Below are 57,671 nucleotides of genomic sequence, written 5' to 3'. Positions count from 1 at the left end.
ACATTGCCTGAGGTGTATCCCACTATCGAGGCGAGGAAACGGCCATGTTCCGACAGCATCGAGATCGTCACGCCGGCCCCCGCTGCTGCAGCCATTAATGCGGGGCTACAACCTACCTGCCCGAAGGCAACGATACCATCGAGGTTGTGCAACGGAATACGCAGCCGCGGTTGTTTATCGACGCGCACGGCGACCGCCTCGCCGTCTTTGGCCAAGTAAGAACCTTGCGTTGTCACGAACAGCGTGTTGAGGTGCGTCTTCACGATTGTGTCTCCGCATCACGCGCGATCGATGCCAATAGCCTGGACACGTATTCGTTTGCGCTGGGTGCGGCCTGGGCTTCCGGGAGACAAACCGATAGCAGGGAGCACGTGTCACATTTCTTCTCGTACTCTGCGGGTGGAGTGACACCGGAAGCCATCATGGCGTGGAACCTGGCTGCCGCATCGGTTGTCAGTTCGCGGAGTTCGGCGTCCAGAGTGACATCGGTGCGTCGGCGCTGGGTACCGTAGTAGAGCTGTGCCTCGTGGACTTCGATGCCCAGCATTTCCTCCAGGCACAAGGCTTGGGCACAAACTTGAACGCGGTCGCAGGCATTCTTCTTTGGCTTGCCCCGCTTATACTCGACGGGCGTGACGGACCACTGAGTGAGCTGCTCGGGCGTGGCCGAAAGGATAGCTTGGCGCAGCGTCTTGCCGCGGACTTTCGTGTCAGGCGGCGGCCGCCACAGCACGATGTCGGCCATTCCAAACAGGCCTAGACGATACGACCGCAACGGCAAGCTCCGCGTGATCCGCTCGCCGTCGCGGGTTTCCGGTTTGCCATCGTGGGCCTTCTTGTGCAGCACCTGCCCCTCGGCCGTCCAGCGATTCTCCTCCCACAAACGCTCAAGATGAATCAGCGCACACTGCCGCTGGCAAAACAGCAAATGCTGCAAAGCCGAGATCGGGAGCAGGTCGTCTTCGGAGTAGGTCATCGTGCTAGATAACTCCACCACTCGCGTCAAGAAACGCCCGAAGTCTCAATATTCCGGCCATTATGCCATCGAAGTCGGCGTCGTAGTCCTCCTTAGCGTCGCTCCACTTGAAAAGTTCGATGCGACCCTCGATTTGGGCTAGTCCGAGCTCCGCAATCCGATCCGCCCATAGCTGCACGCTGCCTGAAAGCAGACGCCGGAAGCCGATGGGTTGCCTTGCCTCCAAATCAGCCTTGAGTTGTGCGTCCACCACGACGAGTCGTGTGTCGCTCGTGATGACGCGTCCCGCCTCCTGCGCCGTCGGATAGTCATGCTCGGATTCCGCCTTCACGAGTTCTTTGTGGCCGAGCCCGCCCTTGTCCATCAGCTCGCGACGCATCGCCTCTGTGACAACCTCTGCCGGCGGACGCTCGTTTAAGGCGTTCAGAGTCATCAGATCCCTCAGTACAGGCGCCGAGAGTTTGGCCGCCGGGTGTGATGTCACCTTCTCACCTACTAGCTCGAAGTCGAAGACCTCTCCGCGTCCGCGTTCGCCATGTCGGTTGACACGGCCCGCGGTCTGCAGCGTACTCGCCGCGGTGAAGCGTTCACGGAAGGCGGACTGGAACGACAGGTCGACGCCCGCCTCAACGCAGCTCGTCGCCACAAGCACCCAATCGTCTGCGTCACCCGACAGCTTCTCCTCAATCCGCTTCAACATTCGTCCACGGTCGTGAGGCGTAAGTGCGGTCGACAGGTGCAGGACTCGATCCGCACCCGCCTCTTCCCGAATTGCCCTCGCCACCACCGCCGCCGACTGGACCGTGTTGAGGATCACCAGCCGCGGACCATGGGCATTCAGCACGTGCTGGATTAGCTCGGCTACCGTTAGGACCGAGCCGCCGTTCGTGGATGAGGCGAGTGTGGAGTAGCAAACTCGCTGCTGCTCGGCGGCTTGAGCGTCCTTCGCTTGGGGCGGAGGCATGAGTTCCCGCAACCGGCACGGTTCGCCAACGATCTGAGGATCCTCCCAGAAGCGCGCGAGCGAACCGCTGGCCATCACGAAGCGGCAGTTCCATGATTCTGCCAACTCACGAACCCACTTCCAATTTTGCGGCCAAAGATGCGTTGGGAGCGCGGCATGCGCTTCGTCTATAAAGATAGCGCTGCCCGGCACCGAATGCAGCTTTCGCAAGGCGGCGGGATTGGCGGCCGACAGCGTCTCGAACAAGCTCACCGCCGTCGTCAGTACGATCGGTGCGCGCCACAGCACAGCGAGGTCACGATCCCGCTCGCAATGGAAGTCAGCCCGGTGATGGTGCTCTACCAGGACATCCTCGGTGCGCTCGCCAAGCAAGACCAATGCCTTTCGAAGCGTCCGGGCTGTCTGCGTGAGGATGTTCGTGTACGGGGCGACGATGATTAGCCGGCGCTGCTCCGGTATCTGACGCATCGCCTGCCGGATCAGGTACGCAACGACCGCGGTCGTCTTGCCGATGCCGACTGGTCCCTCGCAGGCTACGAGCGGGTCATCGAGTTCGCTCGCGAGGCACGCATCGAAGAAGTCACGGCGACGGCGATTTCGCTCACGCTCCTCAGAAGACTTGCCGGCGGGTAGACCGTGAACGTACGCCTTGAGTTGTTCAAGACGCTCTGCCCACCGTGGGGCTTCTGCCCCTTTGGGAAAGGCAATGCCGCTGTAATGCTGAGCGGTATCGGCATGATCGGCATCCACAAGGCAGGACAACGCCAGTCGCATCGTAAGCCCATGCGCCGCTTCCGAATCCGAAAGCGCGATAGGGGCTAGAATCGAACTGTCCGACATGACGGAACGGTGCTGCGTGACATATTCATCAAGACGTTCGTCCGTCCGCTGCTCCTGCGCCTCGTGTTTTTCACGGTCGACTTCGTCGTTGCGACGACCGCGCAGCTTTCTGCCGCGTCCACCGTACCCGAAGTGCCGCGTGTAGGTAGGCAGACCCGGTGCGTGATGGGCACGGACAAGCCATGCAGCAACCAGATGACTCGACGCCATCAAGTGAGCGACGCCCGCATCAATGTGATCGACGTAGTCGTCCTCAGACATCTTGCTCACATCGCCTCGAAGGAGCGATTGAAAGGTTTTGTCAAGCTTGCCGAGATCATGCCACATTGCCGCTGCCGCTATTTCGTCCGTGAGCCACGGCGGCGGACTCGCGGCGTGACACAGCATCTCAGCCGCACGCGACGCAGTACCGCAACAGACGTTGTGAACATGGTCGACGTACGTCTGCACCGGAATACCTTCGCGAGCCGAGTGGGCGAGCGGAGGATCGCCCTTCGTTACGCCGTCGCCTTGTCCCATTGCTTGATACCTAAGTCTTCGAAGTCGCTAAGTCGGTCCCGCACCTCGTCCGGCAACTTCGTCGGGATGTCATACTCGTCGATGTCCGTCGACGGCTCCTCCGGCTCGTCCCGCTTCTTCGGTTGTAGCGAGTCTAGAATCAGCGAGTCGGGGCACGACCCGAGCGGCGACTTGTGCTCCGCGTACCAAGCGTGACGTACCTCCACGAATGGCCGCACGGCCGATGCCGTGGCGTGGTAGGCGTGCGGAATCAAGAACTTCATCAGCTCGATGTCTTTCGTTCCGCAGCCGTTCTTGCCGGCCATCATCGGGTTGACGAAGAACGGCATGACGTAGATGCCGTGCCGTACGACGCGCCAGCCGAGCGGGGCCATGCCGCGGTCCTTGCCCTCTTGCACACCGCTCTTGTTCGTGTTCGTGGTTCGAACGACTTCAACGGGCGCGACGCTGACACCCGGGCCAAATTGCACTGTTCCCGTGCTGATGAAGTGGTCAACGCCACCTTCCGGCACGTCCTTTTCCTTCATCGACTCGAGAAACGTGTTGCCGAAAACGCGACCGTCCCAGTAGGCTGCGGCGAAGGTCGTGGCGTTCATCTGCTCGATCTGCTTCCGGTCGCGGCCGCGTTGCTCCAATATATCGAATCCTTCGGCCGGTAGGCCGAGCGATTGCCGCGCTTCGGTCATCGCCGGGCCATCACCATCGAGAACGAGATCGCGAAGCTTGCGCTTGTAGCTAACAGGCGAGATCAGCCCGCGGCCATCGGCGTCAAACGTGCGTGGTTCGCTCTCGGCGTCGGGGTCACCGTTGGGATTGCTGTTGCGGACCTCGATAACGAGCAGGCCCGTGCCGCGGTTGAACGTCTCGCCGTTACTATTCTTCATATCTTTAGTCCTGTTCGTGGTTTGTGGTTTCGGTGTCCGATGACTCGTGGTCCTGCTTGGGAAGGCCTGCCAGATAGCCCAGAAGAAGTTCCGCGCGGTCGGTGTCGTCGGCAGGTGTCGTCGGCAGAGTGCTTGCCAGTTCCGCAGCTAGCGGCTTCCAATCCCGGGCGTGGCGCAACGCGACGCGGATGTCCCAACCGCGTTGCTTCTTTGTCTTTTCCTTTGAGGCGATGAGACGTTCCGCCCGTTCCCTCGCGCCACTCGATGACCGGGCCCACGCACCGTACGGCTTCCACCGCCGGCAGAGCATTTCCAATGCTCGGACCGGAGACTTCTGGGCGGCGGAGAACACCTGATTCCCTAGCAATGAAGGAGGCAGCTGTCCGCCGCGAACATCGGCACAGTAGCCGGCATGAACGGCATCGGCGGCTGCGAGCATCTGGCCGAGCTTGTAAGCGGGGCTGTCGGTCATATCAGTAACCTCATGTCGACCTAGTTTGTGGAGCAAGGTGCACAAGACGGAGATGGTGCGGAGCGCCTCGCCGCGGTTGAATGGTTTCAGATCATCCAGGCCGCGGCGGCTGGCGTGGGCACAACCGACTACGAGGGGCGCTCGTCGACGCAGCACCAGTCGAAGTACACGGGCCGCGCGTCGCTGGGCAGCTTTGCCCTTATCGAGAAAAATCGCAATCGCTTCCGCGGCAGTGATCCCGATGGCGTCGGTGCTTTCTGTCCCGCCTCGCACGAAGATGGGCCGAGTAAAGCTGATCAGACTCAACGGTGCGATGTTCGGCGGGGCCTGGTCGACGAGCTTCTTTCCCTTCTCCGGCACCGGCAACGTTAGGTGGGGCGGCAGAAGTCGTCGCGCCGCGCGCCAGTCCTCCGCGGCCTCGACTAGATGTTGCACGCTCAGCGTGTTGCTCGCGATGGCCTTCCGGTTTCCGGGGTCGACCCGCCGCAAGACCGCGAGACGAACCGGGGTTTGCGGAAGTCCATCCTCTTCTACCTTCGCCTTGACCGCGTCGACGAGTTCCTTGGTCAGTTGTTCGAGATCTCGCTCGGATGTGACCATCTCCGCCACCGGGGCGTCTGGGGCGGCGGCGACGTAAGCGAGCATGAGGTCGGTCTGTTTTGGCCGCTCACCCGGAATTCCCCGCCACGTCTTACCTTCTCGATACTCCTCGGTTAGCGCCCGTGCCGCGGCAGCCAGCCGGTCGATCACAACCCTACTAACTGGCATCGCTTTCCCCTCTGCCCGCGCGTAGCGTTGCAACGCGTTGATCGCCCTGTTGCGACTATACAACGACGTTGGACCGATCAGTGGAAGTTTGGGATTTGGAAACGACTCTTTCAGTTGCGGATCATTGGTGCCAGTTAAAGCACAGGTCACCGTTGCTCTAGCTCCTGACTGAGATGGCTGTTCCGTAGCTTGGAGCGCCTCGCTCACAGCGTCGCGAGAATCCGGGTGCCAGATAGGCGTGCTGAGCGAACTAACTACGCTTGCATCGTTCGCATCGAAAAGAAGATCAACTTCTGAAACAGCCTTACCTTTATCAAAGGCACCGACAAGTACGCCTGCGGCAACCTTCACAAGTTGATCGTCGGCGCTATCTTTAACGGCGGCGAGCATACTGTTGGCTAGCTTTGCGGCGACCGTTCTTCGCGACACCGTGGAATCAGCGAAGAGACAGAATCGCCTAATAGCTTCAGCAAAGCGCCGAACGGGCGGCGTACAGTCAGAGCCAATTATGCGAGTTTGCAGCCCTTCAAGCCATTCGGCGAGTGATTTGCTCATCAATTCGCCGGCATCCGGGTTGACCTCAGCTTCCTCCGACAAAGACAACAACGCTAATCGTTGTTTAACCGCATCGCGACCTTTAATGTCCAAACGCCGACTATCGTCCTCCGTCACTTGCCAGACCGGCGGCCTAGTGCCTCGCACGAGGGGGAACGCCTTCTGGTTGTCGCCGAATGTCCAGATTGTCGTGTCAGCGGGAGCAGGTCGGACTCCTGAAATGTCACCGTCCTGGTCCAACAATACGACGCAGATCAGTTTTTTCCCCGCGTCTTTGATCCCAGGGTGCCTCGGCGTCATTGCGACGCCGGCCGTGGCGAGGCCGCGTTCGGCGATAAGTAACTCATTGAGCATCGGCTGCCCCCCGCCACGCCGCCGGCACGTCGTAGTTCAGCACGCCGTGCTCGACGCGAAGATTTTGACGGTAGACCGGTCTGTATCGCCCTGACTGTGGCGAGTCCCATACGCCGAGCAGCATCGACGGGATTTCAACGGGCGCGTCCGGCGTGCCGTAGTCAACGTCGACTTCCGTCACGTCCTTGCGTGGCGGGCCCCAGTAAGTGCAGGTGAACTCACTCCACCCCAACGCCGGTGTACGATGACATCGTCCCTGGCGAAGCCGGCGTTCGAAGAGGTCTTTGAGGTAATGCCGCGGGTTTCGGCCGGGCCCACCGTGCGTGCCGGCGACCGTGGCGTGCAGGCGATAGCAGACGCCGGACACCGCGGTGGCGAACACCTGCATGCTGCTCCCACCGGCGGCGACACCTGTCTTAAAAAGCTTCGCCTTCCGCTCCGGTCCGCCGTAGTTGTTCGCATATCGCTGAAAATGGACTCGACCGCCGTCATCGCCAATCCGCCGGCAGACTTCAACTCTTGTCGGACAAAACCATGCGTCGCCACTGCTCAGGAACGCGATCGACTCGAACATCCCTTTCGCCGCTGACCAAGTCGGCACCGGATAGGAAGTTGGCGTAGCTCCCGTGTCCGGTCGCGCAAACATGGCGACGGGGCCGGCCACCTCAAACGCAACCGAATAGGTCTTGCTCACTTGAACGCACCGTGTATTCAGAGGAGATAGCCACTGCCAAACAAAGCTATGGTAATGCTGTGCGCATGTCAACCCATTGGGTAGGTTTCCTCCAATTGTTCTAGTGTGACGCTAATATCTTACAGGTGGCCACGGGCATTGGCCGTAGGAGATCATATCTTGTTCTTAACTGTCGTCCGCAGAACCCGGTTGATACCCGGCTATAGCATAGGCCACAAGCCGTCCGACCATGGCCACCGTTTCCATCGCATGCTGAGCCCCCGCTGTGGAGTGGTCAACCCGTCCCGGTGACTGCTCGATGTGCCCTTCAGGGCCCTTAGGAGTTCGCAAATATGACTGAAATGCGTCCGCGTACTTCCCCAAATCGTGGCACAGCCCAGCGTATTGCCCCCAGTGGCCTGCACTGAAGGCTCCAGAAACGTCATTGCCAACTGGGATACATTGTTGAGATGGGCCTCAAGAAGCTCCCAATCAACTTCGGGGCGATCGGGCAAAGTGTGAGCGAAGAAGAGTCGGTGATCCACAATTCTGGTCCCCCCTTTACGTCGTAAGCTACTCGACGAAAGATAACATTATCACCTTAAAGTGGTAATTCCGGCAACTCCCAAGAAAGTACTACCTTACCTCATAGTTCCAATGTCGCTGCTAGGCCGGACCGTCCTGCTCTGGCGCAGTCGACCGCTCCGCCTGCCGGAGTTCCCGTTCCGTATTGTACGCTTCCTGCATCAAATTGGCCGCCTTTAAATAATCGACGCTCGATAGGTACTCCGTGTCGTGCCAGTTGCCGGCCGCATCCTGATAGGAGCGAGTGAGTTTCCCCGAAAATCGTACACGGTCCCCCTCCTCTTTTGGTTCATTGCGAAAGATGGCAATCCGCATCAGCCCGTCGCGAAGTTCAGCTACAGGGCGGTTGGAAGTCGATTGATCATTTGACATATTGATGAATGCTCCATGTTGTTCGTTTTCAAGAACTCCATCGCTACGTGATTCGCCTGTTGGTTGTCAACGGAAAAAAGACGCTACCTATAGCGGTGTTGGCTGCACGGGTATCGCTGACGGATTGGGCTTGTGTGGCGGCTTCTGAGGAATTAGATCGTTATGCGCGGCGTCGTTAAACGTGACACCAAGGATATAGTCGGCAGCCGCCTGCCCTTTCGCTGCGGCCAGAATCACAAGCTTCTTGTCACCGTTGATCTTCTTACGCCAACCATCAATATAGGAGGCTGCATTCTCGATCGTCGGCGGACTGATCCCGGCATGCGCACACAAGAATGCCGCCCCCATCTCAGCCACCAGCTCTTCCTTGCCATATTCTGGCGACCCAAATACATGGCCACCGATATCGCTCTCGGCTTCCCGGTTTAGCCGCTTCTCGGCGCCCGTCGAATGCACACATTCATGCCAGAGCGTAGCGTAATAGTCCTCTGTAGTTACAAAACGCTCCGGCTCCGCGATCCTGATTTTGTCTTCCCGTGGCAGATAGCAGGCAGCCTTGCCGCGATGTTCGATCGTGGGTGGATTCCGATACCCGGCGAGGATCTGTTCGCACCGCTGGATCGGTGTGAAGTCATTTAGCGGTTCCTCCGGGATCTGGTCCGGAGCCGTGACACCGTCACACTGTTCGGCGTTGAATACAGTGTAGTGCCGGAGAACGGGCAGTCGGTCAACGTCGCCCGTGTCGGCATTCTCTTTCTCGAACCAACGCCAAAAAATGACGCCCGTCCCTTTCTCGCCCTTTTTCACCGAGCCACCACACTCCTTAGCTTGCTTGTAGGTCAACCAATGCGAAGAACCATAACCCTCCATCCAGGCGGTGAGCGCCAGCAGAAACACGTTGATGCCGCGATACCGTTTGCCGGTGGTCATACTGGTAGGAAACCCGGCGCCACCACGCCCCATGATTGGGTGTCGCCACGGGGGAACACCCTTGTCGAGGTATTCGAGGATTTTTTCCTGGATCTCCTGGTAAATGTCTCGCTTCGGTTGTCGCTTTGCCATCTCAGATCGAAGTGAAGCACGACACATACAACCATGGCAAGCGTTTTGTGAAGGGCTGATCGACAGGTCCACCACGAACTCGAATTGTTCCGGTCGGGCGAACGCAGCTACAGGTAATATGGACCCACCAGGAGCCCAAGAAGAAAAGCTTGCCCCCCTACTCCCAGATGCGCTAAGCTTTCGGTGCTCGACGCGGTTGTCGAGCCGGACTTAGAAATCCGTCTCGCATTCGGCTCCAGGGTCGGATGGCCGGTGAATAAGGCCTCGGGTCGAATAGCCGGCGGCTTCGCGAGAGGTTTTCTAACGTCCGATCACCAGTCTCACGAAGGAGCCACTGTTATGTCGACAACACCAAAGCTTCCCCACCCCGCTGAAATCCTCCGCCGCCATCCTCCGCCGCCATCCTCGGCTCGACCGCCTGGTCACCCGACTACTCGGAAGTCCCGAAGCAGACGAAGAATTTGCCAAGCTGGAAACGATGGAGAGGAGCGAAGCTGGAAAGCGCTAGGCAGAAGCTTTGCTCGCGCGCGATTCAAACCGCCCTACTCCCGCCAGGTGGGCCGCAGCGATGAGCTTGTTGTCGTGCGTGGCAATCTCCGCGTCGAACTTCAGCGCCAACCAGAGGTAGGCCGAATCGTAACTGGTGAGACCGTACTCGTAGGCGAGGCGAAGAATATCGAGGCGGCTATCTGGAGAAATCGTCTGCATGGGCAAATCGTTGCTGGCCCTCAACACAAACGCCTCGGCCAGCTCAAGATCGATTCTCCCTCCTCTCACGCCAAGCGACAGGATATTGAGAAGTTCATCCCAGAAGATCGGCGGCACGTAGGCGACGCCGTCAATGGCCATACGGCTAAGCACCGCGTTGGAATAGGTAGCGTCTTCGTCGAGTAGTGCCAGCGGCAGTATGGCGGAAGCGTCGATAACCAAGGGCACTAACGGAGTCCCCGGTGCCGATCTTCAACAATGTCCTCGATGGCGGTGTCTCGCAGCTTGCCTCGAAAACCACGAAAGATGCCAATCAGCTCATCTGCCGAGCGGCGGGATTCTACGGGCTCGCCCAGCTGCTTTCGCAGCGCAGCATCCGCCAGTTCATTGAGCGAAGCCTCGGGCACCCCCTGACGAGCCGCATAAGATTGCAGCTCGCGATACGTTTCCGCTGAAATTTCGATGGTAGTGCCCATAGTTCACGATACTACGATTTCGCCCACAAAGGCAAGAAAAATCGACCTCATCTCAGGTTCAAAGACTACGCTACTACATCATGGATTGCGCGACTCCCCTACTCCCAGCACCCATCCCTCGACCATCTCTTCATCCCTATCGCCCAAAAAAAGGGTACAACTAGCCCTCCTGCAAAGCAGATTACGATGTTTCAGTGGTGGAAAACTGGTCTCAGGAGCTATGGCGAAGCCAACCCATACGCAAACTCCCCCAACCAAGACGGCTTTTTCGCACTCAAAGCACTAATTAATAGATTGTTAACCTTTGTAGGGGACACATCTGTCTCCACTCGCTTTCTGCGACTCCCAGGCAACTGACACCACTTGTCCGCGTCATACTCGACACCACCCTGCTTCCAAAACGGCAGCACACAGTCCATGATCCAAATCCTGAGCCCAATAAAGAACCCGGTCCGGCGGCTTTTGATCGTCTGCGTCCGGATGTACCCAAACTTCACCAGTTCCTGAACGTATCGCTGAATGGACCGTGGGCAGCGATTCATAATCACGCCCAGGGTCGTCTTCGTCGTATCGGTAGAACGCCCCCTCCCCGTCCGTGCAACCAGCACCTGCAACAGCGCCTTCGACTGTGGCGTCAGTCGATCGTCCCGAGCCGCCTGGGTGGCCATCGCCTTGGCGAACTGCTTACTGGGATGCGGAGCCGCGCGATCGTGCCGGTGCGGTGGCGCGGCCCGATCGTGCTTGGAGTCGACCGCCCTCCTCCGCCTCGCCTCGAAATCGGCCAGGTCGGCTTGCTGCTCGTCACCTGTGATCCAGCCCCGCGCAGAATCCCGCCAGTACTGCGGCGTGTTGTAAGCCGGCCGCTCGTAGAACCGCGGTTTCGGACATTTTTCGATGTCTGACCTCCACTTCGCTTGATCAAATAACTTCTGCTGAACGGCCAGGGCTTCTGCCTCGGCTCGTTGCTTCCGCTGCTCCGGGGAGCTGATCGGAATGGTACTGAACGAGTGAGTCGGTATAGAAACGTGCTTCATAGATCATATCGCGTTCCCTCATCAGCCTCGCGCCACTCACGGCGGCGGCCAGCAATCCAATAGGCGTGCATAAGTGTTTGCCGAATCATTTATGATTTGCATTGCAGGTCGAAGAGCGCTAGACTGAAGGCATCAAGAGATAAGAGCCCCGCTCTTCCGAGATTTCAAAAAGCCACCGTTCCCGCGGTGGTTTTTTGTTGATGGCAGCTTCTTTCGGGGTGACGCCCTCCTTGGTGTGGTTAAAACAATGGGCTCGCCAGAATAGCCGGCCCGGTGAGAACACAATGGCCACGATTCGGCCCTGCTGAAAACCACTGTACACGATTCTTGCACAGCTTTCGACTAAAAACTGTCCACAGGCTGTCTGGTCACTGCCCATCAGCATGACCACCCTACTCACCACCCGGCAGTGAACACCCCTCCTCCGCGCCGTGATCTCCCAGTATCTCCGCCGACACCTGTGGTGTGCAGTTGGTGGTCATTGGTCACCAGAGGTGCACAGCCACTACCGACCAGAGAAGCCGAACACTGACCACCCGTGGTGGCCACCTGGTGGACACCCCACCACGAACGACCCGGGATTAGGGCAGTCGTTTCTGCTTGCGCACCCCTTAGTACTCGTGCTACGGTGACCACAGATTCGCACCACTGATGAGCACTGACCACCCATGACATCCACGAAATTCAACATCACCGAAGCCCACCGCATCACCGGCAAGAGCCGCACCACGATCAAGAAGCATATCAAGCAAGGCAAGCTCTCCGCCGAGCAGGACGACAACGGAAACCCCGTCGTCGACGCGTCCGAACTCGTCCGCCTTTATGACGTCAGCACTGCAGACTTCGAACGGGCCACACCCAACTCCAAATCCTCCAAAGGTGTGCAGCCCAGTGGTGGTCAACCCGCTGGTCAGTTGACCAGCAGTATGCAGCAACTGCTGGACTCGGAAGTCCGGCTGCGGAAGCACCTGGAGCAACAAGTCGATGAACTGCACGAGGTTCTTAAACGCACCCAGGAGGGTCACGAACGGGCCATGCGCCTGATCGAAGATCGCTCGCAATCGTCGAGTGAGTGGGAGAAACCCCTCAAAGCCCTGCAGACGCAAGTCGCGAACCAGGAGAAGGCGCATCAGAAGTTCAGAGAACTCGCCCATAAACGGATCGCGAAGGTCCAGCAGGAACTGGAGCAAGAACGTTCCAAATCCTGGCTCGTGAAACTCCTGAATAGGGAGTAGGGAGGATCGGCGTTCGAACACTCAACTCCACATTCCGGAATTCCGGTAAGATGCAACCTGTGGATGAATCTTTAGCCGCGACTGCAATGTGTTGCATCGGCGTCACTCGCGTGACAGGGTGAACCACACCTAAGCACTGCTTAGGAGACAAGCCTAACATACTTTTTAATACTTCCTTCCCATAATCCCTCTACTACTATTACCCCACACCCATCTTCAATTTGCATCGTCCATTGCCGTTTCATTTCTTCCATGCTGCATCCTTTTCTTTTCCCGGTTCAGTCCACAGTCTAATTACCCCGTCATGCTGCTAGCCACTCAGTCCCAAAGCATCACCGGCACCCAGCAGTACTTTGAAAAAGTGCTCATCCAAGGAGACTACTACCTGGGCCAGGAGATATCGGGCCACTGGCACGGCAAAGGTGCCGACATCCTGGGAGTAGGGCAGGGATCAGCGGTGACCAAAGACGCGTTCTTCGCCCTCCTGGAAGGCAAACACCCACTCACGGGTGGTCGTCTCACTCAACGCCACCGCCAAGACCGCCGCCCCGGCATGGACTTGACGTTTAGTGTGCCCAAGAGCGTCTCGCTGGTTTGGGCCATCCTGGATGACGAGCGAATACTCGAGATCTTGCGCGAAGCGGTCCACGAAACGATGCGACGCGATGTGGAACCCCTCATGCAACGCCGCGTTCGCCAAGGCAAACACGCCAGTTCCAAACAACGCACCCCGACCGGGAAGTTGATCTACGCCGACTTTCTGCACAAAACGTCCCGTCCTGTAGACGGCCAGCCTGATCCCCATTTACACATTCACGCCTTCATCATCAACTGGACCGAGGACAACGGCAAACACTACGCCGCCGAACTCGAGGAAATCGTCCGTCAGCGCCCGAGTCTGCAGGCCAAATTCGACGCCCGTCTCGCGCGTAAGCTCCAGGACTTGGGATACTCAGTCGAACATGTCCGCTATCTGCAGGGAGGGAGGCTCAAACGAGGCTGGGAAATCAAAGGCGTGTGGCGATCGATCATCGAGAAGTTCAGCCGCCGTACCACCCAAATCGAAGAATACGCCGCAGAGCACGGTATCGTCGATCCGACCAAGAAAGGCCAGCTCGGCAAACTCACCCGTGATAAGAAGGACGATGGTCGGTCAGTCGCTGAATTACAATCCCTGTGGCAAGATCGACTTACCCCGGAGGAGAGGGCGGCGTTCGACAAGCTCCTGCGGGACAACAGCCAGGGCGAAACCGAAGCAGCCCGAGCCAATGAGGCCGAGCGGGCGATGAAGTCCGTCGAGTACGCCCTGGAGCATCACCTGTACCGGCAATCGACCGTCGAACGCCACCAGGTCGTCGCCACCGCCCTGGAACACGGGTTAACACTCCATCCCAAGGACGTCGAACAAGCCCTTGATAAGATGGACGTTATTTGCCGTGAGCTCGATGTTCACGGCCACAAGCGGCGATTGATAACGACACGTAGCGTCCTGGATGCGGAACGCAATCTGATCCGGTTTGCCCGCGACGGTCGCGGTACGCGCAAGTCGATATCCCGCGCCGAGCACGAGTTCTCCCGGGATTGGCTCAACAAACAGCAGAAGGCGGCAATCCGGTACGTGTTGAGTTCGCGGGACACTGTGATGGCGGTCATCGGCGGCGCGGGAACCGGTAAGACTTCCTTGATGAAGGAAGCCACCGAAGCCATTGAAAAGAATGGCAAAAACGTGTTCACGTTTGCCCCCAGCACCGGCGCGAAGGAAGTCCTGGAAGGCGAGGGATTCAAGAATGCCCAAACGGTGGAGCACTTGGTCCGAAATACCAAACTTCACGCCAAACTGAAGGACCAGGTGATCTGGGTCGATGAAGCCGGTCTGGTGGATGTGCGGTCGATGAATGCCGTGTTCGCGATTGCCCGCGAGCAGAATGCCCGTGTGGTGCTTTCCGGCGATCCCCGCCAGCACGCATCTCCACGTCGTGGCGAAGCCATGCGGCTATTGGAAAAGGAAGCGGGCCTGGAGATTGCCCGCACCGAGGTCATTCAGCGCCAGCGCGGCAAGTATCGCCAAGCGGTAAACCTCATCAGCAAGGGCTATGAGATCGTTGATCACCGCACGGGCAAGTCGGGCCTCCTGGCCGGGTTCGATCTGTTGGACTCGCTCGGCAAGATCAAGGAGATATCGTCCGACGATCGGCATGCGGAGCTCGCGAAGACGTATTTGGGGGCAATAGGGAAGGGAAGGTCGTCGCTGGTGGTGGCTCCCACGCACGCTGAGGCAGAGGCGGCGACAGCAGAGATCCGTTCTCAACTGCAGCAGCAGGGCAAACTCTCCCACGACCAAACGTCCTTCACGCAGTATCAGTCGCTGAACCTTTCCGAAGCCGAGAAGGCCGACCCGCGAACTTATGACAAACACCAAAAACTCGTCATCCAGTTCCACCAAAACACTGCTGGCAAGATCAAGCGGGGCGATCGGTACCAGGTCATGGGCGTCAAGGACGGCAAAGTCGAGCTGCGAGGACTTCAAAGCCAGGAACGTAAATCACTCCCCTTGGATGCAGCCGACCGTTTTGAGGTGTATTCGGAGAACACTCTCCAGCTCGCCGTTGGCGACAAGGTCCGCTTCAGCCTGGGTGGGACCACCAAGGACAAAAAAAGCCGCATCAGCAACGGACGTCTCGACGAGATCAAGGGTTTTGATCGGCAGGGTAACCTGATCCTGACAAACGGCTGGGTTGTCGACAAAAACTACGCCCACGTGGATTTGGGGTACGTCATCACCAGCCATGCCAGCCAGGGTAAGGACCGCGACATGGCGATAGCGGCCATGGGATCTCAGTCTTTGCCCGCGATCAATGCCCGTCAGTTTTACGTAACCGTATCACGTGGGCGCGAGGACGTGGTCCTGTTCGTGGATGACAAGGCCAAAGTCCGCAGTGCTATCCAGCGGTCTGGCGAGCAGGTGTCTGCCACGGAGATGGTCCGTTCCGCAGCACAAACCCGTGAAGCCCGGACTCGACAGACGGCATTGCAGCAGGAGAGGGCACTCTCGTTCAGAGATCGAGTAGTGCGGTGGTGGAACAATCTTCGTTCCCATGTCCAAACGCATGAGCCGGTCGGCCGACACCGCGCCGCCGCTGGGCGGGATAGGGGACAGGGGATGGGGATGCAACCAAGTTTAAGTAGGAGCCGGTAACCATGTCGAATGTCGCACGAGCTTTTGATCAGCACACCCACCGTGGAGTTGTCCGCAGTGTGCCTGGACCTGCGTCCAATGACCGGAACGACAACGCGGCTTGGGAGGTGCTCCCCATGGGAGCGATGCCGCCGATGATGTTCCAGTTGCGGCTGCACGATGGAAGTTCCAGGTCTTTTGCGTTTAGCGACCTGCGGGAGGTCTCGTGCCCTCACGCGGGCGTGGTGCAGCTGCACCTGTTTGCCATGGCCAAGCTGGTCATCACGATTGAAGGCAGGCATCTGCGGGAGTTGGCCGGGGGGCTGAGTTGCGCCGGTATCCGTTGGGTACAGGAGTCCGATCCCCGCAGTGCCGGTCGTCCCGAAACGGAGCCGGAAGTGACACGAATTACGATTGAACAGATCGCAGATTAGGCCAGTTTTTCTGCTGGATGGGAGTTTGTCCTAAATTTAGGACAATGCATTTCGACGGACGCCCGAGACCGAGCGCCCGCCGCAACGGTAGGGGGTTTAGTTGGTGAGACTGTGTCGTTTCGCGTCCAGCTCGAAGATCAGGCACGTGTCATGCAGACCAGGAATAAAGCTGCTGCGGTAGCGTCTTCGCGACGACGTGTTGCCATGCTGCAGGCGAATGATCTCCGTGCACGCGGGCCATAGTCCGACTTCCAGGGCCTTGCTGACCAGTAGCTGAGGCAATGGCTGGTAACGTCCACCGTCGCTGTATCCACCGATTAGCACGGCGATCTTGCCGCCAGGTGTCAAGACGTTTCGGCAATTCCGCAAGACCTGCTGCATCCGCGCGAGGAACGATTCCAGGCTGTCGGCATTGGATAGGCACCGAGCGTCCTTGTTGTAGCGAATCATCCGCCAGTAAGGTGGATGCATCCACACGAAGTCCACCGGACAAAGATCGACGTAGCTCATGGGATTTACCGCGTCCAGGCCGTGGCGAATGTCCATTGTGTCGCAGGAAATACCCAATTCCTGACAGACATCGCCGCAAGTACCGCTGCCTGCCATGACATCGAGCACTCGGCCTGGCCGGTAGTACTGGAGCAGATCGCGAATCAGGTACCCGCCGCAGTTGCCACGATAGCGGGACGAACCATAGGGACCGCGTGGGACCATGCTGTGGATACTGGTCAGGTGCGGGACCGGACTGTTGTTTATGGGTGCCAGCGGCAACTCGATCAGCTGCCGGCGGTCGGCCAGGGCATTGCGCTCCCGGCCTTCCGCTTGGGCGAAGCAGAAGATCATTGATCTCCACCACGATTGGCTTTGGCCTCAGCCTTCAGCTCTCGCTCGCGATTGTACGCCTGGACCAGCAGGTTGGCGGCCCGAAGGTACTCGCTGCCTGAGAGGGCCTGCGTTTCGTGCCATTGCCCCTCGGCATCCCGGTAGCTACGAGTGAGCTTGCCGGAGAACCGGACGCCATCGCCTTCCTTTCTGGGATTCTCGAAAATCGCAATCTTCAGAGAGCCATCGGCGAATTCAGCGACTGGCCGGTTTTTGGGTTGAGTGTTGTTAGACATTGTTTTTCTCCTTTGTGGTTAGGGTTGATGATGCCATCCGCCCGGCGGACGCATAGAACCGCTAAGTCAAGGGTTTGCCGCACAGCGGCTCGTCCAAAAATCTTCAAGCGCAGCGGCCTGGGAAGATTTTTTGCGACCCTTGAAAGAGCGAGTTCGCGTACGCCAGGATTGGCAATCTGAGAACCTCACCCACAAATGGAAAGGAAAACCTGTCAATGTCGAGCAGCACGAAACCAGTTGGCCAGCGTTTCCCCGGTGGACGTGTGATTTTGAAGTGTGGAAAGGAGTAGGGGTACGGCAATAGCAAACCAACTTGTATGCGAGACAATGGATTGAATTGCGGGGCTTTTCTGGGCGATTCGCGGACCGCCAACCTGTGGTCCGTTTGTCGCGGGGCAATAGAAGAAGAGGGTGCGCCGGGGGTGGTGGCGTGCAATTCTGAGTTCGACAAAGTGGGAGGGCGGCTCGCTGGCCTCATTAGCCAAAGCGATGCCGCCAATTGGGTCCATTTATAGAGTTGGTCCGGCAGCCCTGACTTGGCTGGTTGCCAAGCGGCGGAGGACATCGTTCCAGTCTTCTCCTTCGCGGCGCGGGAGCTGGTGCGTCACCTGCTTTCCGTGGAGGTCGACCTCGGAAAGGGCCATGGCAATCGTCTCTGCCAGCTGGAGGCCTCCTGAGTCGTTGTCCATCGCCAGGATGATCATGCTGCTTGATGGCATTTTTTGGGCCGCGGATTGGAGGAGGGACTGTTGCAGGGGGCTGATCTGTCCGGCAGTGCTGACGAAGCGTTTCCCATTCGTCCCAAACAGTGTGGCATAGCTCAAAGCGTCGATCGCGGTTTCACAGATAACTAGCTCATTGTCATCGGGTCTGGGACGCGAACAGAAAAGTCCCTTGACGCCGCCGGTGGAAAACCCAGTGAAGCCGCGATTCTTGATCTCAAAGCCGCACAGGCCGTCCGTGTTGAAGTGGGCGAAGAGGGCATTGCGGCGGTGGTCAGCGCGAATACGCTCAGCAAAGATCGGGTCGGCTAAGACGGTGGTGATTTGACGTTGGCTCTCTAGGTACTCGTGATGACCATGGATCGGGTTCGCATTTTCCCATGCTGCACCGACCTTGGCCACGTCGTGTTGGCTCGGAACAAGTTCTGGGAACTGTGGTAGTGGAGATGCCGTGGGCGGACCCGCCCGGCCCAGCCAAGGGCGTAGTCTTTTGCGGACCTCGCCAATGGAAAGGCGATCGCGCAGTTGAACAAAGTCCACGATGGTGCCGCTGTCTCTCGAGTCGTGCGCGTTGGCATAGATCCAATGCCGGTTGGACTTGCGGGTGACAATGCACTTGTCGCCGTTGGCGTGGCGCATGACGGAGTAGTGACGAGAGCTGGCCTTGGGGTCGATCGTGTAACCGCGCGAGTACATGTAGTCACGGAGATCGATGGCGGTCTTGAACTCGTTCAGTTCGTCACAGCGAGCAGGAAGTGTCATAAAACCACCCTAGCGCGGACAAATCTCTCGGGCAAAGCATTTCTCGACTAAGGCACACGAGTGGGGTGGACACATGGGATAGCTTGCCAAACTAAGCGATCGGTGCTAAACAAGATTGCATCTCCATTCTAAGATCCACCGGTGTTTCCATGAGAAGCTCGTGCGGAAGTCGATACCCGATCAAAACGATCAGTAATAGTCGTAGACAGCCCTATTTCCTGAAGACTTGCGGAGAAATTCCATGTCAAAGTCGATTCTCGAAAACGCGGTCGGATTCGTAGCAGGAATCCTTGGCGGCAGCATCAAGGCTCAGCATGAGTTTTTGCAGACAGTGCGACGAGCGGAAGACTGTCTCAATACGGGAAACATGAATGAGGCACGCATCGCCTATGAAGAAGCGATCCAACTATTCGAGCAGTTGCCGGAAGACTGCAAGAAACGAAACCCTGGGGCCTACAGCCACCTAATTGGTAGATTCGCATCGGTGCTAGATGAATTGCAGGACTTTTCGGTTGCGAAATCTTACCATGAGCGAGCGATAGAGCTAGTCCGACAGGAGGTCGCCGATGGTACTGAGGACGACTTGGACACTCTGGCACTGAGGTTGCGCAACTACGGGAACACTCTTGCGGACTTGAGAGACTACGCCACAGCACTTGCTGCCTATGAAGAGTCTTTGGCCATCCGCAGAAAGCTAGCCGCACAGTACGGTGAATTATTCGACGAAAAGGTTGCCAAGAGCTTGCACGCCTACGGTAGGCTGCTGCAACTCATGGGAGATCCCGAACGGGCGAAGGAGACCTTGCTCGAAGGGCTTGAGGTGCTCGCGGGGCGCGAGGTGGAATTCGCACCAACATTTGCCGATACGCTTTGTTCATTGAGTATTGCGTTCGCTGATCTCGGAGAATACGAGTCAGCACGGTCTAATGCGATGCAGGAATTGGCGGTACGTCAGTCATTGAGAGACCCCAAAGACATAGCAGATTGCCTGATGAATCTAGCCGACTTCGAGCACAAGCTGGGTGACTTCTCGCCAGCCGAAGACCACCTGAACGAGGCAATTGGCATCTTGGAAGCGCCGACTAAATCCGGCATGGCGACAGACGACGCCTCGCTTTCTGCTTGCCTCAACAATTTGGGTAATCTGCTGAGTTGCCAAGCCAGATACCGCGAGGCTGAAGACGCCTTTGACAAGGCATTAAGAATCCGAGAGGCATTGGCCGCCAGCTTACCTGCTGTCTATTCACTTCGGTTGGCTAGTACGCTCAGCAACCTAATGTGCGTTAAGAACGACTTGGGCAAGTTTGAAGAAGGGCGGGCTCTGGGAGATAGAATCTTGCAGCTGCTCGAACGTCTCCCGGAAACTACCGACGAAGAGTCTCGCGAGATAGCAGGCAGATCGTGGTTCAACCTGGCTAATACGTGTGCCCAAATGAGTGATTTCGAGGGAGCAAGGTATGCTTTTACGAAATCTATCGAGATACAGAAGACTCTGGTAGCTGACCAGCCACATCGGTACAGAGCCAAACTGGCAAAATCTCTCTGCGGTCTGGCCACGGTATTAAACTCCATGGGAGACAATGTGGCTACTCGCTCGACTTTTGCCCACGCGGTGACCATGCAAAGAGAACTGGCACTTTCGGGCTTGCTCGAAGATCTCGAGCAGTTGGCCGTTGTCCTGTCCAACTACAGCTATGCATTGATGCAAATGGGGGACGATGATGAGAACATCGAGATCATGGAAGAAGTCGTTAAGCTGGAGGAACGGATCGCGGAGCTGCATCAGCAAGAAGTCCACCAAGGTTTAGGCGATGCTCTACACGATTTGGGTTGCTCGCTCCTCCACCGCGGCAAAGGTGAAGACATTCGCAGGGGTGGGGAGGTGTTGCGCCAGGCAGTTGAGATTCGTAGTGATCTTGCGGGATCAAATTCACTGAAGGCGATTGCGGAATTGGCGCTGTCGAGGCAAGCCTTGGGCAAATTGTTGCTGGTGCTTGGTGAATTACAGCCCGGCAAGGAGATGTTGCAGGCGGCAGCGGAAGGATTCCGAGAGGTTGGAAAACGGGAGCCGGAAGCCTATCTTCAACAACGAGTAAGTGCTTATGTTGAGTACGCGGAGATTGGACTGACAAGCGCCATCGAAACCTCTGATTTAGCAGGCCTCCAGGAGATTTATGGGTGGTTGGAAGAGGCCTCCCAAATCGGCGAAAATCTGCGGTATCGCTTCTTACATCCAGGGCAACGGCGACTCAGCTTTGAACGCAATATTCCACATGTGCTGCAGCTATTGGTGATTTGTTGTTTTGAGATGTGGAATCATGACAAGGACGATGAGGCCAAGCTGGAGGCCGCCGTTCTGTATAGCGAACGAGGCAGGGTTCGTGCTTTGCTGGATGCCCTGCAAGAGCGCCCCGAACCAATTAACACGCCATCGAAGCTGGTAGAGCGGCTCCGGGTGTCCCGGAAGAACTTGAGTATTTTGGCTGATCGGATGCAAGAACTGGAATCTCCTCGTGCGCGATTCCTACCGGCGGAGGGGGGACCAGGGAGCTTCGAGCTAAGCAACCGTGCATTTGAAGAAAGCCTTGAAGAAATCAAGGGTAGCTACTACGCCGAATGCGACATCTATCAAGAGACCATCAATGAGATTCGCAAAAACTACGATCCGCTGTTCGATCCCGAAGGAACCTCTAACGACGTAACTGTCGACCAACTCCGCGCCGCATTCCCCGACCCGGAGACTGTTGCCATCCAGTATACGATGACAGACTGGGGGACGGTGGCTATTACTTTGACTTCGTCTGGCTTAGAAGGCGTGCTCTTGCCGGAAACGCGGCGGGATATTTTGCGATCCATCGCCGAGAGATGGTTGGTGAGCATTGGGCAGGTAGGTGAAAACCGAAGCCTGCACTCTCAGGACGAGAACATCGACAGTGTTGTTCAGGATGTATCCAGTTTATTCACATTGCCATTCGCGGGACGATTGCCTCCGGGCACGCGGCGCGTCCTCATCGTTCCCCATCGAGAATTGCATTTGGTTCCGTGGAACGCCTGCTGGATAGATGACGACAATCGCTTGGCCGATCGATACGAAGTATCGATAGAATCTAGCTTGGCCGTCTACTGCGCGACCGCATCGCGCAATTATGCAAAGCGAAACCAGGTGTTCTGGCTGGATATCCCAGACCAGAACTTGGAGTACCACGAGTTGGGATTTGCTCGTGTAGAATCGCATTTTAGCGGAGTAAACCGCCACTCGGTTGAAACGGTTGACCCATCCGAGTTCCGATCTGTGTCCGCGGATGTCGATATCTGGCACTACGGCGGGCAATGCCAATTCAATAAGGAGAGTCCACTGGATTCACTGTTCGGCCAGGAGCAACGCTCGAATACGCTGACGTTGCGTGATGCATTCGTGAGTCTGCGACTTCCTGGGACGCGTTTGGCATTTCTGGCAGCGTGCCAGACGGGTCTGGTCAATTCTGATGAACTTGATGACCATGTGGGTTTCCCGCAGGCGTTCTTGCGCGCGGGAGCGCGGTGCGTCATTAGCAGCTTGTGGAAAGTCCATGACTTGGCCACCACGCTACTGGTTGACCGCTTCTACTGGCACCTGAGCCAGGGTCTGGAAGCGGGACAATCGCTACGAGAGTCACAGAACTGGCTGCGCGGAGTCCCTGACAGCACAGGGGTTTGCCTCACAAACGGCCAGGCTGTGCTAGACTACTTGGATAACATCCGATTTCTTGATAGCATCGATCTGACCAAGGCGAAGCTGCTAAGTCTTCGCGATTGGATGGACGATTTCAAACAGTCATCGCCTTTTGCTTCCACCTATTATTGGGCGGGATTCCAACTGTCGGGTTACCCAGACTAGTCGCAGGCTGAATCTGCCTCCTCTTGCTCATGCCAAACTCACCGGGAAAGCGAGACGAAGCAAAGGAAGGGACCGGCGAGCATCGTGGTGAATCAGTCCAACCAGATGTGTACAACACGCATGCCTTTCGGGAGATTCTCGATAGCGAGTACCGCAACTACCTGCCGAGCTATCTTGAGGTTCTACTTGCGCTCTGGAGTGATGGCAAAGAGGTCTCCATGTTGTCCGATCTGGAGTTGCTGCAAGTACTCCAAGAGATCAATTCTCAACTGGCTGGACTCGATGCTAGCGCTCCTCAAGTGGTAAGAACTCTTGACAACCTTGAGAAGAAGCTAGCCGATGCTCTCTACTTGGCTGCCGCGCGCGAAAAATGCACTGAGGCAAAGGACGTCCTTAAGAATAGGCTTCAAGGCGGCCATCTTGGCCCAACAGGCAGTTCAGAAGGAATCTCCCATTTTTGGGTGATGCTGTGCAAGGTTGCAGCTAGTATTCCAATTACAGTATTCAGTCTTGGTGGAACCGGTCAAGCGGATGCAGTTTCAGATATTCCCCATGAACCTGTCGGCATTCACCGGTTAGTAGCAGATACGGAAGTCAAGCCTGCAAAAAGAGTTGACTCTCCGCAGCAAGAGGTAGAAAATGGGGAGCTAGAGGTAGGGAGGCCTCCAGCAGTTTCGCTACGAGACAACCGAGATCAAGAGACCGAGTATAAGGCCGACATCATGCACTTGTGGGGCAAGGTGTCCCACGCGGCACAATTGGAGTTGCTTGAAGACTTCAAAAAACAGGAAATCGATGGATACCACGTACTGGTGTTTGGTAGTCTAGACACAAAGGTGACAATCAGAGGTTTCAACTCGTGGCTGAAGGAGCAAGCCTCTGAGGCGGGTGAACTTACCCCTAGCGAAGACCGTCCTTTCGTTGCCCACGCTATCCAGTACTTCCGACGGAAGCTTGGTGTCGAACTTCGGCTGGTACAGCCTGGAATGAAGCCGGAAGAGTGGCCAGAATGTACCGTTTCTTTCGAGAAGAAGGGCAACAGCTTCTTGTTCAAAATAGCCTCCGCCGATAAAAGCCAAGATCGACTGAAACGCCCAGTTTCTCTCCCCCTTCTCCAGGCAAAGCGGCGTTCGAAGGCTACTACCGCCGATCCAGAGGCCTAATTCTCTCTTTTTTGGTTGACCAGTGGCGTACGCCACAATATGATTCCAGGCATAGGTGGCGTACGCCACTTTCCTGTGGGGCAATTCTCCCCAGGCACTGAACTCAGGAAGCGGGAGGACAAACTGTGAGAAAAAACGACGCACAAACGGATGCTTCGGTCGCTTTGGATGAAATTGAATCTGATTTGGTGAGAGCCGCACTGGCATTGCTCATTGCGGCAAATTGGTACCGCGATCTGGCCGACCAGATTCTCCGCATCGATCCAAGCCTCCTACGAAAGGCTGGCTTCACGTCGGAGGACGTTCCAATGCTCCGCCTCCATCATGCGGAGCTGCAGCGGTGGCACAAGTATCTCGATGGCATGGATTCCCAAGCTAGTAATCGTCGGATGAGGTCGTTAGACCCTCGCTCCAATTCTTCGTCATCCACGGACTAACCAAATCACCCCACCACACGGCACCGCCGGACCGCTCGAACCCTGCCAAGCCGTTTCCCACCCGTATTCGAGGGAAAGGAGAAAACCATGAACTCAACTTTTTTGGTTGCCCAAGCTGCTGAAGGTGGCTTCCCCTGGGGCGCGCTGATCCTCGTGGTCGGCCTGATCTGGATGGTCGCCGCGTTCTGCGAAGCCTTCAAGCCCAAGGGCTACACGGTCAACCACAAATCGCGAACCGAGGTTACTCCCAAGCGGTAGCCGCCTCCCTGCCTTGGTTTGGCGTCCGGCGCAGCGGCAACCCCGCCGCCGGACGCCGCCATCGCCCATGTAGTCACCTTACCACTAGCTCGGGATGTTCGGCGGCTCTCCCCGCGGGACCGCCGACTCCCGATCTTCCCCTGTTATCCCTCAACCCATCCGCACCCAAATCCCATGTCCCATCTAATCGATTTAATCGAAGCCGATACGCCGGTGAAAGAGATCATCTTGGCCATCAACAGCATGACCAAGGTCGACCTCGAAGCCGCCGCCAAGAACCTAAATGACAACCACGTTACCCGCCTGGGCAGCTGGACCGTCAAGTCCCTCCGGTCGGCTGGAGTCGAAACCCGGCTGCACCAAGGCGGACTGCTCCTGTTCTATCTGCTGGCTACCAAGCAGGACGGTCGGACCGGCTTATTCGACAACGTCTGCCAAGAGTTGGGCATCGCGACCAACCAGGCCTACGACCGTATCCGGGTTTTCGAGTACTGGTCGAAGAGTCTGCTGGCAGAACCGGAACTCATGCAGTGGTTCCGTACGGTATCGCTGCGCTTGCTGGCGATGGAACGTGTCCCGCAATCGGCGCGTGACGAAGCCATCGAAATCGCGAGAAGCGGAGAGCTAGTCGACGAGAAACGCGCCAAGGAACTGATTGGCAAGTATGTCGACGACGTCGAGCAGGAGCCGGTTCCAGTCACTCCCCGCAAGAAGGCCGCTGCCAAGAACGTCCGCGCACCGGGCCGCAAGCGTCGAGGCCCACCTGCCAAGGAGGTGTTTCGACACACCGAGGAGGACACCCGCGTGATCATCGAATCCGCGAACCCGAAAGCGAAGACCAATCCAGCGCTGTACATCCCCATCCTGGAACGAGCGCTGGCCGCCTATCGCAACCTCTGCGACGTGGCGGGACCAGACTTGGAAGATCTCAACCTAGTTTAGGAGCCCGAACCATGACTGATGATCTCGGACAATTCGACGAGGTGTTCCCGCAATCGCCCACCGGCGACGCACGACCGCCCAACTCCAAACCACTCCGCCGCCGCAAACCAGCCAAGCAACAAATCGGCTTCTGGTGCGCCAACGCCCTGGTGACGCCAGTGGCGGCCACCTGTTGCCTGGTGATCAGCGGCGAAGGTTGGCGAACGCTCCTGGGAATCACCAGCATGCGATTGCACTCCCTGCCAATTCCGGGCGCAGATTTGTTGCGCAACTACAGTGGCTTCAACAAACTAGACCTGGCGATTCTCTGCTCGCTCGTGCTGCTAGTCGCGGTCGAAATGGTGTACGTGCGATTTTTCATGCTCCTGATGGAAAACGGCAACCTGACTGAGCAGCGCAACAAGAACCCGATCCTCTTTTTTCTATTGTCCGCCATCGCCCTCGTGATCGTCGGCGGCGACGCGGGGATCTTCTATCTCGGGCTGGCCAGCAAGGCTGCCAATAGCTGGACCGAGACCCCCGCCTATGTACCCGCCGTGGCAACGGCGGTCTGGCTGGCCTGCCTGGGAGCCTACGCCGCCTGGGTGGCCGACTACAAGTGCTCCGGCACAGTCTGAACTGAGTCATTGAACACACCGCGCTACCGGTGCGCGGCCATTATCACCGCGGTTCGTACCGCACAACCCGAGGATTTAAGAAAATGACTATCCGCTATGGAAACCGTTGTGTGGGTTGCCCCCCTCGTTGTCCGCATAACGACGGGGATGGGTGCCTACTGGTAATTATCATCTTTCTGCTGGGCCTCTTGGTCATCTCGAGCGGTTGCATCGAGAACCCACCGATGGACCAGCAAAAACCGTTTGAAGTCCAAGAGCTGGACGCAGCCTTGTCGATCGTGGTCGATCAATCGGGCTCCTTCTGCGGCGAGTGGGACGATCGCGCCTACGATCTGTTTCTCGAATTGATGGACCAGTTTTTCACTACCAGCATGGGCGGGGAGACCCGAGTGGTCATCGCCCAGCTGAGTGGCAACGAGAACACAATCCTCTTCGAAGGACGCCCGGGTGAGCTGCGTAGCCGCTTCCACTCGCCCGCTGAGCTGAGCGCGTTCCTGCACGAACACGCCGATGGCGGCGGCTCTCATGTCTATCAAGCCACGGCCGACACGCTGAACTATGTCGGTTCCCTACAGGGTGTCACCGAGAACACCCGGCTGTTGACTGTCATCTTGAGTGACATGCAGGACAACCAACTTGATCGCCAAGCTCGCCAGCAGTCCGGCAGTGAACTGTTGGAGGCTTTGAAAGACTATCAGCAACGTGGCGGCGCGCTGGCGCTGTACTTCGTTGCCGACGATGAAATCGATCGCTGGCATCGCATTCTCAAGACGGCCGGATTCGAGCCGGGCATGTACCTGATCGAGAACGACATCGTCGAGAACCCACAGCTCCCTCGATTCGACTGATTGGACATATCTCAGTTTAGATTCACACGCGCGGGGCAATAGAGAAAGAAATGGTTGTATCTAGCGAACAAGCTGCCGCCGTCGACTCCCTGGAGGATCTTGTGAGCGATCTTCCCCGGGGCAGGAGCGCGGACTATGTCGGCATGCCTTCCAACTCTCACTTCGAGCATCCCCGGAACCTGCTGGCGACCGAGTCGCTACGGTTCGACCCCGAGAAGAATAAAGCATCAAAATACTTCCTGGGCGTGGTGGGTGGCTCGGTGGTCACCGGCACCCGGCTGCCCGACGGTCGACCCAACCGTTGGATCGAGGGGGGCACACCCCTGGGCGTGGGCACTGACCAGCACCTGATGACCCTCTCGTACAGCCGTGGCGGTAAGGGCCGGGCAGGGCTGGTACCGAATTTGATCTTGTTACCGAAGGAGACATCTGTCCTCTGCATCGACCCTAAGGGTGACTTGGCGCGTTTCACGGCTAGATGGCGAGCGGACGGGCTGGGGCAGGATTGGGTGGGAGTGCTCGACCCCTTCCGTTGTTCCGGCAGTCGCACCGAGCGTTTCCACTGCGTCTACAACCCGATTGAAATGTTGCTCCAGTCCGAGTGGCGAACGTTCGTTGCCAATGCCCGGATGATCGCCGACTCATTGATCGTGACCGGCAATCAACAGGAAGAGCATTGGAGTGAAACCGCCCGGCAGATGTGCGGCGGACTGTGCGCACATGTAGCCACGCATGTGAACTATGAGGGGAGGAGGGACTTGGTGACGGTGTGGCAGCTGGCCTCCGAACTTGCCACGCCGGATCCCCACAACCCACAACGATACTGGCTCGAAGAGGAAATGCTGGCCAATGACGCTGCTGGTGGCATGATCCGTGCCGCCGCGCGTCAGTTCTACGACCGCACGGGAGGTGAGTTCAGCAGTGTGCTGTCGAATCTGAGAAAACACCTCGACTTTATCTCCTACGAATGCATGGGAGACGTGCTCCGCGGTGACTCGGTCGATTTGCGGGACCTGAAACGAAAGTTCGTGACGCTGTACGTCACGCTACCCGCGTTACGGATGGACGCCCTCCGAGGCTGGATGCGACTGCTCGTGCAAATGGCCCTGGTGGCCTGCGAAGAAGAGCGAACCCTCGTGGGAAATCAATGCGTTTTCGTCCTCGATGAATTCCACGCCCTATCCAAACTGAGCGCGGTGGAGACCGCCATAGCGCAAGTGGCAGGCATGGGGGCCAAGCTCCATATAGTGCTGCAGAATCTAAGCCAGTTAAGCGCTTACGAGAAGAACTATGAGACTTTCATCGCGAATGCCGGACTTGTTCAGATTCTAGGCTGCGGCGACGACACCACGCTGGAGTACGTATCCAAGCGGCTGGGCCAAGCGTTGACGCTTACCCGTTCGACGAACTCTCCCACGTTTGAACAAGCCGCGAAGCAAGCGGCCACCGGCGAGTCGTGGTCACTCGCCAATCATCCCCTGATGACAGCCGAGGAGATCGGTCGCTACTTCGCCCGCGATGACAAGAAGTTGCGACAACTGATTCTGCGGCCTGGGTACCGTCCGATTATCGCACAGCGGGCATTTTATGATAAGCACGAACTGTTCCGGGGGAAATACGATGAAGAGTAACCGCAAAGTGCGCATCGTGGCTCCCGGCCTGCCGTCGCATCCCCCACTGATGTTTGATCCGAGGGAGCGTTCCGCCAAGGTCTCATTGCGCCACCCGACCTGGCGGAGTGTGGAGTGGGCCATTTATACGACCGAACTGGCGACGTGGGTGACGCTCGGACTGTTGGTCTGCCTGCTGTGGGTCAAGCTTCCGATCGTCGATCCGATGTTCCGCGGGCTGGCGCTTTTGTATGCGATGGTCTTGCCGTTTTATCTTGTCCGCTTCACGTTTCCATTGACGCTGCAACCCTTCTTGGCACGGCAGGTTTTCTGCACTCGAACCAGCCTCCGGTTTACTCCGCACTTGGTGGTCCTTCGCAGTCATCTATTTCCTAGGCCGGTGGTTATCTGGCGAGGGTGGAAAACTGCCTACGTCAAAATCCGCTTTGTGGTGCAGCCCGACCGGGAGGCGATCGCGTACTCAGGGAGCCTCGGTGCGAAGCGCAAGTTTCCCACCGACCATGTGAGGGATTCGAGGATGCTGGAAGTCGTGCTGACGACCGTGTATCGAAACCGGAGTATCGACTTTGACCGACAAGGCTCCCTGCTTAGATCCATCCCGATTACAGAGGCCGACAGCCGGTTGGCCATGCAAATGACGATGGTCTGTGCGGCGGCCGTCATTCTGACCGCGCCCGATCAAAAACCCGCTTCCAGCCAGCCAGCTGGCGGCACTGATATAGATGCTGCTTAGCCCACTAACCACACACTCAAACAACTCCACCGGAAACTACCGATGAAGTCAAATACGAATTATACGAAAGATCGATCGATGACCGCCGGGCAACTCGCCAAAACCTGTAGCGTTTTATTTGGACAACAGTGGAAAACTGCATTGGCCTCCCGCCTTGGCATGCCTCTGATGTCGATCCATCGTTGGTCGAGTGGCAAACACAAAATACCCACACCAGTGGCGCACCTAATCTTGCGCTGGGTTCGCTCGAAGGGAACGGTGTTAAGCCTCTGTGACCGAACGGGGAACATGGTTCGACCGTGGGCTGACGCGGGGTTTGAATGCCTTTGTGTCGACCTTCAGCACAAGGGATCACGTCAGCTAGGGAACATCACCTACATTGGGGCCGACTTGCTGTCTTGGCTTCCTCCTCCGCAGCGGTACGCCATGGTGTTTGCTTTTCCAGAGTGCACGAACGTTGCTGTTAGTGGGGCACGATGGTTTCGCAAGAAGGGGATTGGTGGCTTGTCGAGAGCTGTCGATCTGCTCGAAACCTGCCGACGTATCTGCGAGTGGTCGAAGGCTCCTTGGATGATCGAGAATCCTGTGTCGGTCTATTCCAGTTACTGGCGAAAACCGGACCACACATTTGATCCTTGTGAGTTTGGTGGATGGCTGGATCCACCTGGCGACGCTTACACCAAGAAAACATGTCTGTGGACGGGAAACGACTTTATCATGCCGGAGCGAAAGCCGGTGGAACCTGCAGAAGGCTCCAAGATGCACCGGATGCCACCCTCCAAAGACAGAGCTAATCGACGTAGTGAAACACCGCGGGGATTTGCGTTGGCCGTATTCGAGGCAAATGCACAGGTGTTGTTTGGACGGAATGCGTCCACTGCCACCTAAAGTGAGCATGAACTGAACGTTGAAGACTCTCAAAAGACTGCTCTCTTGTCAGCAAGGCAGGTGGCAGCGCTGTTGCCATGGATCATCTGAGTGGTTCGAGGATACTGGAAGTGGTGGTGACGACGGTGCTTCAAAACCGGACTACCGAATTCTAGCGACAGGAGTCCATTCTGAGGTCCATCGCCTGAACCGAGGCTGGCCATGCAACTGGCCATGGTCTGCGCAGCTGGCTCGCCGCTGGCGGCTCCGAAACAGAAACCAACGGCCAAAAGCCAAGTTCACGGCACCGACATCGACGCCACCTGAGGAGGACTACTATATGCTGCTCACGATCAAGGAGGTCGCTGCACGACTCCGCATCAGTGTGAGCCTCGCCTACCGGCTCGTCGCCCGCGGAGAGATTCCGTGCTACGAAATCGCCTCCTGCAAGCGGGTGGGTGAAGAGGACTTGATCAAGTATCTTGAACTCCAAAAGCGAGAACCGACCAAACTACCTCGTAATGTACGCAGACACTTTTAGATGCTTGATAGTGACCATCTAGCAGAAAGTACAGTACATCCGAATTAGAATGCCACAAGATTTCAGCGAACGTGGGTACCAATCTCCACGGACAAACGGTGTCTGCCGCGTCGCTGTATGGCGATGGTGTGGATAGCACCAACAGTTAAGGGATTTGGGCGGAGGCTCGCATGTGTCCGTTACGACTCACCGGGATCGAAGGCGATATGATAGACGTGAGCGACGGTCCGTTCGTTCAAGACTATCGCACGATCGAATCGTTATTCGTTGGCGGTTTCTACGACGCCGGAATGTTAGCTTTCTACGCATGTTTTGACGACGGCTGGTGAGGAGTTTTCGTTTCAAGCGTTGCTGTCGTGCTGAAACCGGCATCAATACGCATGGCGCTCTCAGTCGCCGCAGTGGCATTCGTCCTTCGAGGCAAACTGTTTGCGAATAACGGGACCAAGAAGTAGGAGAGTCGAGTTGTCCTGGCTCTCGGTTGCTTGGAATGCTCAGTCAACGCCCGCAGAAGTGCTATCGAGATTCAGATCTCGTCGAAAAGCCAGAAGATTCCGACAATCGGTCCACGCATTGCAAACGACGAACACGTCCCCGTAGTAATCGAGCTGAATCGTCGTCGGATATCGAACGAGTAGCTGATGCCAGCGGTCCTGGTCGCAAGAGTTTGAATGCAGCCCGGGCGTATGCAAAGCTTCTTCAAACAAATCTCGGCCTTCCTGTACGTCTATGATGCACTGCCCGGAATTGAGGTACTTTGCGGGGGCGTCACGTGGCGCTGTGCCGGCTTCAAAGTCTTTCTGGATGGACAAGCTTCGAGGATGCATGGTAGGGACGGCTCCAAAAAGAATAGCGGAGCCCTTTTCGTGCAGCAAGCGAATCGCAGATTGGGGAGAGTTCAAGAGAAGGCAATCATCACCGTCCAAGCAGAGCACATACCTAGTGGGGCAACTTCGTAGATAATCGAAAGTAGTCAATAATTTGTAGGCGTTTTGCCACACAGAAAGTTCGCGTCCCAGAACAGTGATTGGAATACAGGCGTGCGCCGCAAAACGCTCGAGCAGGCAAGGTACTGCCCGATTGTTCCAAGTAACAATCGTTACGTCCTGAAACCAGTCTTGTGACGCCCGAACTTTTTGCTCGGCATAGCGGATAACCCAATTCCAATACCGTTGATTGGACTCTACATAGGTGGCCCGCTTGCAGGTGCGAAGACCATTAAAATGGAGTGTTGTGACCGGCTTCTTCGACCCCCGACTCTCGATACGAGAGAAATCGAGAGAATCGCCTTGGGGCGAATCACCATCCGTTCTTGGAGGCATGGCTACATTGATTGTGGGGAGGATCGCGGACTAATCAAGCTCGGGTAGACTTATGGACTCCCAAGGTAAGGCACAGGAACTCGAAGAAGCCGATAGTTCAGTCATCTTCCTTGCGGCTGCTAAAGTAATTCAGGACTTCGCGATGGAGATCCGGTTTCGGACTGGACCAAGAATAAGCACCGCCATCATGAACAATATCGGCTTTCGGGTCGAATTTGTGTCTCGGAAGTATGCTTCTTCTTGATTGGTGCCGACGGTCCTGCCGCCGCCCGTGAGGCAGTACGGTGATCTTGTTGCGGGCAAATCCCACAGTCCCACTACCCATGGCAGCAACCCAATCTCTGGACCAGCGGAGGTAGTCAGCTGTGGCATTGCTGCCGATACCCTTCGCAAGGTATTCAATTTGTTTCCAGATCTCCAAGGGAGCAGCAAAGTGCTGGGGGCCAATTGGGGCTCGGTACACGTCGCAAACGTCTTGAAGACAGTGGAACACTTCGGGTTCCAGGGGCCGATTAAGGTCGATACAGACCCACGTGCCACCGGGCCGTTGCGAAGCAGAACCCACTAAGGAAGTAAAGAAGAGCGCAGAGTCTCCTCCTCCAACAATAAACTTGTCATACCATTCAACTCGATTTAGCAATTCGGCTCTGTAAGCCCACCCATATCCGGAGCCGATGGAGGTCAGCTGGCTGCGGCGCAGTAATCTGCAAGCTGGCAATTCAATGGTTTCGCCAAATGCGTAGGCCCTACCGGCAACGCTCACCACAGTATGCTCCTGCAGCGCCCGCACAACGTTGCGTAGCCAACTGGTATTCTCGAAGACGATGTCTGCATCGATCCAAGCAACATAGTCACAGTCCTTCAGGAGTTCTTTCGTTCCGACATTGAGTAACCGCTCCTTTTGCCACATCACGCTCTCAGAATGGAGCCGTAGTAGCTCATAGTCGCCCGCGGGGGCTTCACTCGATGCAGATCCAAAAAGCAACTCCACGAGTAGGATTCTGGCACCGCTCGCCTGGATGCCCTTCAAGCAAGCGTGAAGATTGCGACGCCGGCTACGATACCGACAGGGATTGAAGAAACAAGTGACGATTCCCAACTCCTTGTTCATCCGCGTTGATCCGCTGAAGGAGACTAAACTGCCAAAAGGACAGGACGTCGGTACTCAAGCTGTAGCCCGACCGGCCCGAAAGAATTGAAGGACAGGTGGTCATTGGTTGCCTGGAACAAGCTCGATGGACAACTGACTTCAACTAGTCGGCGAAGATCGGTTTGTGGAACGAGAAACTAGGAAACGATGGGCATTCTATTGCATGAGTGTGCTTTGCTCAATATACTTCAGAACCAGCATATTGAACGGCGTTCGACTTGCGTGCCTGTAGGCTCACGATTTGATGCCGTGACTTGGGGAATAGGGGAAAGGCATTAATCCGAGTATGCGATGACTGGGAATTCTCCTTTGAGGACGATTGTAGAATAGCCGGACTCGGGGTATCGGCAGGTTGAGAAGCCGGGCCGGATAGTCAGGCAGTTCTCCTGGCGTTGATACGCGCATCTGATGGCGGGAGGGTGAAGCCAAATTCGCATCAGCGCGTTGCACGGAGAGCCCGGACTGCCATGCATTTCTTAGTGTTTTCGTCTTTGCGCCAGTTCTATTCTGAGAATCTGCTTCCGATCGCCTCTTATCTTGAGTCGCGAGGCCATCAAGTCGATTTCTCTGCTTACTACACACGACTAGGCGATCATGATCATGTTGAACGAGTGCTTCTGGGCCGACGAGATTCTCCTTATAGCGAGTTCATGAGGGGAGAGTTACGACCGGATGCGGTGATCATGAGCCAATGCTGGTGGGGACAGGAACCAGATGTAGTAGAAAAATGCAACCAGCGTGATATTGCATTCTACCTGATTGAGCATGCTGCTCAGATGATGCCAGGTTACGGAAAGCGACACGAGTATCGTCTAGATATCAGAGGTGCAAGGGCGCATTTCATGTGGGGCAAGGAGAGTCGAAGGATAATGAAGGGCAATCCGACCACGGGGTGCTGCAATGGGCCCTTAACCATTGGAGGAGCTCCCAGGCTGGATGGCTTAGCACACTACGAAAGAAGCGAGGAACCGCTTGCCATATTGTATACGGGTAATAACGACCGGTATGAAGAGCTGGACGATTATCCACGACGATTGGCGAAACTCCAGAGGTGGATAAAAGGCCACGGTATGGAACTAGTGATTCGTCCTCATCCGCGGAAGCGGCTAGATCAGCTCGGTGACCTCGACCCCTCGGTCACTCGCGTCCATGCTGGAGGTACAACTGAGGAGAATCTGGCGTTACTTGCCCGTGCCAAGTTCACTATTTTCCCATCCCCGTCGTCGATGATGATTCCAGCGGCCGTGATGAGAAAGAGAATCGTGTGCTGGTACGAACACCATCCACAGACGCCATTTCGTCTACATATCCAACGAAACAGGAAGGTCTTTGCCATCTCACAAGGGGAGCTGACTCGGGTTGCAGACAGTCCGTTGAACGAACGAGCCTATCAAAAGTTTGTCGATCGCAACCTATTCCGCCCCCCCGAGGGAGCCGCTGCCTACATCGGCAAGCTGGTGTTGGGGAACCTTCAAGGGGATGTGCCTTTTGAACCTTGTGGGTGAAGACTTAGCAAATTGCACCTGACAGGTGGTTGTACTGATCGAGGAAGTAGGATGAGCCGGTCTAAATCCATCTCAGCTCTTGCCACGCAGCTTCAGATCGACGGCATCGTCACTGTGCCAGAGTACCTTTGTGGGGATCGCTGTGATTCTATCGTGGGACAACTGGCGGATTTTCTACGGAATGCTGACTTGTCCAGGTCGGGTTGTACGCCGAAGTACAAAGTGTTCACGGAAGGGGAAGCCGCGTATGATGCCGCCGTGGAGCACGAACTCCCGATCATCAACGTCCGAGGCTACAAACGGGAAGACGCAGGGATGATCGATGTGTTCAATGTCGATCGAATCGCACCACTCTGCAGGGAATTACGAGAACCACGAAATGTTCTGCGTGTCGTTCGGAGGCTTCATCCAACGATCTGTTGCACAAATCTGAACGCGTACATTAATCATGAGGTGGTATCCACCAGAGAGTATCACCGCGACACGGTGCGAAAGCTGAAATACAAGTTCTTTATCTACCTGACAGACGTGCTCAGTCTGGATGACGGACCGTATTCGTATCTACGCGGCACGCACACGGGTGCTAGCGGCGACCATCACCAGCACGTTCTCGGCAAACGAGGTACCTTAATCATATCGAACCAAGCAGGGCTGCACCGCGGAATGCCACAGTCGGCCGGTCACGAACGCTACGTACTGGTAGGAAACCTTGTTCTAAGGTAGGACTAACCAGCGTCACTGGAGGAGCTTAATCCAACTGGTCGATCCCCCATAGGCAATTCACAGGATTCCGCGAATAACGATGGCACATATTTTCAAGCTAGCCACGGAGAGTTGTCCCGGTATCCTCACGTTTACGCACAAGGAGGCAAGGCATGGCGTGATCAAGATCACGCCTGCTATCACGCAGAGATATCTTGTGGGAATTCACTTTGGATGGGTACAGCCAGCAGGCTTCCGACTTCCACCATGGGCCAGTTTCTATTTCGCACATGATGGATTGGTGCAGAACCAGCATGCCTATCGGATACCGTTAGTGAGCGCCAATTTTACACCAGACTATTTTGTTCCCAACCCAGAAGTTCCCAAGTACTGGGATTTGATTTACATTGCTCGCAATTCCCGGCATAAAAAGCTCGAAGAGTTCTTCCAATGCGTAAGAAACATCTATGATGCCGGACGCGATTACAAGGTTCTACTAATATGCAGAACGGACGGGACCAATTCGAACAGCACGATAGCTTTTCGCGATCTTGCAGGAACCTACTATCGGTTGTTTTCACCCGCCGAACGAGAACGCTTCACACTTCTGGGGTTGAGTTCGGAATTGCGCTACTTAGGGATGAGTCAACGCCAGCTGGTGTACTTTTACCAGTCGTCGAAGGTAGCAACTCTGTTTTCCTCCAGAGAAGGGACTCCCAAGATGATTTCCGAGGCCTTACTATGCGGCCTGCCCGTGGTCGTGAATCGGTCGCTCGAGGGAGGAGGGCGCCGTCACTTGAACAAATCAAATTCCGTGCAGTTTTCTGGGTACAGCAATGCGCACTTGGCTGTGATTGAAGCGGTTGAAAACCATCGACAATTGCAACCGTCCAGCCAACGCATGAGAGGAGTGCTTTCCGAAGAATTCTCGCTGCCTAAGCTGATCGATTACTTGCGAGAGCTGCACGAGTTGCACGGTAAGAGGTTTGATGGGGAGTTGATCAACTTGGACCGGTTGAATTTGCGATTGCCGGCGCATCTTGTGGATGACATCCCTTGGGCTACAGATAGCTCAATGACCAGCGACATCGTTTCTCAGTCGCAGTGGAGGATCTTCCTTGACCACATCACATAAAACTGTATTTGCCAGTCAAGACAGGATGAACCTATGAATTGCGTCGGTATTATCCCGGCACGTGGTGGTTCCAAGGGCATCCCTGGGAAGAACCTCGCAGAAGTGGGTGGGAAGCCGCTGCTGAGTTGGTGCATCGAATCGGCACTTCGCTCCAAGTCAATCGATCGCCTTGTCGTGTCGACCGACGATCCGCAAATTGCCGATATTAGCGCGCAGCTTGGTGCAGAGGTGGTGATCCGACCACCGGAACTGAGTGGCGACCTGGTCGCCTCGGAAGAGGCGCTACTTCATGCCTTGGCCCACCTTCGTGCCGTGGAGGACTATCACCCGACGTTGCTCGCCTTTCTCCAATGCACAGCGCCGCTAACGCTCCCGGAAGATATCGATGGCACGATAAATGTACTGCAGGTGGAGGAGGCAGACTCGGCATTGGCGGTCGCTCCATTTCACTCTTTTCTCTGGAAGCGCCATCCCGCATCAGGGGGGATGGGAATCAATCATGATCACACGCAACGGCTCATGCGGCAGCAAATCAAACCTCAGTATCGTGAAGCAGGGGCCGTGTACGCCATGAATGTTGCAGGTTTTCGTAGAGCCGGGCATCGCTTCTTTGGCAAGATTGCTCTGTACGAAATTCCCACAGAAAGATGCTGGGAGATCGACCAACCTTTTGATGTAGAGGTAGCGAACACGCTTTTAAATCGGCGACAACGCCACTGAACTGGCTTCGTGGATATTGACAATCAGGATCGTCTAGGATTCTCGAGTAGGGACACAGTGCGGTAGGCTTGAGATACGGAATGAGGGGAGGCAATTGTCTGAAATGCTTCTAGTCGCAATCCCAAAGAGCGCGAGTACTTCACTACTTTGGACTCTGGGGCGGTTGCCAAGTAGTCGAACTGCTGTTCAAGCGATACTCGCGTGGAATCGGCTGAGATGAGGCGATTTCACAGAGATGACCTGCCTTATACGGCCAACTGGGTATGGCCTAAACCAAGTAGCCGTTGGCACGAAGCCATGCACCGAATCGATGTTCGATTATCTGCACGAAGTCATCATCAAGAGTTTCTGCGAACTTGCCAGCCCGGCCATCGGTTATGTGGTTCGGCCAGAGCAGCGTTTGAGGATCCTCGGCGCGTGTTTCAGGAGGCGGTGGGGCGATGGCAGTGAGTTCTTGGTAGATTGCGAGGATGTCTACGTGAGGCAACTTCAAGCGACTTGCCAATTGGTCCAAAACCTGTAATGGATCCTCCAGCATGTGCTCGTATTGCATGTCATAGTCTGCGATTTGCGCCCATTTCTGATAGTGCTGGAATTGCTCGGTGATTTTAGCGATCACTGCTCCCGGATGGCGATTTGGCTGAAATCGCGACAAGGAAGCGCAAGCATCCCGAATGTCTCGATGCGACGTAAAGACAAAATCGGCCTTGTCAGCAAGGTGAATGTGAAACTCATGGGCCTTTACTAGCCCGTGTTTCACGTTTTTCCACTTGCGTTGATGGTACAAATCGGCCTTTAAACGCCGGTTGGTTCCCTTGCTCAGGATGAGCCGCAAGGCATTGTAGAGCCAGGTGCTCCCGGATCGCATTAGTCCTGCCGAGACAACAAACATCTACCGGGTAAATCCTGAGGATATTTTGTAGCTAAGTCAACTTAAGCGATACAGAGGAACTTCCCACGCTGGAATTTGGCATCGAATTGTCCAAAGCACAAGGTGAGCTTGGCCGAGCTTCTCAGCAAAGTTCTCGGTTCGTTTGCCGGTTCGTGGGCGCCGCGAAATCGTTGAGTGCCGACGATCGCCTTCATCGCGTCAGAAATCCAGACTGGCTTGTTGAAAAAGGCGCAGGACCAATGCTGGCATTGGAGGCTACTCGACATCGATTGCTTCCCATATTGCCCAATTGTGTTTCTCGATCGTGGATCTGCGACCGAGAACTAATGTAAACCCTGTAAACGACTCAGACTTTCGGCAATATTGCGGATTCTTGTAGTAAGATGCTTGACCAATATCAGGTGTGGGCCCTAGATTGTTGCTCTCGATTCAATTGAAAGCTTGTCGAACGGGGTGGCGGCGTGTTGGAAATGAACCGCGACAACGCAACTTGCTTGGCAGATGAGTTTCTGGCAAGCTGTGGGCCTTACCCACAAGGCTTTGAAGGCCGCGGCGTAGTTATCTGCGGTGGGGGTATCAAGTACGGCACTTGCAGCTACGTCCTGGTGCGTCTGCTGCGGGAACTAGGTTGCATTCTTCCGATTGAAGTGTGGTGCTTGAATGACGACGAGTACGACCCCCAATGGGTTGAGCTACTCCGCCCATTTGACATTTCTTGCGTGAATGCCCAGAAGTTCCTGACCGAGTATCCTCACCCGCGGTTAGGCGGTTGGGAGCTCAAACCCTACGCGATCAAGCACAGCCGGTTCAGGGAAGTATTGCTTTTGGATGCCGATAATGTACCGGTCCGCGATCCTAGCTTTCTATTCGAGACGCCGGAATACCGGGAAACCGGTACGGTTTTCTGGCCAGACCCGGTGGATTTCAAAACTCGCTCCGACAGTCCGCTATGGGCGATATTTGGTGCAGAGTTTCACGATAGCCCCGACCAGGAGAGCGGGCAGTTGGTCGTCGACAAGCAGCGGACGTGGCGGGCCCTGTGTCTGTGCGACTGGTACAACCAGAACTCGGACTTTTACTACCGCCACGTCTACGGGGATAAGGAGACGTTCCGGTACGCGTGGCAACGCCTCAAACAACCAATCAGTTGGCCGAGCACTCTTCCGACGGGACATCTGCCGTTCACGCTCCAGCAGTATGATTTCGACGGAAACGTGCTATTCCAGCATCGCTTTTACCGCAAATGGTCCCTGTTAGGGGAGAATCTCCCGGTTCCCGGATTTGAGCACGAGGATCTATGCCTGCAGTACGTTGATGAGTTGCGGCGAGATTGGCAACCTCAAAGACATCTCATGCGGCATTTAACCACTCGGGATCGGGAGGAGATGCAAGGGCTAACGGGAAGCCGTTTTGTTTATCGGCGGCCAGGTCACAACAAATGGACGATTAGGCTCGGTCCCGAGGGTCGACTGACCGAAGGCTACGGCCCGAACGAATACTTCTGGTGGCGCGAAAACGACCACCTGATCTTGGTAGGGATGGACGGCAAACGGAAGTGTGAACTTCAGTCCCGTCCTGCTAGTGCTTGGCATGGGCGGGCCAACTACCACCCTCGGATGGGAATCCACCTGGAAGAATTTCCTGCTTGATCTCAACATAGTCGCCTAAACCACATACAGCACACGTCGTCTCGCCTGGAAAGGAATCACATAATGTCAACGCAACCTAAGCCTACTCCTGATCCAAATGGCCCCCCTTGCGAAGCAGGATGCGGGGCATCTCCTGGCGGTGGCGGGGTGTGTTATCCCGTAGATTTGGGAAAAGGGGCGGCGAATGTAAGCATTTCCGATCTCAATACCCCACAGTCCGGTAACTTTCGGCTTGTGTGGTACAACCTGTGGAACAATGAAGGGGAGGCCGCAAATTTCTACGGGCGTGCTGGCAACAACTGGATGATCGACGCATTTGCGTATATGACCACGACGACGAATGGGGAGTTGGCGTTTGTCTGGTCGCCTGGCGCAAAAGGCAAGAGTGTATGGTTCAGCCAGAGTGGATCGACGTACACAGCAAAGTATGGCGCAAGAGAGACGCTGGAACGGGACGGGAATATTTGGCGTGTCACCGAACCAAACGGCACCGTCTGGGAGTTCGATGCGATTGATGAGTTGGTGTTAAAGATGACCACTGCCGGTGGGGAGGTCACCAACTATATTCATGAGAACAACCGTATTGCGGAGAAACGCCGTTCCGTCAATGGTCAAGTCGAATCAAGGGTTTACAGCTACAACACCGATGGCAACGTGGAAAGTATCACGCTTTACCGTGGTACGGATGCCACTCCTCATGCCACGGCAGTCCGCCGGGCGGAGTTTGGCTACTACACAGCGACCGTTACGAACCAAGGCAATGCTGGCGACTTAAAGTCGCTGACAATTCTTGTCCCTGGCGGAGGCACGGCTTGGGACTCTGTGTCCACTAGGTACTTTCGCTATTACACGAGTACCGGGGCGAATTACCCCGGCGGTTTGAAATACGTTGTTGGCCCCGCCTCCTACGCAACGCTTTCGTCCCCCGATAGCGCTTCCGACGGTGAGATCGCGGCGATCGCCGATATCGCGTACGACTACGAGTCGGGCTCCAGACGGGTGAACTCCGTCGCCGTGAATGGTGGCACACAGGCAATGACCGTCGTGTACACCCCCAACTCTGGTACTTACGACGAGGACGACTACAACAATTGGGCCTTGAAGACAGTCGCCACCATGCCGGATGGCTCCAAGCGGACGGTGTACGCCAACCACCTGGGACAGGACATGCTGGTTGACTTGAAGGCCAGTAGTGATGTGGACGCCGACCGGTGGATCTACTACACGCAGTACGATGACAACTACGCCCGACAAACGCTTAGGGCGAATCCATCTGCCATCAATATGGCCGCAAACCCACCGTACAATGACGCGGTAGCCAATCTCAATGTCCAACTGAACGCTAGCTCCGGCCTGCAGGAGCTGACGACTTACTATCAGTCTACCGATGGACCTACCGGCAAGGTGGCTAGCTATCTCTGGAAGGTGGAAGTCAGGGAAGGCAATTCCACAACTCCCGTTCTGCTTCGAGACTTCACCTACAAAATATATACGGAGGGTACGTCGACGATTTATCCGATCTGGAAAGCGACGGTCTATCGGGAGGATTCAGGGGGTGGCGATCCGGTGACCACCGAGTACGACTACGATCTCTGGACCAGTACGGTGCAAATCAAGAAAGTGACTATTGATTTGCCCGACGTGGGTAGCAGTGATCAAAACGGCGGCACCTGGCTGGAAGGGAATACCGAAGAGCAGCACTATGACATCCAGGGGCGCCTGATCAAATCGGTTGACGCCCGTAGTACGGAGACTACCTACACCTACAGCGACGTGACCGGCACGATGACGCAAATGGTCCAGGATCCGACGGGCCTCAATATCGTGACCGACTATGAATCGGATGACATGGGGCGACAAACGAAGACCATTGGACCGGCGCACGACGTCAACGGAGTCCAGGTTCGCAGTGTGAACTGGACCGTTTACCGCGACGCAGCCCATGAAGTGTATTCGGCCAGTGGCTACGAGACCGGCTCGCAAAGCTGGCTCATCAATCCGGTCCAAATCACCAAAATGGACGACAGTGGGCGAGTGACGGACGAGATCCAGGCGGTCCGTGGAAGCGGTGTGTATGACGAGGGCGCACTCACCGCAGCGAATAGCTTTGCCCAATTGACTTGGACGCGATGGACACACCACGAGTTGACACCGACGGGGCGACTCCAGTCGACTAGCGTGTATCACCTGATTCCTACTATGGACAACGACTCGGGTAGCTCAGGTACGAACTATGACCAAACGAACTTCGGCTACGACAGCATGGGACGGCAGAACTATGTGAAGTCGCCGGGGGGAACGATCACCCGCATGGTCTACGATACTCGCGGACTCTCGCTCTCCAGCTACGTTGGGACGAACGACACGGGGGCGAGCCAGAGCGATCCATCCAATGGTGGAACCTCTCCCAACAACATGCTACCAGTGGTCTTGAATGAATTCGACAACGGTCAGGATGGCCACGATGGCCTGCTCACGCAAGCGACGCGGCCGGTGGATACCAATAGCGCCAACGATCGGGATACCGACTACGCCTACGACTGGCGGGATCGACTCATATCGACCACGATCGACGACGGAACCGATACGTTCCGCACCTCCCTTTTGCTGGACAACCTTGGCCGAACTACGGAAGCCTATCAGTACCGTGAAGGAAGTCCCGATGCGCTGATCGCGCAAGGCGCTACCCACTATGATAACCGGGGCCGCGTTTACCGCACGGAGACGTGGGGTATAGACGACAGCGTCAGCCCACCAGTGCCCACATCGAGTGCACTTACTGATAACACTTGGTACGACGCTGTAGGAAACGTCATCAAGTCCCAGCCCGTGGGAGGGGAGAGCTTTACCAAGACCACTTACGACCGGCTGAACAGGCCGGAGATTGCCTACACCGGCTACTATAACAGTGGCTCTGAAACTCCGCAAAGCGTGTCGACAGACATCATTATCGAGCAGGTCGAAACCGAGTACGATGAAGCGTCGATCGTTTTGCAGACGGAGTCGCTGGCCCGCTACCGCAATGCCAGCGGCAATGGGGAACTCGTGGCGGGCGACAACGCTCGTCCCTCGTTTACAGCATACTACTTCGACGAGATCGGCCGGCAGGTGGCCTCGGCCGAGTACGGCAACCAGGGGGACGATGAGGAGTGGTTCGACCGCCCGGAGGCTACGCCCACAGCGGCCGACTCAACGATGTACCCGGCTGTGGGAGAAGTTGCTGTCCTTGTAAGCCAGACGGTATATAACGCAGCAGGCGAAAGCGAAGACCAGATCGTCCCATTTATCGAGAACGAGAGCACGGGGGTCACAACTACGCAGACGACGCGGACTACTTACGACGATGTTGGGCGGGTGACCAACGTAATAAAGAACTACGGCTCTAATCCCACCGAGGAGGTAGTCACTGCCTATACTCCCGATGGTCGGGTAGCCACAGTCACGGCGGCAAATAGCTCGACGGGCCCTCAGGTAACTACCTATAATTACGGGGTGACAGTACCGGGAGGTTCACAAATCGCTTCCAGCCTATTGCTGGGAAGTGTGGTTTATCCGGTCGGTACTGGCTCCGACCGGACGGTTTCGTACCAGTACAATCGCCAGGGTCAGACGATACAGATGACCGACCAAAACGATACAGTTCACGACTACACGTACGATCTGTTGGGTCGATTGGTGACGGACGACGTCACTCTCCCGGGTGGTAGTACAGTTGATGACTCGGTGCTGCGAATCCTGCGAGAATACGACGACCAATTGCGGTTGGAGAAGGTCATCAGCTTGAGTGCAACCAGCGGGGGCACGCAGACGAGCTTGGTGCAGTACGAATACGACGACTTCAGTCGAGTCAACGTGGAGCATCAATTGCATGGGGCCTCTGGTACACCACCGACGGTCGAGTACATCTACTCGGAGGGAACGAACAACTCGGATCGGCTGAAAAGCGTCACCTACCCCGATGATAAGGTGCTAGTCTACGGCTACGGCACAGGAACCGCAGCGCAACTAAGTCGTGTGGAGAAACTGACTTGGAACTCCACGGAGGTGGTCAACTACCAGTTCTTGGGGATGAGCCGGGTGGCGGTTCAGACATATCCGGAGACTTTGTCAATTACGCCGGCGGTTACAAACACACTCGATAGCGGCGGGGACGATACTTATCACGGTCTCGACCGTTTCGGACGAATTGTCAACTCGCTATGGAAGCAGAATTCTACGGACTTGGTAAACCTGGAGTATACCTATGACTTGGCTAGCAATCGGAGGTATCGATACGACAGGGTTGCGGAGAATCTTTCGACGCCGAAGCCGTACGATGAGTACTGCGGCTACGATCTACTGAACCGGCTCCAGTTTATGAATCGTGCGAACTACGACAGCGGTTCCTCGCCCAGCCTCTTCCAGTATTTTACACTTGACCAGACTGGCAATTGGGAGCAGTTCCAACAGTACTACAGCGAGCCTCTAATTCAAACTCGCACGCACAACACGGCAAACGAGATCACAAACATCACCGAAACTGTGGGCGACCCGTGGCCAACTCCGGGATACGACTCCAACGGCAATGCTATTAGTTTTCCGCAGCCGAAGGACTTGGATGATTCCTATAGTGCTAAGTACGACGCCTGGAATCGGTTGGTGGAGGTCAAGGAGGACTCGACTGTCGTGGCCACATATTCTTACGACGGGCTCAATCGTCGAACTACCCGAGACGACAGCACGACCCTGACGCACTTCTACTACAACAACCAGTGGCAATGTGTCGAAGAACGCACGGGTAGCTCCACCACGGCCAGCAAACAGTACGTTTGGGGTATCCAGTACATCGACGACTTGGTGCTCTCGGACGATGTCAGCGATCGATACTACTACTGCCAGGATGCAAACTTCAACGTCGTCGCGGCGCTCGATAATACAGGAGAGGTACAAGAACGCTACGCCTATACACCTTACGGGGTTGTGGAGTACTTAAACGATGACTTCACCGTTAAATCTACCGGGTTCATTAGTAACGAGTTTCTCTATACCGGAAGGAGACTCGATCCCGAGACGGGGCTACAGTATTCGAGATACCGGTATTACCACGCCCAGCTTGGGCGGTGGATTAATCGGGACCCGATTGGGTATTTTGGTAGTAAGTGGAATCTATATGAATACGTTGGTGGGATGCCGACGAGGTATGTTGATCCGACCGGACGGATCACTTGGACAGTAAACGAACAGGCATGTACCATTACAATGCACGTTAAGGTGCAGGTGAAGTTCAAGGACTACGGTGGCAACTCATGGACACAGCAGCGGCAAGAAGAGTTCTTGAAGAAACTTAGAGAGTCCATTGAGGGAGTTTTTGATAACCCCAAGGGCATTGGAATTCATCCTCTAATGTCAAACGTATGGAGGGGCACATACACGACTGGCTGCCCCTGCTTCCAGAAGGGATTCACGCCTCATGTCGTGCTCAGTTTCGTTCCTCAGGGTACATCCAGTATTTCTGAAGATTGGTCTATTGGTGTGTGGGCGAATCCTGATGGTGATTTCGTCCAGTCGTCTAACTGGGGATCATGGGGGTACTTGGACGAGGATGATGTGAACCCCACCACCAAGCCGGGCGCAGCCCCCGGACATGATCAAAATCCGGCAGCACATGAGTTTGGTCATTTTCTTGGACTAGACCACCCGGGAGAGGGGCTGTGGAGTTCAGAGTTGTCAGAAGGTGCAAACGAGTACACGCACGTTGGCGAGGATGACTGTGGAAACAGTGTGGATGGAACCATCGACTTAATGGGGGCCGGTGATGGATTGCGTGCGTTCTACTATCAGAAGTGGGCAGACTATCTAAACAAGTATTACCACGACTGCAAATACAAACCTAAAAGCCGCAAATGAGGGCATCACTGCGATGAAGGCCGGGAAGAGAAGCGGACGGCGGACAGCAATAGTAATTGCAGGTGCAATAACACTATTTCTGATTGCATGCTACTTGTATGGTATTCGTCGTGCATCTATCAACGGGCTCTTCAATGACTTGCAGGGTGCAAGAACATCGATAGAAGAACAGGTTGCCTTTGAGAAACTTGAACGCAAATCCCGTCCAATTTACGGATTCGTTCCATACAAATTGAGTTTTCGACCTTACGACGCCCAAGGGAAAGCTGTGGACAGTCTGGGCGAGAATTGGTGGGAGTCGGTGGCAGTACTTCACATTAGAGTGAACAACTATGAATTGGATCATAGAGTTATTGATCCGGAGAATATTGCGATCCTCATGCGAGAATAATCTGCGATGGCCATACCGCCAAGAACTCATCCGAACCATAAACCGCTGCAAAACCAGAAGTCACAAGACTCCACAGAAGCGAAGAACCGCTGAACGAAACACCCCAGGCCACGCGATTAGACGCGGCCTGGGGCTCTCTCAATAAGGAACCGGCTGCGGGACCGGCTACCTTGCTTCTACTGCCTGTTTAATAACTTCGCGGGCTTCGGAATGTCTGCCTTGCTCCAATAGAGCTAGGGCTTTCTCAATAAGCTGTTGCATTTGATCTCCAGGGGGGGGACAAAAAGCCCGCAGCCCCTGTTGTGCCCAGAGGCTGCGGGGTGGCGGGTGCAGGCCGGAGCGTCGATTCACACTCTCGCCGTTGGATAAAACCACGCCCCGAGGAACTGACCTTTCCCCAATGGGGCGTAGCTCGGAGGATTACTCTAGGGTTTGATTGTCACCAACCGCGTAGGCATCTAGCATCGCCTCTAGCTGGCTGCTGTCGCCAGCTTCTAACGCTTGGTTGGCATTGAACACGCGGTCCAGGTGTTTGAAGCCCAAGCCAGCGTCGGACAGAGCTTCGTACAAATCATGCCCTTGATCCTTCAAGGATTGCTGGCGATTGATTTCGACCTTCGCCGGTGCGCTAGCACTGGCCAATGTAGATTCAATCTGGGCAATCTGCTCGCGTTTCGCCGCGTCCAATGCCGCGTTGCGTTGGTCTTCGTGGTCGAGTACACCGCGGAGCATCGTTTCAGCGACGGCGGTGTCCCCGTCATGGCATTCCCACTGGATGATTGCATTTTGCACGCGGACCACTTCACTTGCCGGACGCGATTCGTCCCACTTCATAGAATCGAGCAAACCGTTTAACTCTTTGAGTGCGGCCTTTACCCTTGGGTTTTTGAGGTGGGCAGCTTTCGAGTTTTGTTCGGCGATTTGCTCCACGTCACGCTGTTCCATTTGCTCAATATCCCAAAGCTGACGTTCTAGGTTGTCCATCTTAGCCACGTCGCGTTCTTCGATTCGCTTTAGAATGTCAGCTTTCATCTTGTCGTAGCGTCCAGGTTCTTTACGGACTGGCTGGAATTGCTTGTCTCGCTCTTGAGTCATCCAATCGCGATCCTCCAGGTGCTTGATCTGTCCGGCGAAATATTCATCTTCGGTGAGACTGCGGCCTAGCTTCTTTTCAATCGCTGCCCGGCGATGGATATCATGCGACTCGGCACGCGCGTATGCGGCTTCTTTGCTGTCGCGTGTGCCATCGTGTGGGAATTGCTTGCCATCCACCGTAGTAAAATGGAAATCACTTTCGCCAATGTAAGTACTACTCATCTTTTTGTTCCTCCAAGAGTTGTTTGTGTTCACGCTCGATTTCTGCGATTAGAATCTCACGTTTCCGAAAGTCTTTTTCCGCATACGCGGCATCAAGTTTTTCTTCGTAAGTCATAATTCCTCCAGATTAAAAAATGCCAGCCGCGAGGTTCCGCACCACGACCTACGCCAATAGAAAAGAAGTGCGTTATTCCGCTGGCTCTGGGTATACCAACCCCAGCTTTTTAGGTGCCGCCTCCGTGCGGCTGCCACCAGTGGGAAAGGTAGAAAACACTGGTGACATTGAATTGTGAACCACTCAGCCCGCAGGTTCAGAAACGATCCTACTACTACGGGCCTTGTGGCCTGCTGTCGACAGCCCAAACCGCTTCAATCACCACGCGCCCATGGACGCACGTAGTTCAGGCACTAGCGGCTTGTCTTATTCGCGGTGGCGTATACCAGCCGCATATACTTCTCAATGTCGAATTCGTGAGGGTCGATATTGTTGAGCCAAGCGAATTCGCCGTGATACTTAATCGCTGCTTGGTCATATGCGGCGGCTGCTTCGGCGGGATGGTCGAAATAGCCAAGGTGAATGTAACGGCCTTCGGCTCTGATTCGGGCGTGCCATTTCTGCATTACGCGGCTCCAACTGACGCCTTTGATGCCACTCCGACTGCTTGAGATTGGACCAAAGTTAGCTTGATTCTGGGCTCTAGTCGCCAGCCGCAAATTGCTGCGCCGATTGTCAAGCTTGTCAGAATTGATATGGTCGACCTCCATACCCTCAGGTGCATCAAGAATCACTCTATGCATATAGGACATTCGGTAAGTGCCGTTGGGGTGTGTTTCTCCACGCACGGCATAACCAGCATCCAGATAGCACCACGCACCCATAGCCGACAGTCTCGCATAGTCTCTTTCATCTACCAGAGCGAACTTGCCTTGCGTTAATGGTATGCGAGTCTTGTCCGTAGGTTCAGGTGGAAAATTAAGCCGGGGGCGTTCATGCAGCTCTATAGCTGCCATGTCATACGCACGGGCTGCATCTTTTTCAGATTCAAAACTGCCGAGGTATATTTTGTTGCCTTGATGGCCTATAGTCGCTTTCCACTTGCAGTGGTATAGCTGAACACCACGGTATTTACTTGTTGCCTTCATTGCGGCGCCTTTCTCTTAGCTCTTTGCGTCTGGCTAAAATCTTTGCTCTGTTGCGGCGGTATCGCTCACGTTCTTTGCGTGCTATTTTCTCACGGTTCCTTTCCTTAAACGCGTGATCGTAGCCGCGTTGCTTCTCGCGTTGCTCGGGGTTCAAGAGCCTTTGCACGGTAGAAGAATTTTGGCTGTCGTACCATCCCTGGATGTAGCTGGCGATTTCCTCAAACGTCCACCCACGCTGCCGCAATTCCCTTGCAGCTTCGCGCCAATCATCATGCTTTTCGTGCGGATGAGGCCCAAGCACCATGCGACACGCATCGGAAATATCCACATCCTGCGATAGCAAATAGTCGATGAGCTCGGCGGGAGTAATGCCGTACTTTGAGCAAAGCTCATAGGCGGTAGTGGTCAGTCGCTCTGGATTAAGTGACAACAACTGTCGCCTAGCTCGTTCAATATGCTCGTTCACGTTGCCAATTGCCTTCGGACGTTCGCCGAATTGTGTAGCCGTCGAACTGGTACCGCTTGGACTCCATCAGCAAATGTGTAACGTGCTGATAGATGGTCAGGTGCTTGGGGCAACCGAAGTCGATGAGACCTGCACCGATGTTTTCAATTCGGTTGCGGTGCTTGATGATGTAAGTGGCGACTTGGAACATGGAAACCGGGCCATCAAAAGGCCAGAATTCAATGAGTCGCTCGATTTGTGTTTGCATGACAAACTCCCGTGGTGAAAAAGTAGAACGGGTGTCTGTCTGCTGTCTGTCTGTCTGAGCCCCAGACCGTCTGGGGTTATTGAAGATGTCTAAGCAGTTCGGCCAAGTGCCCAGCGGTGAACGCAGGGTTGGCGACCAAGTCGCGTAGCACTTGCTGAAAATCTGCGAGTGTGTCGCACTGACGGGCACGCACGCTAGCGCCGAAATCGAACTCGAATGAGTCCCCCGCCGCATCGTACTGGACGCGGGAGGTGGACAGAATCTTATGGATCAAATCAATATTCATTGGTTTTCCTCGGGGATATAAAAGGTGTTCTTGCCTCGCCATGTACCGACGGTAACAAGCTGGCCATTCGCTAACATTTGGTCGAATACTTCACGGAATCGACGGTCTTTGATTCCGCTGGCATCGCGAATCGGTGTCTTGCAGAGCGGCTCGCCTGCCTCGCGGAGTGCGGCTAACACTCGCTCGCAATCTTCATTGAACTGGCAGGTAGCTTGCCGCTGAGCAACTTCGCATGCAGACTTGGCTTCGACTTGCCAGAATCGATCAGGATAGACGCCTTCGCGTACATCGACGTTGAACAAGTGCGAGTGACCAGCCGAGCCACCAGCACGCAAGTACAACTCGTGCTCGCCAGTGCCATCGACGTACTGCGAGCGACGGGACAGCATCAACCATTGGCGGGCGAACTCGCCGAACCCGGCCCACGCCATGTCCGACAACTCCAGCGGCTTGTTCTCTTTACCGGCAGACTTGGTGCAGTGGTGCGCGAGCACGAGCGTAATTCCGAGCCCGGTGCAGAGGTCTGCTACAGCCTTGAGTTGCTGCCCCATCACGAACATGTTGCCCGCTTCGCCACCCGCCAAACAGAGGTAGGCGGGGTCGATGAACAAGACTTCAATTGCGTGTTCGGTCAGCAGGTTGGCTAGCTCATCCAATGGCTTGTCGAAACGGGGCAGGTTCGGCGACAGATAGAAGTAGTCGTTATCGTGCTCGCCAATGGTCGCTAGCATTCGTGCCGCTGTTTCCTGCAACGTCGCCATGCCGGATTCGCCGGACATGAACAGGATTCGCCGCTTGTCGCAGCGGTGTCCAAGGAATGGCTTGCCCATCGACAGACACAATGCCATGTAGAGTAGCATGGTGGTCTTGAGCGATTTCTGCGGACCGACACACAGACACGGCTGACCGGCAACCAAGATTCCGTCAATCAAGTAATCGACGCGAAAATCTTCACTGAGTAAGCGGTCGAGAGTGTAGGTCTCAAATGTTGGGCAGTCGTCTGGCTGTCCCAGGTGGTAGATCGTGCCTAGCGTCACGCGGCCATTGGGCGACAGCCGCTCCCACTCGGCCCGCAGGTCGCAGCCTTCGGCCTTGTGGCTTAGCTTCGACCACCATTCCCAGACGGAGTAGAGGTCGGCGGACTGGTGCTTGAGTGCCAAGCCAACCTTGATCCAGGTTTGGTAGTCATTAGAGCTGATCCGCTTGAGGGCTCCCGTGAGTTTGAGTAGGTCCACGTCTTGCGTGGCCTGGGGTGTGTTGCTGGCGGGTGCCAGCGCGGGCACCCAGCCGCTTGCGTCAAATGTTGATACGTTTGAAACAGTCATTATTGAAGCCTTTTTTCCAGTGCCATAGAATTAGCCCGCAGCAGTCAGCCGGGCCGTGAAAATCGAAGCCAGTATCACGCGACATCTGGCCGAGAACGTGTTTTGCAAGGTCTGAGTGTTCGTGGTGGTTGCGTGTGGTGGGTTTGGGGTTCAAGTAAACTAGTAAGTGGATGCCCCTACCGCTCTTACTGGTGCGGGCGACCACGTAGGGCAGTTCAAGAGCCCGGTGCAACACTTCGTCTAGTTGCTCCGGTGCCAGCCCTTCGCTGTGGTTGGCAATGTTGTCGAAGTCAAAACCAACCCAGTGGCTCTGTTTGGCTTGCCAATTCCAGCCCGACGTACCGAAGAGTTCAAAGCGGTCAGTAATTGGGGCTCGCACCTCCAACGCTCCAATACGCCAACTGGGGCTGTTGGTGAATGAGCCTTGGGGGATGCGAATATCGCGGTGCTCGTAACCAAAGGTGTCAACCCAATAGGAGGGCTTGTCCCGCTGGAAGGCTTCGCGGGTTGCATAGCAGGGGTCGAGGCCCGCCTTGTCGATGAGGATTTGTGTTTCAAAATCGGTTGTGTAGTCGCCCAGCCACGGCTCGCACTGTGGGTGCTGCTCTGCGATACTCTGGGCGAAGTGTTCGATAGCTTGTTTGTTATTCATGGCTCAAAGGCCGGGGCCGCACGACACGGGCTGCAATCGTGCCGCGCGGCTGACCGGCGACACTGGATTAGCTGGTGATGAAGTCGCGGTGCTCGCTTTCCGAGGTTGGCGAACGCTTCGCTGGTAGGTGCTTGGTGAAACGCTGAGTGCGGTTGATGTAGCACCGCCAGCGATTACGAAGGCAATGGAGTCGCTCGACCACTTCCGGTTCGTCGATGCTGAGTCGCTCGGCAATTTCGCCGAGGGGCATGAGGTAGCCATTGGTGATGCAGCGGCCATCGGCCCAACGCAGCTTGATGAGGGCTCGGTCCAAGTCATCTTGGCAGCAGTCGTAGAGCGACCGCAGAGCCGGGTAGATACCATCCCAATCGGTAAATGGTACAGGGTGGTAGATACCATCCGACTCGACCATGTAGTGACCGTTGAGTGGCTCTCCAGTTCTTTTGTTCCAGATAACCTGCTGAGTCTTCAAGCTATCGAGCCGCGTGGAGATGCGGCGGTAGACAGCCTTCCAAGCCCAATTCTTGATGTTGTGAACCTCATAACCTCGTTCGAGCGAAGCGGCAACTTGACTTAAAGCCAAGCATCCTTCGGAGACTAGCTCCGCGTGCTTGCCACGGGTGAGATCGAATGGGAGCTTAGAAATAACGGTGCTGACCAATGGCACTAGCACCACGGCGCAGACCTCAGGGTCCATCGCCGCTAATTCTTCCTGAGGTGGGATTGTCCACCTGCACCGCTGGAGTGCGGCAAGAGGATCATTGCAATTCGCCAACAGCATGGCGAGTTGATCGGAGAAAGCATCGTCCAGCCCGAGACGGCTGGTGTGCTCGGCAATAGAGATTTCCATCGTAGCAGCCCTTGATTCGACATAGGGGTTCCAGGGGAACCATCGAATCGGGACTTCACCACCAACCTTCCCGGTTGTGTGATGCGATGGGGTGCCAACAGTGGCTTGCCTCTCGTGGAGCTAATTACAGGCTGCCGTTTCCGTTCGCGTACAGCCCAACCGCATGGCGGGTCGGAGGGAGATAGAGCTAATGTCGTGCCACTTCCCTCTATATGTACTAGTACAGGGGATTAGTCGAATTCGGGCGGAAAAATGATAATTTTTCTGTACATCGCGTGGCGACTTCACCACACCACGGATAGGCGAATGGACGGACCACGGACCCCCTTAGGGGGGGTCCGTCCGTCCGTCCAAACCTTCGCGGTCCGCCCTGGTCCGTCCAACTAAAAACACCCTGCAAAAATAGGGGTAAATGGACGGACCCCCTGCGGTCCGCCCTGGTCCGCCCGTCCGCCCAACTGCTTGGACGGACCGCCCCCGGTCCGCCCATTGCCACTAGTTTGTACACTAGTTGGGCCGGGAGGCTGTGAGGCCCTGAGGCCCGCGCTAACGCGTTGCAGGCAAAGGGCTTAGGGGCGATGCTGCGGGGCATTTGAGGCCCTCTGGGGGCCTCTGGGAGCCCTACGGCCCGGAATAATCCTCACGAGTTATACAACCGGAACCCTCGCCAGAATCGGAACCCCGCAACCCAGTTGTATACGGATGTTCACTTACCGGGTCAGGTAGCGGAATATATCAGCGGCGTTCGGTCGTAATACGACACCCTCGGGCGTTTCCTCACGATCAAAGTTTGGTTTCGCAAAATCGCCATGTAATTCCGCAGCGGCCCGGTCATACGCCAACGCGGCAGCTATGGGATTGTCGAAGTATCCGAGGAAGTGTTTCTTGCCGTTGGCTACGATTTGCGGTTGCCATTTCCTCTTGTCGCTGCGCCACCAGACGCATTTTAGACCGCTTTTGTTGTCAGTACGGCGAGTGCGATTGCTCATATTCTGAGCGTGAGTAACAACACGAAGATTGCACTTGCGGTTGTCTAATCCATCTCCTGAAATATGGTCCACACACAATTCACTCGGGACATTACCGACAACCTCGCGATGCATCAAAACAGTATGTCCACGCTCTTTGCGTAAAGCGTATCCGCCTTTGCAAGACCACGGCCATTGACTCAGGTACTCGCACATATCCTCATCGATGATCGCATACTTGCCGTTGCCCAATGGTATGCGTGTTCGGTCTTCTGGCTCAGGTGGAAAGTTCAATCGTGGCCGCTCTTGAAGTTCAACCGCCGCCGCATCATAGGCACGGGCTGCCTCTACCTCATCGACAAACATACCCAAGTGGTGACTTCTACCACTGGCCATAATCTGGACTTGCCACTTGCCGCCCATCCTGCGAACGCCTCGATACTTGCTACTCATGTTTCTAAGTCTCCTGGTGGTTTTGAAATATCTTATTGATGCGCAATTACTGTTCCATTCGCGGAGAAAATTCAACGCAATCTCGAAAAGCCGCACGCCGTAGATTTTTACAAATCGTGTCTTTTAACTACTGGCATCTCTGGCCAGTTGTGGTTCTACTGGAATCATTCACACTCGCAGCACTCTCTCGCTGCATGCTCCCCCAAGAACCCAACCGCGTTACCGCCTGCGCGAATACTAAAACCATGGAAATCGAAATCACTGATAACGAAATCATCGTCCATCAAGACGACCGCCGTTACCGAGTACGCGGACTCGAAAAGAATCTGAGTCTTGCCAGACTGCATGTCAACTTGAAGGTGGATCGACTGGACGCCATGCACATCAATTCATTCGACCTCTACAGCGACCGGCACCGCCAGCAGTTCATCAAGCGAGCCAGCGAAGAACTGTACGTCGATGAACTCGTTATCAAACGAGACATAGCCCGGCTGCTCCGCAAATTAGAAGAGTTACAGCTTGACCGCAAAGAAGAGGAACAGCCCATCGAACTGACCGCCGATGAACGCACGGCAGCTATGAAACTGCTGGAAGACCCCAACCTCCTGGACCGCATACTCACTGACTACGACAGTTGCGGACTGGTCGGCGAAGAAACCAACAAACTGCTGTGCTACTTGGCGTGTGTCTCTCGCAGGCTTACTCAGCCGCTCGCTGTACTGATTCAATCTTCATCGGCGGCTGGTAAGACTACACTCATGGATGCAGCGTTGGCATTCGTGCCACCCGAGGAACAAGTTAAATACTCAGCGATGACCGGCCAATCGCTCTACTACATGGGCCAGACGAACCTCAAACACAAGGTATTGGCCATCGCGGAAGAGGAAGGCGTAGCGCAGGCAAGCTACGCACTCAAGCTACTACAGAGCGAGGGCAAGTTGACGTTGGCGAGCACCGAAAAGGACAGCGACACCGGACGACAGCAAACCCAGCACTACCAAGTCGAAGGGCCGGTGATGATGTTTTTGACAACCACCGCTGAGAACCCCGACCCCGAACTCCAGAACCGCTGTATTACTCTCCGAGTCAATGAGACACCCGAGCAGACAGCGGCCATTCACGAACGCCAACGCATGGCGTATACCTTGAATGGCCATGCTGACGTTGACGCCATTTATCAACTACACCAAAACGCCCAGCGACTCCTGCAACCCTTGAAGGTAGTGATTCCCTGGACCGACAAACTCACCTTCCGCAACGACCAGACCCGGATGCGTCGGGACCACGTCAAGTATCTGTCGCTCATCGCTTCATTGACACTGCTACACCAGTACCAGAGGGAGCAACGTGATTCGTGTGTAATTGCCACCAAAGAGGATGTAGAAGTTGCGAACCGGCTGGCCAGTGAGGCACTTGGTAAGAGCCTCGATTCACTCATGCCGCAGACTCGGCAACTCTTACTACTACTCGATGAATACCTCCCCAAGTCCAAACGCTCCGAGGTTCGTTTCACTCAGCGTGAACTGCGGGAGCGGTTCGGCTGGGGAGACTTTCAGTTACGCCGCCACTTGCAGCGGCTGGTGGAACTCGAATACGTCATCAAACACAAGGCGAAGCGAAACCAGAAAGAATACGAACTCCTATATCAGGGCGAAGGGCAAGACGGCCAGCCGTTTCTGCTGGGGCTGGTGGACGCCGCCAAGTTGCGGAAACGTAAAACGATCACCTGAGCATCTAAAACGATGCCCTTCCGATGCCCTTTCGATGGGGTGTCGATGCCCCACCAAAAACGATGTAAATCGTTACGCTGCCAAGGCTTCTATTCGTGAGCGGCACCAGCACGCCTGAAAACGATCAAGGCGGCTAAAAATCCGTGCCCACGTTGGGCAATTCACTGCGCTACCACTATGCACCGAAAGGATAGGACCATGCCCAAGAAAGGCGACCGAACCGAGAAACTCATTGCTGGCGACCCCACAGACCCGCAGGGCATGAACCGCCTGCTGGTGGCTTACTTTGAAGCGTTGCTGATTCGCAACTACTCCGAAGAAACCATCAAAAAGCACCGCCTGCAATTGAACGACTTTATCGTGTGGTGTGAAGACCGCGATATTACTCGACCTGCCCAGGTGAGTCGGCAAGTAGTCCAGAACTACCAGCGGCACTTGATGCGGCAAATCGACAAACGGGGCAAGCCGTACTCATTCAGGAACCAGTACAGCCGGGTCTGTTCGATACGCTGCTGGTTCAAGTGGCTCTTGAAGAATGAGCACGTACCGTACAACCCGGCTGCGGACCTCGACCTGCCACGGCTTGGCCAGCGGCTTCCCAAGCATGTACTCACTCAGAATGAATCCGAAGCCATCTTGAGTCAGCCCGACGTGCGGGACGCTGTGGGACTGCGTGACCGGGCGATTCTGGAGACGTTCTATTCTACCGGTATGCGGCGGATGGAGTTGTGCAGGCTTCAAGTACACGACTTGGACAACGAACGTGGCGTTGTCACCATTCGCCAAGGCAAGGGCAAGAAGGATCGCACGATTCCCATCGGTAAGCGGGCTTTGGCGTGGATCGAAAAGTATCTGACCGAAGTGCGGCCAGACTTCCTGGTCAACCTGGGTGAGGGTGCGTTGTTTCTGACCACCTACGGCAATGAGTTTTCGGGGTCGAGCATGTCCAAGCTGGTGCGCGATTACGTTGACCTTGCGGCCATCGGGAAGACGGGTAGTTGCCACCTGTTTCGCCACACGATGGCTACGTTGATGCTGGAGGGTGGTGCCGACGTGCGTTACATCCAGGCCATGCTCGGGCATAGCAACCTGGAAACAACCCAGGTTTACACCCGAGTATCCATCCGCAAGCTACAGCAGGTGCATACCGACACGCATCCGGCTAAAAATGATCGACAGTAGCCGCTGGCACTGGTAGAATCTGGGCTGCTCTTTGACAACCTAAAAAACGATCACGGCGATTTTTTCAGACCGCTCTGGCGTTCATCGTCGCAAGTCCAAACACGCACTGGAGTTTTCCCTTGTAATGACTCTGTGAGGTCGTGGTGCTTCGGTAACGAGTTTCTCTATACCGGACGGAGACTCGATCCCGAGACGGGGCTTTATCAATATAGGGCGAGATACTATCACGCGCAGTTGGGGAGATTTATCAATCGGGACCCGATGAATTACATAGATACTTGGAACCTGTATGAGTACGGATGGTCAAGGCCTACAAGCACACTTGACCCTAGTGGAATGACCATAACATTTGCTGCAGAGCCCTTACATCCAAGGCCGGTTACAGGTCCGGTGGAATCCACTTTTCCCCGCTTTGCACAAGGAACTGAACCCCTTCCTGGTGGTTCCTGGACACCAAAGCCGCACTATGACCCTACGCCGCCCGTTTTTGATCCTGACGCTGTTCCCTCTGGTCAGCAAGCAGATGAACCCTGCCCCAAAGGTCCGAATCCCGACCACTATGCAGATTCGGATTCAAGAGTTGACACAAAACCGTGGAAATACCCGAATCCAAACTATGTAGAAGGGAGTAAACATGATGAGGGAAGTGACTGCTCGGAACAAACACTCCGCCACTACACTTCGGTAGTTGCGGCGCAGAAGACAAGGGCGAACAAAGAGACTTGCAGCAAATTGACATGGCCCCTTTTTATGTATAGTTGCAATGACATTCAGAGACTTCGTGACAACTGGGATGCGTATGCGGAGGCAAGAAGAAACAGGGAAAATCGCTGCTTTAGAGGAGGCAACAAAGGGCACCAACTTGCCACTGCTAACGCCGAGTTTCAAGTATCCTTCTGCGAATATTTGCTGCGGAAGAAAGGATGCTTCGGATATACGCCGCCTTCTGAACCGCGGCACCCATACCACCTTCTCGCAACATTACCGACTTCAAGGTAATCCTCACCATGAATGAAGACTCGATGAGTAAATCACAGCTTCTAGATTTTATTTCTCATGTTTTTTATGGAGTTTCGCTAGGAGCAGGTACCGGCCTAA

53 protein-coding genes (2 of these 53 cut by a window edge) are annotated in these 57,671 nt (G+C 55.7%); 26 read left to right on the top strand and 27 right to left on the bottom strand.

Annotation, left to right across the window (positions count from 1 at the left end):
- The 10 genes from cas1c to ACQK2L_RS00815 form a co-directional block, all read right to left on the bottom strand.
- Positions 1–263 carry the start of a type I-C CRISPR-associated endonuclease Cas1c gene (cas1c, locus tag ACQK2L_RS00860; RefSeq protein WP_425395042.1) on the bottom strand. Its footprint begins 769 nt before the window's first position, so the window shows 263 of its 1,032 coding nt (coding positions 1–263); its start codon is at positions 261–263; the stop codon falls past the left edge of the window.
- A complete protein-coding gene (cas4, locus tag ACQK2L_RS00855; RefSeq protein ID WP_425395041.1) occupies positions 260–976 on the bottom strand; it encodes a CRISPR-associated protein Cas4 in 717 nt (238 codons plus the stop codon). Before cas4 ends, cas1c begins: the two co-directional genes overlap by 4 nt.
- 4 nt (positions 977–980) lie before the next feature.
- Entirely contained in the window at positions 981–3,299 is a 2,319-nt protein-coding gene (locus ACQK2L_RS00850) for a DEAD/DEAH box helicase (RefSeq protein WP_425395040.1), read from the bottom strand.
- Positions 3,278–4,183, bottom strand: a complete 906-nt coding sequence (locus ACQK2L_RS00845; protein ID WP_425395039.1) for a type I CRISPR-associated protein Cas7 — start codon at positions 4,181–4,183, stop codon at positions 3,278–3,280. The genes ACQK2L_RS00850 and ACQK2L_RS00845 overlap by 22 nt, the downstream gene beginning before the upstream one ends.
- Positions 4,184–4,187: 4 nt before the next feature.
- On the bottom strand, positions 4,188–6,332 hold the full coding sequence (locus tag ACQK2L_RS00840; protein ID WP_425395038.1) for a hypothetical protein: 2,145 nt from the start codon (positions 6,330–6,332) through the stop codon (positions 4,188–4,190).
- Complete coding sequence (gene cas5, locus ACQK2L_RS00835; RefSeq protein ID WP_425395037.1) at positions 6,322–7,026, bottom strand: CRISPR-associated protein Cas5; 705 nt, start codon at positions 7,024–7,026, stop codon at positions 6,322–6,324. Before cas5 ends, ACQK2L_RS00840 begins: the two co-directional genes overlap by 11 nt.
- 165 nt (positions 7,027–7,191) lie before the next feature.
- Complete coding sequence (locus ACQK2L_RS00830) at positions 7,192–7,464, bottom strand: CRISPR-associated endonuclease Cas3'' (RefSeq protein ID WP_425397405.1); 273 nt, start codon at positions 7,462–7,464, stop codon at positions 7,192–7,194.
- Between the two features lie 207 nt (positions 7,465–7,671).
- On the bottom strand, positions 7,672–7,962 hold the full coding sequence (locus tag ACQK2L_RS00825; RefSeq protein WP_425395036.1) for a hypothetical protein: 291 nt from the start codon (positions 7,960–7,962) through the stop codon (positions 7,672–7,674).
- Between the two features lie 87 nt (positions 7,963–8,049).
- Positions 8,050–9,024 (bottom strand): ArdC family protein, encoded by a 975-nt coding sequence (locus tag ACQK2L_RS00820; RefSeq protein WP_425395035.1) that lies wholly within the window; start codon positions 9,022–9,024, stop codon positions 8,050–8,052.
- Positions 9,025–9,528: 504 nt separating this feature from the next.
- Entirely contained in the window at positions 9,529–9,960 is a 432-nt protein-coding gene (locus ACQK2L_RS00815) for a type II toxin-antitoxin system VapC family toxin (RefSeq protein ID WP_425395034.1), read from the bottom strand.
- 14 nt (positions 9,961–9,974) lie between these two features.
- On the opposite strand from ACQK2L_RS00815, the gene ACQK2L_RS00810 reads away from it, so the two are divergent.
- Positions 9,975–10,187 carry a hypothetical protein gene (locus ACQK2L_RS00810; protein WP_425395033.1) on the top strand — a complete coding sequence of 71 codons (213 nt, stop codon included), beginning with the start codon at positions 9,975–9,977 and terminating at the stop codon, positions 10,185–10,187.
- Positions 10,188–10,426: 239 nt separating this feature from the next.
- On the opposite strand, the gene ACQK2L_RS00805 is transcribed toward ACQK2L_RS00810, so the two are convergent.
- A complete protein-coding gene (locus ACQK2L_RS00805) occupies positions 10,427–11,242 on the bottom strand; it encodes a hypothetical protein (RefSeq protein WP_425395032.1) in 816 nt (271 codons plus the stop codon).
- A 668-nt stretch (positions 11,243–11,910) separates the two neighbouring features.
- On the opposite strand from ACQK2L_RS00805, the gene ACQK2L_RS00800 reads away from it, so the two are divergent.
- From ACQK2L_RS00800 to ACQK2L_RS00790, 3 genes are all read left to right on the top strand, one after another.
- Complete coding sequence (locus ACQK2L_RS00800) at positions 11,911–12,477, top strand: hypothetical protein (protein ID WP_425395031.1); 567 nt, start codon at positions 11,911–11,913, stop codon at positions 12,475–12,477.
- Positions 12,478–12,781: 304 nt separating this feature from the next.
- The gene (gene mobF / locus ACQK2L_RS00795) at positions 12,782–15,673 is read left to right on the top strand and encodes a MobF family relaxase (protein ID WP_425395030.1); all 2,892 of its coding nucleotides are present in this window, start codon (positions 12,782–12,784) and stop codon (positions 15,671–15,673) included.
- 2 nt (positions 15,674–15,675) lie between these two features.
- Positions 15,676–16,086 (top strand): hypothetical protein, encoded by a 411-nt coding sequence (locus tag ACQK2L_RS00790; protein WP_425395029.1) that lies wholly within the window; start codon positions 15,676–15,678, stop codon positions 16,084–16,086.
- Positions 16,087–16,182: 96 nt separating this feature from the next.
- Here ACQK2L_RS00790 and ACQK2L_RS00785 read toward each other — a convergent pair whose 3' ends face one another.
- From ACQK2L_RS00785 to ACQK2L_RS00775, 3 genes are all read right to left on the bottom strand, one after another.
- Complete coding sequence (locus ACQK2L_RS00785) at positions 16,183–16,929, bottom strand: hypothetical protein (protein ID WP_425395028.1); 747 nt, start codon at positions 16,927–16,929, stop codon at positions 16,183–16,185.
- Positions 16,926–17,204 carry a hypothetical protein gene (locus tag ACQK2L_RS00780; protein ID WP_425395027.1) on the bottom strand — a complete coding sequence of 93 codons (279 nt, stop codon included), beginning with the start codon at positions 17,202–17,204 and terminating at the stop codon, positions 16,926–16,928. Before ACQK2L_RS00780 ends, ACQK2L_RS00785 begins: the two co-directional genes overlap by 4 nt.
- Before the next feature lie 509 nt (positions 17,205–17,713).
- Positions 17,714–18,622, bottom strand: a complete 909-nt coding sequence (locus ACQK2L_RS00775; protein ID WP_425395026.1) for a toprim domain-containing protein — start codon at positions 18,620–18,622, stop codon at positions 17,714–17,716.
- A gap of 307 nt (positions 18,623–18,929) precedes the next feature.
- Here ACQK2L_RS00775 and ACQK2L_RS00770 point away from each other — a divergent pair, with 307 nt between their 5' ends.
- From ACQK2L_RS00770 to ACQK2L_RS00720, 11 genes are all read left to right on the top strand, one after another.
- Positions 18,930–22,565: a CHAT domain-containing protein gene (locus ACQK2L_RS00770; protein ID WP_425395025.1), complete on the top strand. Its 3,636-nt coding sequence runs from the start codon at positions 18,930–18,932 to the stop codon at positions 22,563–22,565.
- 29 nt (positions 22,566–22,594) lie between these two features.
- On the top strand, positions 22,595–23,728 hold the full coding sequence (locus ACQK2L_RS00765) for a hypothetical protein (protein ID WP_425395024.1): 1,134 nt from the start codon (positions 22,595–22,597) through the stop codon (positions 23,726–23,728).
- Between the two features lie 524 nt (positions 23,729–24,252).
- On the top strand, positions 24,253–24,423 hold the full coding sequence (locus ACQK2L_RS00760; RefSeq protein ID WP_425395023.1) for a hypothetical protein: 171 nt from the start codon (positions 24,253–24,255) through the stop codon (positions 24,421–24,423).
- A 174-nt stretch (positions 24,424–24,597) separates the two neighbouring features.
- The gene (locus ACQK2L_RS00755; RefSeq protein ID WP_425395022.1) at positions 24,598–25,365 is read left to right on the top strand and encodes a hypothetical protein; all 768 of its coding nucleotides are present in this window, start codon (positions 24,598–24,600) and stop codon (positions 25,363–25,365) included.
- Positions 25,366–25,376: 11 nt separating this feature from the next.
- Positions 25,377–25,982, top strand: a complete 606-nt coding sequence (locus tag ACQK2L_RS00750; protein WP_425395021.1) for a hypothetical protein — start codon at positions 25,377–25,379, stop codon at positions 25,980–25,982.
- 224 nt (positions 25,983–26,206) lie between these two features.
- Positions 26,207–26,830: a hypothetical protein gene (locus ACQK2L_RS00745; protein ID WP_425395020.1), complete on the top strand. Its 624-nt coding sequence runs from the start codon at positions 26,207–26,209 to the stop codon at positions 26,828–26,830.
- Positions 26,831–26,973: 143 nt separating this feature from the next.
- Positions 26,974–28,461, top strand: a complete 1,488-nt coding sequence (locus tag ACQK2L_RS00740; protein WP_425395019.1) for a type IV secretory system conjugative DNA transfer family protein — start codon at positions 26,974–26,976, stop codon at positions 28,459–28,461.
- Complete coding sequence (locus tag ACQK2L_RS00735) at positions 28,451–29,194, top strand: hypothetical protein (protein ID WP_425395018.1); 744 nt, start codon at positions 28,451–28,453, stop codon at positions 29,192–29,194. The genes ACQK2L_RS00740 and ACQK2L_RS00735 overlap by 11 nt, the downstream gene beginning before the upstream one ends.
- A gap of 42 nt (positions 29,195–29,236) precedes the next feature.
- Positions 29,237–30,082 (top strand): hypothetical protein, encoded by an 846-nt coding sequence (locus ACQK2L_RS00730; RefSeq protein WP_425395017.1) that lies wholly within the window; start codon positions 29,237–29,239, stop codon positions 30,080–30,082.
- A 319-nt stretch (positions 30,083–30,401) separates the two neighbouring features.
- Positions 30,402–30,602 carry a helix-turn-helix domain-containing protein gene (locus ACQK2L_RS00725; protein ID WP_425395016.1) on the top strand — a complete coding sequence of 67 codons (201 nt, stop codon included), beginning with the start codon at positions 30,402–30,404 and terminating at the stop codon, positions 30,600–30,602.
- A gap of 152 nt (positions 30,603–30,754) precedes the next feature.
- Positions 30,755–30,931 (top strand): hypothetical protein, encoded by a 177-nt coding sequence (locus ACQK2L_RS00720; RefSeq protein WP_425397404.1) that lies wholly within the window; start codon positions 30,755–30,757, stop codon positions 30,929–30,931.
- A gap of 165 nt (positions 30,932–31,096) precedes the next feature.
- Here the strand turns inward: ACQK2L_RS00720 and ACQK2L_RS00715 are convergent, their stop codons facing one another.
- Both ACQK2L_RS00715 and ACQK2L_RS00710 read right to left on the bottom strand, forming a co-directional pair.
- Positions 31,097–31,924, bottom strand: a complete 828-nt coding sequence (locus ACQK2L_RS00715; protein ID WP_425395015.1) for a glycosyltransferase domain-containing protein — start codon at positions 31,922–31,924, stop codon at positions 31,097–31,099.
- Positions 31,925–32,021: 97 nt separating this feature from the next.
- Positions 32,022–33,035 (bottom strand): glycosyltransferase family A protein, encoded by a 1,014-nt coding sequence (locus ACQK2L_RS00710; protein ID WP_425395014.1) that lies wholly within the window; start codon positions 33,033–33,035, stop codon positions 32,022–32,024.
- Positions 33,036–33,541: 506 nt separating this feature from the next.
- Between ACQK2L_RS00710 and ACQK2L_RS00705 the strand changes: the two genes are divergently transcribed.
- From ACQK2L_RS00705 to ACQK2L_RS00690, 4 genes are all read left to right on the top strand, one after another.
- A complete protein-coding gene (locus ACQK2L_RS00705; RefSeq protein WP_425395013.1) occupies positions 33,542–34,579 on the top strand; it encodes a hypothetical protein in 1,038 nt (345 codons plus the stop codon).
- 51 nt (positions 34,580–34,630) lie between these two features.
- Positions 34,631–35,302, top strand: coding sequence for a hypothetical protein (locus ACQK2L_RS00700; RefSeq protein WP_425395012.1), 672 nt, complete (start codon positions 34,631–34,633; stop codon positions 35,300–35,302).
- 157 nt (positions 35,303–35,459) lie between these two features.
- Positions 35,460–36,416 (top strand): glycosyltransferase, encoded by a 957-nt coding sequence (locus ACQK2L_RS00695; protein WP_425395011.1) that lies wholly within the window; start codon positions 35,460–35,462, stop codon positions 36,414–36,416.
- Positions 36,417–36,449: 33 nt separating this feature from the next.
- Positions 36,450–37,136 (top strand): cytidylyltransferase domain-containing protein, encoded by a 687-nt coding sequence (locus ACQK2L_RS00690; RefSeq protein WP_425395010.1) that lies wholly within the window; start codon positions 36,450–36,452, stop codon positions 37,134–37,136.
- 268 nt (positions 37,137–37,404) lie between these two features.
- Here the strand turns inward: ACQK2L_RS00690 and ACQK2L_RS00685 are convergent, their stop codons facing one another.
- Entirely contained in the window at positions 37,405–38,028 is a 624-nt protein-coding gene (locus ACQK2L_RS00685) for a hypothetical protein (RefSeq protein ID WP_425395009.1), read from the bottom strand.
- A gap of 470 nt (positions 38,029–38,498) precedes the next feature.
- Between ACQK2L_RS00685 and ACQK2L_RS00680 the strand changes: the two genes are divergently transcribed.
- The 3 genes from ACQK2L_RS00680 (at position 38,499) to ACQK2L_RS00670 (ending at position 45,954) form a co-directional block, all read left to right on the top strand.
- Complete coding sequence (locus ACQK2L_RS00680) at positions 38,499–39,677, top strand: hypothetical protein (RefSeq protein WP_425395008.1); 1,179 nt, start codon at positions 38,499–38,501, stop codon at positions 39,675–39,677.
- Positions 39,678–39,980: 303 nt separating this feature from the next.
- Positions 39,981–45,563, top strand: coding sequence for an RHS repeat-associated core domain-containing protein (locus ACQK2L_RS00675; protein WP_425395007.1), 5,583 nt, complete (start codon positions 39,981–39,983; stop codon positions 45,561–45,563).
- 13 nt (positions 45,564–45,576) lie between these two features.
- Positions 45,577–45,954, top strand: a complete 378-nt coding sequence (locus tag ACQK2L_RS00670; protein ID WP_425395006.1) for a hypothetical protein — start codon at positions 45,577–45,579, stop codon at positions 45,952–45,954.
- A 420-nt stretch (positions 45,955–46,374) separates the two neighbouring features.
- Here ACQK2L_RS00670 and ACQK2L_RS00665 read toward each other — a convergent pair whose 3' ends face one another.
- The 10 genes from ACQK2L_RS00665 to ACQK2L_RS00620 all read right to left on the bottom strand — a co-directional run bounded on the left by ACQK2L_RS00665 (position 46,375) and on the right by ACQK2L_RS00620 (position 53,661).
- Entirely contained in the window at positions 46,375–47,271 is an 897-nt protein-coding gene (locus ACQK2L_RS00665; protein ID WP_425395005.1) for a hypothetical protein, read from the bottom strand.
- The gene (locus ACQK2L_RS00660) at positions 47,264–47,386 is read right to left on the bottom strand and encodes a hypothetical protein (protein ID WP_425395004.1); all 123 of its coding nucleotides are present in this window, start codon (positions 47,384–47,386) and stop codon (positions 47,264–47,266) included. Before ACQK2L_RS00660 ends, ACQK2L_RS00665 begins: the two co-directional genes overlap by 8 nt.
- A gap of 293 nt (positions 47,387–47,679) precedes the next feature.
- The gene (locus tag ACQK2L_RS00655) at positions 47,680–48,414 is read right to left on the bottom strand and encodes an AP2 domain-containing protein (protein ID WP_425395003.1); all 735 of its coding nucleotides are present in this window, start codon (positions 48,412–48,414) and stop codon (positions 47,680–47,682) included.
- A complete protein-coding gene (locus ACQK2L_RS00650; protein WP_425395002.1) occupies positions 48,398–48,880 on the bottom strand; it encodes a hypothetical protein in 483 nt (160 codons plus the stop codon). The genes ACQK2L_RS00655 and ACQK2L_RS00650 overlap by 17 nt, the downstream gene beginning before the upstream one ends.
- On the bottom strand, positions 48,864–49,127 hold the full coding sequence (locus tag ACQK2L_RS00645; RefSeq protein ID WP_425395001.1) for a hypothetical protein: 264 nt from the start codon (positions 49,125–49,127) through the stop codon (positions 48,864–48,866). The genes ACQK2L_RS00650 and ACQK2L_RS00645 overlap by 17 nt, the downstream gene beginning before the upstream one ends.
- A 76-nt stretch (positions 49,128–49,203) precedes the next feature.
- Positions 49,204–49,413, bottom strand: a complete 210-nt coding sequence (locus tag ACQK2L_RS00640) for a hypothetical protein (protein ID WP_425395000.1) — start codon at positions 49,411–49,413, stop codon at positions 49,204–49,206.
- On the bottom strand, positions 49,410–50,738 hold the full coding sequence (locus ACQK2L_RS00635) for an AAA family ATPase (RefSeq protein ID WP_425394999.1): 1,329 nt from the start codon (positions 50,736–50,738) through the stop codon (positions 49,410–49,412). The genes ACQK2L_RS00640 and ACQK2L_RS00635 overlap by 4 nt, the downstream gene beginning before the upstream one ends.
- Positions 50,710–51,390, bottom strand: coding sequence for a hypothetical protein (locus ACQK2L_RS00630; protein WP_425394998.1), 681 nt, complete (start codon positions 51,388–51,390; stop codon positions 50,710–50,712). Before ACQK2L_RS00630 ends, ACQK2L_RS00635 begins: the two co-directional genes overlap by 29 nt.
- 67 nt (positions 51,391–51,457) lie before the next feature.
- Positions 51,458–52,240 (bottom strand): hypothetical protein, encoded by a 783-nt coding sequence (locus tag ACQK2L_RS00625; protein WP_425394997.1) that lies wholly within the window; start codon positions 52,238–52,240, stop codon positions 51,458–51,460.
- Between the two features lie 710 nt (positions 52,241–52,950).
- The gene (locus ACQK2L_RS00620; protein WP_425394996.1) at positions 52,951–53,661 is read right to left on the bottom strand and encodes an HNH endonuclease; all 711 of its coding nucleotides are present in this window, start codon (positions 53,659–53,661) and stop codon (positions 52,951–52,953) included.
- Positions 53,662–53,696: 35 nt separating this feature from the next.
- On the opposite strand from ACQK2L_RS00620, the gene ACQK2L_RS00615 reads away from it, so the two are divergent.
- The 4 genes from ACQK2L_RS00615 to ACQK2L_RS00600 form a co-directional block, all read left to right on the top strand.
- Entirely contained in the window at positions 53,697–55,391 is a 1,695-nt protein-coding gene (locus tag ACQK2L_RS00615) for a hypothetical protein (protein WP_425394995.1), read from the top strand.
- Positions 55,392–55,589: 198 nt separating this feature from the next.
- Complete coding sequence (xerC, locus tag ACQK2L_RS00610) at positions 55,590–56,573, top strand: site-specific tyrosine recombinase XerC (RefSeq protein WP_425394994.1); 984 nt, start codon at positions 55,590–55,592, stop codon at positions 56,571–56,573.
- Between the two features lie 132 nt (positions 56,574–56,705).
- Complete coding sequence (locus tag ACQK2L_RS00605; RefSeq protein ID WP_425394993.1) at positions 56,706–57,572, top strand: RHS repeat-associated core domain-containing protein; 867 nt, start codon at positions 56,706–56,708, stop codon at positions 57,570–57,572.
- An 8-nt stretch (positions 57,573–57,580) separates the two neighbouring features.
- On the top strand, positions 57,581–57,671 hold the start of the coding sequence (locus ACQK2L_RS00600) for a DUF6714 family protein (protein ID WP_425394992.1). The gene runs 386 nt beyond the window's last position; only the first 91 of its 477 coding nucleotides appear in the window; its start codon is at positions 57,581–57,583; its stop codon lies beyond the right edge, outside the window.

The sequence above is a fragment of the Aeoliella sp. genome, from assembly GCF_965227375.1.
GTDB lineage: Bacteria > Planctomycetota > Planctomycetia > Pirellulales > Lacipirellulaceae > Aeoliella.
This window is presented reverse-complemented; position numbering and strand designations above follow the sequence as displayed.

Coding starts and splice junctions, on each gene's coding strand:
- cas4 (WP_425395041.1), bottom strand. CDS start 976: ATGACCTACTCCGAAGACGACCTGCTCCCGATCTCGGCTTTGCAGCAT.
- ACQK2L_RS00850 (WP_425395040.1), bottom strand. CDS start 3,299: ATGGGACAAGGCGACGGCGTAACGAAGGGCGATCCTCCGCTCGCCCAC.
- ACQK2L_RS00845 (WP_425395039.1), bottom strand. CDS start 4,183: ATGAAGAATAGTAACGGCGAGACGTTCAACCGCGGCACGGGCCTGCTC.
- ACQK2L_RS00840 (WP_425395038.1), bottom strand. CDS start 6,332: ATGCTCAATGAGTTACTTATCGCCGAACGCGGCCTCGCCACGGCCGGC.
- ACQK2L_RS00825 (WP_425395036.1), bottom strand. CDS start 7,962: ATGTCAAATGATCAATCGACTTCCAACCGCCCTGTAGCTGAACTTCGC.
- ACQK2L_RS00820 (WP_425395035.1), bottom strand. CDS start 9,024: ATGGCAAAGCGACAACCGAAGCGAGACATTTACCAGGAGATCCAGGAA.
- ACQK2L_RS00805 (WP_425395032.1), bottom strand. CDS start 11,242: ATGAAGCACGTTTCTATACCGACTCACTCGTTCAGTACCATTCCGATC.
- ACQK2L_RS00800 (WP_425395031.1), top strand. CDS start 11,911: ATGACATCCACGAAATTCAACATCACCGAAGCCCACCGCATCACCGGC.
- mobF (WP_425395030.1), top strand. CDS start 12,782: ATGCTGCTAGCCACTCAGTCCCAAAGCATCACCGGCACCCAGCAGTAC.
- ACQK2L_RS00790 (WP_425395029.1), top strand. CDS start 15,676: ATGTCGAATGTCGCACGAGCTTTTGATCAGCACACCCACCGTGGAGTT.
- ACQK2L_RS00785 (WP_425395028.1), bottom strand. CDS start 16,929: ATGATCTTCTGCTTCGCCCAAGCGGAAGGCCGGGAGCGCAATGCCCTG.
- ACQK2L_RS00780 (WP_425395027.1), bottom strand. CDS start 17,204: ATGTCTAACAACACTCAACCCAAAAACCGGCCAGTCGCTGAATTCGCC.
- ACQK2L_RS00775 (WP_425395026.1), bottom strand. CDS start 18,622: ATGTACTCGCGCGGTTACACGATCGACCCCAAGGCCAGCTCTCGTCAC.
- ACQK2L_RS00770 (WP_425395025.1), top strand. CDS start 18,930: ATGTCAAAGTCGATTCTCGAAAACGCGGTCGGATTCGTAGCAGGAATC.
- ACQK2L_RS00765 (WP_425395024.1), top strand. CDS start 22,595: ATGCCAAACTCACCGGGAAAGCGAGACGAAGCAAAGGAAGGGACCGGC.
- ACQK2L_RS00760 (WP_425395023.1), top strand. CDS start 24,253: ATGAACTCAACTTTTTTGGTTGCCCAAGCTGCTGAAGGTGGCTTCCCC.
- ACQK2L_RS00755 (WP_425395022.1), top strand. CDS start 24,598: ATGTCCCATCTAATCGATTTAATCGAAGCCGATACGCCGGTGAAAGAG.
- ACQK2L_RS00750 (WP_425395021.1), top strand. CDS start 25,377: ATGACTGATGATCTCGGACAATTCGACGAGGTGTTCCCGCAATCGCCC.
- ACQK2L_RS00745 (WP_425395020.1), top strand. CDS start 26,207: ATGGACCAGCAAAAACCGTTTGAAGTCCAAGAGCTGGACGCAGCCTTG.
- ACQK2L_RS00740 (WP_425395019.1), top strand. CDS start 26,974: ATGCCTTCCAACTCTCACTTCGAGCATCCCCGGAACCTGCTGGCGACC.
- ACQK2L_RS00735 (WP_425395018.1), top strand. CDS start 28,451: ATGAAGAGTAACCGCAAAGTGCGCATCGTGGCTCCCGGCCTGCCGTCG.
- ACQK2L_RS00730 (WP_425395017.1), top strand. CDS start 29,237: ATGAAGTCAAATACGAATTATACGAAAGATCGATCGATGACCGCCGGG.
- ACQK2L_RS00725 (WP_425395016.1), top strand. CDS start 30,402: ATGCTGCTCACGATCAAGGAGGTCGCTGCACGACTCCGCATCAGTGTG.
- ACQK2L_RS00715 (WP_425395015.1), bottom strand. CDS start 31,924: ATGCCTCCAAGAACGGATGGTGATTCGCCCCAAGGCGATTCTCTCGAT.
- ACQK2L_RS00710 (WP_425395014.1), bottom strand. CDS start 33,035: ATGAACAAGGAGTTGGGAATCGTCACTTGTTTCTTCAATCCCTGTCGG.
- ACQK2L_RS00705 (WP_425395013.1), top strand. CDS start 33,542: ATGCATTTCTTAGTGTTTTCGTCTTTGCGCCAGTTCTATTCTGAGAAT.
- ACQK2L_RS00700 (WP_425395012.1), top strand. CDS start 34,631: ATGAGCCGGTCTAAATCCATCTCAGCTCTTGCCACGCAGCTTCAGATC.
- ACQK2L_RS00690 (WP_425395010.1), top strand. CDS start 36,450: ATGAATTGCGTCGGTATTATCCCGGCACGTGGTGGTTCCAAGGGCATC.
- ACQK2L_RS00685 (WP_425395009.1), bottom strand. CDS start 38,028: ATGTTTGTTGTCTCGGCAGGACTAATGCGATCCGGGAGCACCTGGCTC.
- ACQK2L_RS00680 (WP_425395008.1), top strand. CDS start 38,499: ATGAACCGCGACAACGCAACTTGCTTGGCAGATGAGTTTCTGGCAAGC.
- ACQK2L_RS00675 (WP_425395007.1), top strand. CDS start 39,981: ATGATCGACGCATTTGCGTATATGACCACGACGACGAATGGGGAGTTG.
- ACQK2L_RS00670 (WP_425395006.1), top strand. CDS start 45,577: ATGAAGGCCGGGAAGAGAAGCGGACGGCGGACAGCAATAGTAATTGCA.
- ACQK2L_RS00665 (WP_425395005.1), bottom strand. CDS start 47,271: ATGAGTAGTACTTACATTGGCGAAAGTGATTTCCATTTTACTACGGTG.
- ACQK2L_RS00660 (WP_425395004.1), bottom strand. CDS start 47,386: ATGACTTACGAAGAAAAACTTGATGCCGCGTATGCGGAAAAAGACTTT.
- ACQK2L_RS00655 (WP_425395003.1), bottom strand. CDS start 48,414: ATGAAGGCAACAAGTAAATACCGTGGTGTTCAGCTATACCACTGCAAG.
- ACQK2L_RS00645 (WP_425395001.1), bottom strand. CDS start 49,127: ATGCAAACACAAATCGAGCGACTCATTGAATTCTGGCCTTTTGATGGC.
- ACQK2L_RS00640 (WP_425395000.1), bottom strand. CDS start 49,413: ATGAATATTGATTTGATCCATAAGATTCTGTCCACCTCCCGCGTCCAG.
- ACQK2L_RS00635 (WP_425394999.1), bottom strand. CDS start 50,738: ATGACTGTTTCAAACGTATCAACATTTGACGCAAGCGGCTGGGTGCCC.
- ACQK2L_RS00630 (WP_425394998.1), bottom strand. CDS start 51,390: ATGAATAACAAACAAGCTATCGAACACTTCGCCCAGAGTATCGCAGAG.
- ACQK2L_RS00625 (WP_425394997.1), bottom strand. CDS start 52,240: ATGGAAATCTCTATTGCCGAGCACACCAGCCGTCTCGGGCTGGACGAT.
- ACQK2L_RS00620 (WP_425394996.1), bottom strand. CDS start 53,661: ATGAGTAGCAAGTATCGAGGCGTTCGCAGGATGGGCGGCAAGTGGCAA.
- xerC (WP_425394994.1), top strand. CDS start 55,590: ATGCCCAAGAAAGGCGACCGAACCGAGAAACTCATTGCTGGCGACCCC.